The sequence below is a fragment of the Rugamonas apoptosis genome, from assembly GCF_014042355.1.
Taxonomy (GTDB): domain Bacteria; phylum Pseudomonadota; class Gammaproteobacteria; order Burkholderiales; family Burkholderiaceae_D; genus Rugamonas; species Rugamonas apoptosis.
Map to the genome: position 1 here is coordinate 1 of NZ_JACEZU010000002.1, position 57671 is coordinate 57671.

Genomic DNA, 57671 nt, shown 5'->3' on the forward strand with positions numbered 1-57671 from the left:
CTTCTATAACCGCCAGCGGCGTCATTCGCGCCTTGGCTACGTATCACCAGCGTCGTTTGCCGCTGATTTCAGCAAACAGGCGCTGGCGGCTTGAAACGGAAGTGTCCACTATTGACAGTACACCTCACCAGTCCGCATATGCCCACTCATTCTTGCCGCGTCCCGGAAAAGGACGCGGACTAAACTATACCGAAAAAATATCAAGCGAGTCCGACTTGTTGTAAATAGCATTCAAGCGCATCGATATCTTGGCCACCGACAGTCGCAGCGACGTAGCCGTCTGGACGTATCAGCACCCAACCTGGTGACTGCAAGGCATAGGCCGCGTCGAAGTGGCCGTCCGCATCGATAACGTCGCCGCCCGTTCCCAACACATGGATATGCAGGCCCGGACGCGCGCGCACCCCAATGAGCCCTATCTCATGGCACAGCAGCGTCCAGTGCGGTCCCTTGAACAGATCAAATAGGCGCCTGGTCTGGCCGGCCGCGCCGCGCAGCGGAGCATCCGGCGCCCGACCGCCGGCGGCAACGGCATGCCCGTAACCCTTGCCGTCCAGTGCCAGCGGCGACTCGGGATAACCAAGGTCCAGTTGGTGCACTTCGCGCCCACGCTGCATCTCGCCTCGTTTTGCGGAGTCAAGCAGCTTGGTCGCCAGGCCTAACATGCCTGCGGCAACCGGTCGACGCTCCGCTTCATAACTCTCCAACAATTCAGCCTGAGCGCCGGCGATTGCGGCAGCCAGCTTCCAGCCCAGATTGTAGGCATCCTGTACACTCGTGTTGAGCCCCTGCCCTCCGGTCGGCGGATGAATGTGGGCGGCGTCGCCGACCAAAAAAACCTGTCCCACTCTATAGCGTTCAGCGAGTCTCGCGTTCATGCCGTACGCCGAGGCCCATGCAACCGATTCAATCACGATATCACTGCGACCAGTGCGTTGCTGGACCATGGAGGTCAGGCCTGCGGCTGTCAGGTCAACCTCTCCCTCCAGCGGCACCGGTGCCTGTAGCTGGAACAAGTTAGTGCCCGAGAGCGGACACAGCGCAATTTGCCGCTCCATGGATTCTTTGTTGAACCGATGCCACACATCACGTTCCAGCCCGGTCAGCACAACATCAGCTACCACTGCACGCACGCCCAAGGTCTTACCTGGGAAATCGATACCCAGCGAATGGCGCACAAAACTGCGGCCGCCGTCCGCCCCGACCAAATACCGAGTGCGCAGCACTTGCTCTGTGCCGCCGCGGCGAAGGCTAACGGTAACGACATCGCCATCTTGCAGGAACCCAATCAGCTCACAGCCAAATTCCGGCGTATGCCCCAGTTCCCACAGTCGCTCGCGCATGACCCGTTCGGTCAGAAACTGCGGCACCATCAACGGCAGCTGATACGGCTCAGCGGGAGTTGGGGTTGCTGCTACGATAAACTCGGCGTCCGTGCTGCTCCCGTCAGCCTCATATAGGCGCTGTGGCGGATACAGCCCGCCCACGGCGACAATACGGTCAAGTATGCCTAAATCCTCGAAGACTTCCTGCGTGCGAGGCTGAATTCCTTTACCGCGCGATCCATGGAACGGTGTGTTCGCTTTCTCGATCAAGCGGAAGCTTATGCCCCGTCGAGCAAGGTCGATTGCCAGTGTAAGCCCCGCAGCACCCGCACCGCAAATCAGTACGTCTATGTCAACATTCTCTGTCATAATACCTCCGATATATGTGCAAAATGCACTTAACTGAAGGAATGATATGCCATCGAAAAAAAATGTGCAAGATGCACATATCTCAAAAAATATGAAAGCCCTGCACGGAGCTATTCTCAGCATCGTCGGCGTCATGAACCGCCCTCAAGTGGATGAAAAAATGGTGCAGGAGGCCGGCATTACGCTCGATAGCACCTTGTTCCCCCTGCTGATGGCGGTCGACCGGCTGGCGCCAGTTGGGGTTGTGGAGCTCGCCGACAATATCGGGCGCGACTACACGACAGTCAGCCGGCAGATTGCCAAATTAGAGAAATTGGGACTCATTAAGCGACAAGAAGGCGAAACGGATAAACGAGTCCGGCAAGTGTTAATGACTTCTCAAGGAAAAACGATGTGCGCTGCCGTCGAAACGGCCAGGGAGCGAATTGGCCGCGCGATTTTTACACATTGGGAGCAACGGGAATTCGACCAGCTGCTAGCATTGCTGCAAAAATTTGCCAGCGGACTTGAGGACTTTGCCATCAAGGATCTAAGCGACCATGAGAACCCTGGCAAATAGGGCCACTTTGCACCTTCAATACGGATCGTTGATCGCCGGCTGGACCGGCGCCCGCCTGAAGCACGCAGCACAGCCGTCGCACCGGTTATAACCTTGGAGGCAAGATGCACATTATTGATGCCCAAATCCATCTCTGGACCGGCACCCACGCGCCGCGTCACCATTGGCGCGCGCCGTACACCATGGAGACCGCATTAAGTGACATGAAGGCAGCCGGTATCCATCGCGCAGTCAATTGCCCTGCTGTTTGGGATACAGGTTCCAATGACTATGCAGTACAAGCAGCGCAACTGCATCCTGACCGTTTTGCCACACTCGGGTGGTTCCCGCTCGACGACGATGCCAACGAATCGCTGGTCGACCGCTGGTTGGCCAGGCCGGGCATGAAAGGTCTACGTTTCTTGCTGGCAACACCAGACAGCGTCCAACAATTGACCAACGGTGCGCTGGACTGGTTATGGTCAGCGGCACACCAACGCGAATTCCCGGTCGGCCTAATGGTGATGCCGCAGTTGCTGCCGGCAATCGGGGAGGTCGCCGCCCGCTTCCCGAATATGCGACTATTGCTGGATCATTTGTCGGTCAGTCCGTTCACAAAGTTGCCCGATGCCGCGGCACATCTCGATGCCCTGCTTGCACTCGCCCGCCACCCCAATATCGCCGTCAAGGCCACAGGCATCCCCAGCATGGCCACTGATGCTTATCCCTTTTCCAGCACCCATGCAATGCTGCGGCATACCTTCGACGCTTACGGCGCCGAACGGATGTTTTGGGGCACCGATATCACACGCCTCCACTGCAATTGGCGCGACTGCGTGACCATGTTCACCGAAGAGCTACCTTGGCTTAATGGGCGAGATCTGGAGCTGGTGATGGGCGCCGCCATCGCCAACTGGATTGGCTGGCACTGATTCTATGAGCACACTGAAATCCGCCACCACGCTGATCCGCTACGGCAACGCCGAGGCACGGCAAGCATAATTAATCGCGCGCACGGCACCGGGACGCGGGGAGATAGCGGGCCACGTGATTGTCTGCGCCGCGCTGCCGCGGGGAACGCGCTATAGCTGGGCAGTGTTTGCCACCGCCCCGCACCGGCTAGCAGCACTAGCAGAGCGCGCGGGTGGGTTGATCGCGCCGGGCGTGGCAACTTTCGCGCTGAACCAAGCAGTCAGGGCACATCGCCATGTCGAGCAACGCGGGCCCGGCCGCGCCGTATTGCTATCACCCGGCGCCTGAGCCGTTTATTTCGCCTTGGCTGCGCCGCCACGCTTGGCAGGCACCCGCGTCTTCACCCTCGGCGCGGCCAACGCGGTCTGAGGCGATGGATGCGGCACGGCGATCACGGTTTTGAGGAACCACGACAGTACCTCTTCGACGGTCTTGTCATTGATCCGCTTGGGATCGCAAAGATGGGCAAAGCACATGCCCTCGCACAACGCCATCAGACCGATCGCAATCCGGTGCGAGGGTGCTGCCGGCGGCGTCTTGGCCAGGCGGAAAAACGTCGTAACAAACTCCGTCAACCGCTCATGACGTTCCTTCAGAAACTCGCTCAGCGTCGCGCGAAACTCCGCATCGCGCACTGCGACAACTTTGGCCTCCAGCCACAACACGCTGCACATATCGTCCTGGTATAGGCGGCTGTAGTAACCAGCGATCTTTTCCTGCAATACCGCGGCGTCCACCAGTGGGGCTCCCAACAACTGCTGGAAGTCACGGTCAATATCGGCGGTTTCGCGTCGCAGCAGCTCGACAAAAAGCTCGGTCTTGTCGGTAAAATTAGAATAGAAGGCGCCACGCGAATAACCGGCTGCGGCAGTAATGTCTTCAACACTGGCAAGCGCGAAGCCTTTCTTAATAATGACAGCGTGAGCGGCCTCCAGCAGGCGCTCACGTGTTTGCTCACGACTTTGTTCGCGGTTGAGGCGTTGACGTATGGTGATGGTATTCATACGTCAATTTTAATACAATTGAATTCAGATACACCCTCACATTTGAATTGCCGTCGAATACGGATGCTAAGACATGTGCTCCCGGTCATCCAAGCCCACGGCATCGGCAGGCACGTCATAGGCCCGCAAGGTTAGCGATACGGTAGTGAAATAGCCGATGAAGGCGATCAGATCGGTTAAACCGTCGTGGCCCAAAATCTCGACGGCTCTTTGGTGCAGCCCCACCGGGATAAGCCGAGGTGCGAGCAGCGCCTGAGTAATGTTATAGATCATCTGTTGTCGTGCGTCGTCAAACGAAGTCGGTAGTCCAGCAATCAGGGCTTGCACTTTTTCCGCCGGCAGTCCTCCAAGGTATTCCGCCATCCATTCATGCTCATAGCTGGGATAGACGGCCATCCACTTGCCTGCGGTCAAATTAACGGCGATTTCGATCTCCGCCTTTGACAGGGTTGATTGGTCTTGATAGTGCACGCCCATCCGCAGCATCACCTCCGTCAGCTTCAAGTTGCGCAACCAGATCTTGTATGGGCCAGGTACCATACCACGCGCTCCTTTGACCAACTCGTAAGCGACTTTTTCCTCGCCGGTCATCTGCTCGGCAGGGTGCTCCTTGAATCGTCCAAACGTGCCGAAATGCGATGCTCTCAGTTTCTGTGCGGTTGCAATCATCTGCTTGATTTTGTCTGGTGTGGTCGCCATCCCAGTTCCTCCTCGGTTGATGTCTCGTGTCTGCGTCACTGACGGATTGGCGGGCGCTATCCGCCCGCATCGGCTGATTATTGATCGCAACGACGTCGCGGGCTTCAGGGAATTCGCCATGACTTTCGAATTCTCGGCATCAACGCATGAAAATGTGACGAGCGCGCGCAGTCAGGCGCCCGCGCAGCGCCAACTTCCCCTGCTACTTGCAAGCCGCTATTTTGGCGTACACGCCTATGTGTTATGCTCAAGCAGCAGTTACGGGCAATGATCTGGTTTTACTGTCGACGCGATGTTCGCGCACAGGTAACTGGGCAAAATTCATGAAATAACACGAGCGGTGGTGAATCATGTCGTCTCCAAGTCCAGGCGAAATCTCGCCTTCTGACCTAACCAGTATGCTTGCCACGCCTCCGCTTTTTTCAGTAGGTGGTGATGGCCACCGTAGTGCCATTGTTCAGCATTACCGACATTCACCTGGTCCCGGTGCCATGACTGTGGCGCCCTTGCGCGACAATCTCTTGGTCGTCAATCTCGGTGGTCATCTACTCATAGAAGATGCGCAGACTTCAGGGCATTGGGAGCGTCGGTGGGCCGGCAGCGGACAGATGAGTCTAATGCCCGCCGGCATGGGAGCGGCACGCGGATTCAAAGGGCATTCCGATGTATTACTTGTGCATCTGCCCGCAGACCTGGTTCACCAGACCGCGGCGGAAAGCGGACTGCAAGACGAACACGCGACGCTGGTTCCGCGCCTGGCCGTAGCTGATGAAGTCGTCGATAAACTCGGACGACTGCTGCTGCTGGCCGCGTCCGACATGGAAACCGGTGCGGCGTCGATGCTGGATGCGCTCACACGGGCCTTGGTCGTACATTTGCTGCGCAAGCATTCAGCGGCCTCGCTAGACATGCCGTTTAACCAGTCGCCATTAAGTGGAGGCAAGCTGCAACGGGTAATCGCTCACATGCAAGCGCACATGGACGAGCACCTACCCTTGAGCAGTCTGGCGGATTTAGCCGAGCTGAGTCCATCGCAGTTTGCCCGCACTTTTCGCACCGTTATGGGCAAACCACCGCACGGCTATCTGCTTGACCTGCGCATCGAACGGGCCAGACATCTGCTCGAAAAGACCGAACTGGCCATCACCGAGGTGGGCATGCAATGCGGGTTTGACCAGCCGAACCACTTCGCCACGGCGTTCAGGAAAGCGGTGGGACTCAGCCCACGCGCATGGCGGATCGCCCGCCGCACCTAAACTGAAGCGTACAAGTTGTGGCTTAGTCTGACAGCATGTGTCAGATGTTGAGCTTTCAGGTTCGACACGGAGCGCCACTCCCCTTGCAAAGAAGCGGCCATTTTGCGCCGCCTCGTCGTTGCTGGGCGGCGACCTTCAATCCGAGCGCAATCAAAATTGCGCCGAGGATTTTTCCTTGCCACTGACCGATCGACGACACGCGTTTGAGGAGTCTTCCCAACGGTCGGATCGACAAGGCGATGAGGCTCGCGCCGCAGGATCTTGCCAACATTCTCTTCGGCAGTTCATCACGAAACCCTCGTACCCGACGTTTAGGAGACGGTGTGCCGATCCCGAACTACGGGCGGCTGCGGTACCTGGTTGCCAGGTGCCGCAACCACAGTGAGTACGGCAACCGGCTTCAACAGGAAGTAAGCCAGCGCAGGCAGTAACATCAGCGCTCCCAGCATATTCCAGATGAACATAAAGGCCAGCAGCACACCCATATCGGCCTGGAATTTGATCGGCGAGCAAGCCCAGGTGACTACAGCCAGTCCCAGCGTTACACCGGTCAGCATCACCACCTTGCCGGTAAAGCGCAGCGCCTCAGCATAGGCTTTCTGCAGGCTCGCGCCGCTGCGCAACTGCGTCAACATCAAGCTGAGCACGTAGAGCGCATAGTCCACTCCAATGCCGACCCCGAGTGCGATGACCGGTAAGGTCGCGACCTTCACGCCGATGCCCATCCAGACCATTAGCGCCTCACACAGCATCGACGTCAATGCCAGCGGCAAGATGGCGACCGCCACAGCCCGCCACGATCGGAAGGTTACAAAGCACAGCAGCGTGACGGCACCGTAGACCCAGAACAGCATGTCCCGTGAAGCCTTTCGGACGACAACATTGGTGGCAGCTTCAATCCCGGCGTTCCCGGCGGCGAGCAGGAACTGTAACTCGGGCCTGCCGTTCGCGGCGGCGTAGCGTTCGACAGTGCCAACCGCAGCGCCAAGCGTGTCGGCCTTGTGATCTTTCAAGAAAACGAACAACGGCAACAGGCTACAGCTTTGGTTTAGCAACTCACGCGGCGCGCGTGTGGTGACCGCGTTGAGCATGTCTTGGTTGGGCAGCAGTTCGTGCCACGCAAAATGGCCTTCATTCATACCGACGATCACGCGCTTGCTCAGTTTGGCCAGCGACATGGTGCTTTCGACACCGGTCAACTGCTGCAACTCCGCCTCAAGGCGGTCAATCGGCGCCAACACCTCGTACCGCGAACATTGATTTTCCGGGGTCTTAATCATGACCACCAAAACGTCGGAGCTGGTGGCGTAATTCGCGGCGACAAACGCATTGTCGCGGTTATAGCGGGAATCGGCGCGCAGTTCCGGCGCGCCCGGATCAAGGTCGCCAACCTGCAAGTTTCGGCTGACCAGGAAGCTGGCGACGGCCAATAGGCCCGCCAGGAGGACAGTGGCCGTCGCCCAGCGGCGTCCGGCGAACCGCACCAGCAGGCGTTCGATGCGCGACTGACGCGTCTCCGCCGCCAGGCTGCGCGCTGCCGCGGCCTGATTCACGCCGCTAAAACTCAACAATACAGGAAGCAAAACCAGATTCGTGAACACCAGCACCACCACGCCAAGGCCGGCCGTAATCGCCAGGTCCTGAATAACCTTGATTTGAATCGTCATCAAGACGGCAAAGCCAACAGCATCACACGCCAGCGCGGTCAGGCCGGCCAGGAACAAGCGACGGAAAGTGTAGCGAGCCGCCACCAAGCGGTGCGTACCCCGGCCAATATCCTGCATAATGCCGTTCATTTTCTGCGCACCATGGCTCATGCCTATGGCGAACACCAGAAACGGCACCAACATCGAATACGGATCCAGCGCGTAACCGAGCAACGGCAACAAGCCCAGTTGCCACACTACCGCCGCGAGCGAGCAGCACACTACCAACAGCGTGCTGCGAACGCAGCGTGTGTACCAAAACACCGTTATCGACGAAATCAAGATAGCCAGCACAAAAAATCCCGCCACAACCCTGGCGCCATCGATCAGGTCGCCCACCAACTTGGCGAAACCGGTGATGTGAATGTCAATGTCGCCGCTATGGTATTTCGCACGCAGCACCTCCAGCCGACTAGCCAATTCGGCATAGTTCAGCTTTCCTCCAGTGCGCGGATCGGTCTCCAGCAACGGCACTTGCAACACGCTGGAGCGATAATTCGCGGCGACCAGTTGGCCAATCTCACCGGACCGCTCAACGTTGGCGCGCACACGCGCGACACCGTCGGCGCCACCGTCATAGTTGTCAGGCATAACAGGGCCACCATCGAGGCCATCCTCGGTGACCGCAATCCAGCGCGTATTGGGCGTCCATAGCGACTTCATGAAAGCCCGGTCCACCCCTGGCATCAGCAATACTTCATCGTTCAGCTGGCGCAACTGTTCCAGATAGCGCGGTTCAAAGATCGTGGCGTGTTTTGTCTCCACGGTAATCGTCACCCGGTTACCGAGGCCCTTGAGATCGTCACGGTGCGCGAGGAAATTGGCGATGTAGGGATGATGTACCGGTATCATGCTCTCGAAACTGGCGTTCATGCGCAGTTTCGGTAATTGCCATGCCAGCGCCAGCGTCATCAAGACGAAGAAGGTAACGACCCAGCCCCGATGGTTGAACAGCACGCGCTCCGTCCGCCCACCGGAGCGGCGGTCGAAGTGGACGAGCTCACGCACGACGGGAAAATTCTGGTCTGACTGACTCTTCATTTAGTTATCTCATTTCCAGTTGCTGAGGCAGTCGGTCTGCCAGGTTCGACACGCGAGATACCGCGCATACTCGCCAGCACCCATGCGCCGCCGGCGCTGCGTGCCATGGACGTGTACGGCGCCAGCGCAATGCCGGGTACGGATTGAAGGATTTGGCCGGTACCACCGATCACGAATAGTTGCCCCGCTTGGTTGACAAAGGCAGCCTCGGTTGCCGACAGGTCGAACGCCGCGCTGAACGATGCTTGCGACGGCGCTTCGATCTTCGACCATGCCGCGCCGTGGTCGACGCTGCGATATAAACTGCCGCGCAAGCCATACAGATAGAGCTCGCCGCCAGACAGGGAGACCATTCCGAAATAGCTGCCTTTGTACGGTCCTGGCACGCGGCTGAATTGCTGTCCACCATCGGTCGAGCGCAGTAGCAAGCCTTGCTCGCCCGCGATAAACAAGGTGGCGCCATCGCGCGCCATGCCATACAGGTGCAATCCCTGAGGGTTGTCGACGTGTTCCATCCACGGCGTCCAATGGGCGCCGCCATCGCTGGTATGGAATATCAGACCATAGGCGCCAACGGCAAAACCAGTGCGCTGGTCCACGAACAGCATGTCGAAGAACGGTTTATCCGCGCCATCCAGTATCAGTTGGCGGGCCGCGGCGGCTTGCTGGCGCAACGCGGGATCCGTACTGTCCGCAACGTACTTCGTCGCCGCCAGCTGCGCGGCCTGTAGTCCGTCAAGCTGCCGGCCCCAGCTTTGGCCGCCATCGTCCGTATGCAGGATGACGCCGCCATGGCCGACCGCCCAGCCGACACGTGGCGATACGAACAGAGCCTTCGTCAGTGTGACACTGACCGGCCCCATCGCTTGGGTCCAACGCCGTCCATCGTCATCCGAATACAAGATGAGTCCACGCTCGCCGACCGCGACCAGCCGGTTACCGGCCAAGACCACGCTCAACAGCACCGACTGCTCTGGCTTGGCCGCCTTCGGCGCCGGACGCTGCCACGCGCCGGCTGCGGCGCGCGCGGCGCAGCAAAGGGTAAGCAATGCCAGCACCAATGCAGCGCGCCGCAGCATCCCTGTAGTTCCACTTATCATGATATGACTTCCGTTCTGGTGCGCCCGCCGCTTCACTTGCTCGTAGCGCAGCGCACCGCGAGGTTAACGAGCACCGGCCCCTGCCATGGTCTCGGGCGTGAAAAAGGTCTCAGGCCGCTTGGCAACACTCTTGAACGGTTCGACCATCGTGGCATTGCTGGCATAGCTTCCGTCGAGCATGTTGTATTGGACCTCACCTGACCAGCCCTGCGCCGGATCACCTGCGGCAAATGGCACATTTTCCGAATAGCGCCACAACCGTCCTTGGGCGTCATAGCCTTCCGCCAACATCACACCCCAGGTATCCTCGTCCAGATAGAAGCGGCGTTTCTGATACACATGACGCTTTCCAGGCGCCAGTGTCGCTTCCACCACCCACACACGATGTAGTTCCCAACGGGCGATATCCGGGCTGATAAAACGTGGTGTGAGCACTTGGGCTTCCTGCGCGGCAAACTGCTTATTGCGGTTATATGGAATGTAGATTTCTCTTTTTCCGAGCAACTTCCAGTCGTAGCGATCAAGCGCACCGTTGAACATGAACACTTCGTCAAAGTTGAAGGTGCCTGACGCAACGAAACTAGGCGTGTCGTAGCCGATGCTGGGCGCCCTGCGAACGCGGCGCTGGCCCACCAGGTATTGCCACGATTGGCGCCCGGTGCCGACCTGGTCGAGCGAGTCCTTGCTCAACACCTGCTCGCCAGCCTTGAATGCGGGGGCGACTTGCGTGGTGCGCATCAGGTTGAAAAATCCATCAAATTTGCCGGCGCTGCCATCCCGGTCGTAGTACGGTAACTGGCGCTCAGTGATCGCTTCACTTGCCATGACCCGCTTGCCGTCCGGGTTGACCATCCAGACACGTACATGTGTGCGGTAGGCTTCGCCGACGTAGGCCAGCAGATGGTTCCACATCGCTTCAGTTCCCGTCTTGGGAATCGGAAAAGGAATACCGCCATAGACGTTCGAGATCGACAGTCCACCTTGTGCACTATGAGCCGCCGTCGCGTTGCGGAAGGTGTTGTCATACACCCACTGGGGCGCCCCCCCGGTGCGCTGGGTCTTAAACACGTCCATGCGGTAATCAGGATATTTCCTGAACATCGCCAACGTACCCTCAGCAAGATTGTTCTGATATTGCGCCAGGTTTGCGGCGGTGATACTCAAAATGGGTTTGTCAGCAAACAGCGCCGCCGTGACTTCGCCCGACTTGGGTACCTTAGTCCATCCGCCATCCCAGGCCGGAATGCTGCCGTTAGCATTGCCCGCCTTTTCGGCGCCTAAGGGCGTCAGCGTGGTCTTGAGTTTGGCCGCCTCGTCGGCCGATACGCCCGCGCGCGCCAGGCCACCTGTCGTCAACAGCGCGGCCGCCATGGCCACGCACGAAATATCTTTCAACATGATCTATCCTCGTATTTTCAAAATGTGCGCTGCGCGCTGAATGCAATGAAATTGCGGTCCGCCAGGGTCTGGCCGAAAGTATTGGCAGTGCCGGAAGGTGAACTCGCCTGCATCGTCAGCGGCCGTGGACCACCGGTAAAGGACACGTAGTTCAAGCCAAATTTCCACTGTTTCTGATAGTCGGCGCTAATGCCGACCGTGACATCGCCGCCATGTTCAACGCTAAACTGGGGGATGACTGACGAGCGCCCCGACACGCCATAGCCGACGTTCAGCGGAATGGTCAGATCGACGCCGGACCAGACCTGGTAATAGACCGGCTCAAAGCCGATACGCACAGCGCTGGCGTCGCGGGTGCTGTTCGGATCCACCAGTCCTGCTTGACGCGTGACGCTCAGACGACGATTCCAAGCCAGCTCGGCGATCAGCGAACCGCCCTGCCACCAGGCCGTCCGTGACAGCGCATAGATGGCTGAGACCTGCATATGCGCGGTATTTCCAACCGGGTACAAGGTGTCGCCATGGTTGGCAATGACCTGTCCCGGCAACACCGGCACCGCGGCGACGACCAAGGGCATGTCGCGCCGCAACGACGCCTCACCGGCAAAGTTCAGCTCGCCGGTGGTGGTACTGAAGCTGGCACCAACAGTCTTGATTCCTTCAGGGTAGACCAGCGAATAGGTCCCCACCTGACCGGTTCGCGGATTGAATGCGGACGGGTCAACCACGCCTATGCCGGCAAGCACGGCCGGGCGCACGTGGACGATGGGATTCTTGGCGCTCGAACGGGTGGCGTACAGACCGAACTCCGCGTCAAGCATGGTCGGCTGCCAGCGCAACTGGGCACCGAATTGCCCTGAGTTCGAAGCCTCGACGTCTGCCGTGCGCAACAATACCTGCCCGCCGCCGCCGGGCACAAGCGGTGCCCCGCGCAGGAAGCGCGCTCCGCCGTCATCCAGGAAGTCGCTCACGGACAAGAAGCTGCCGGCCGCAGGCAGGCGATTCTTGCGCCATTCGAACTGATAGTAGGCCCCCACGCTCAGGTCCGGTCGCACCTGCACCTGGGTCGACAACTGGTTGACTGGCCTGATAATCTCCTTGACCTGGGACGACGGCACCTGCAGGGCCTTGATGACATCGACCGGCCCTTGCGTGCCGGCGATGCCATTGCTGCCGAAGTAGACGCTCTCTCCATACAGCAAAGCGTGCCGTCCCAGACGGAAACTCGCCAATTTGCTGTTCCCTAAATCAGCTTGTCCAAAAACGAACGCATCCAGTACCTCGCCACGCCGTCCGAGTAGCGATGCCGTTCCGGGCGCGAACACATTGGCCGGTAATGCATTAGCGGTTGCCGGTGAGTCGTTACGATTCTCACGCCGATACAGGCCATCGTACCAGGCCGCGCCGCTCACCCGCGCACCGAAACTCTTATAAGATACATCCAGTTCCGATAGCAGATCGACGCGGTTGGACACGAGTCCTTTGCGGAAATTCAGGTTGCCATCGTCTCCATTTGAATTACGCGCCCCGATGGTCTCGGTGGCCGGATCCTTGGTGCGATAGGCCGCGCTGTATTTCACGGTATTGTCCCACCGAATTTTTACATCGCCACCGGTATCAAATTCGGCAGCCTGCGCCGTCCCGGCGAGCAGCGAGGCGTAGGCCATGCAAATCGAAGTCAAACGGGGGGAAGTCTTGCGTGGTGCTATGCCGGTGTTCATTATTTTTGTCTCCTTATTATTCATTTCATATAGATGACAGTTCGCCCGCGTTAAGGCAGCAGCTTGAGGCGGGCAACGTGCCGTCCACAGCTCGGGCCGAACGCAAACCCAGCCGCCGGTGGGGACCGGGTGCCGATGAACGCATCGAACCGAGATTTTGCGGATCAGTCTGGGACGGCGTCAGTACAGTCCCGATGTGCTACCGCCGTCCACAACAATTGCGGTGCCTGGAATATGCCGCGCCGTCTGCGAGCTCAAAAATACAGCGAGCGCGGCAATATCTTCCGGCTGACCAAGGCGATGAAGTCTTTCACGCGCCATTTGTGCATGACGCGCTTCTTCGTGACGACGACCACTTTCCCTGCGAATTGCTGAGATATGGTTTTCCTCTCTGGTCCAGTTACCGCGAAGCGCGGTCACGTTGCAGCTTCGCATCACTCACCATGCCTTCCGCGCTGCTTTCACGACCGGTCTCCGGCCCGAAGCCGACGGCCACCAATCCGAGGATGAACGCGCTGGCGATGGCAATCCCTACCGCATTGAACCCATAGGTGCTGGACGCGGCGGACACCGTCAGGGGACCGATTGCGGTAAACACCCTTGCGATGTTCCACGTAAATCCTTGGCCCGTGGCACGCAAATGCAGAGGATAAAGCTCCGTCAAATAGATGGAGACGATGCCGAAGGCGCCCAACGCAAAGTAACCGAAGCCGAACATCCCCAGACGGAACAGCGGCACCGTATCAACAGCGGTGTAGAGGAACATCGACACCAGCCACGCGCCGCCACAGTAGAAGGCGAACACGGCACGCCGCGACACACGCGGCTTCAGCCACACCAGCACCAGCGTCGAAACAAAGCCCAGCGCGGCGCCAGCATTCATCGCCATGAACAGGATGCCGGTCTGACGGGTCAGTTCAGTCGAGCTGAGACCTAGGACCAAGGCTTGCAGCAGCGAGGGAAACAGCACCGCCCCACCCCAACTGCCTATCATCACGGCGGCGGCAACCAGCGAGCCAACGACCGTCCTGCGTCGCAGCGAGCTGCCGAAGATGTCGGAAAGCGAGCCCATCCTGGGCCCCTTATGCTGGAGCGCCGCCTCGTGCGAACGTTTCCACTCCGCAGATTCCGGCGTCACAAAGCGCAAGCCAAGGCTGACGATCGCTGGTACGGCACCCACCGCGAGTATCCAGCGCCACCCCAGATCAAACATGACTATCGCCAACATGGCGGCGGCAATCTGCCCGACCACGGCGGCAGCCGCCATCACTTGCACGGCCTTAGCGCGATGCCGTTTCGGCCAGCTCTCAACCACCAGCGCAGCGCCGGCGGCCCACTCACCACCAAGGCCGATACCGGCAATCATCTGCAAAGCCAGAAGTTGCTGCCAGTTTTGCGCCAACGCGCTGGCTGCTGTGAACAGCGAGTAAATCAGCATCGTGGCTAGCATGACCCGCGCCCGTCCAAAACGGTCTGCCAGCACGCCAAAATAAATCCCTCCCAGGCCAATGCCGAGCAGCTTTGCGCCAACAATGAGGCCGCCTATCCGCATCAGATCATGAGCCGAGGGTCCCATCAGATCGCGCAGTGCAGGCAACATGATCATCGTGAACAAATGCATGTCCATGGCGTCGAACATCCAGCCAAAAAAGGCCGATGCCAACACAATCCATGCTCCGGCGCTGATACCGGAAGGCTCAGGCAGCGGCGATCCACGTCGCACGTGTAAAGGGATAGTTCTCGCTAACATGCTCTTGTCTCCTTGCGGCCTTTTTCAGGCTCGCATAATTTCTCTTTTTGCTGCAGTACTCGATTGCTGGCCGGTACCCGGCATGGCGCACCACACCGGCCAGCAGATCAGTTGCGAACTAGGAAGCGTGGGTTTCAGCGGCGCCGGCCAGGACCTCGGTCAGTTCTGGCTGATACGCGCCCGAGATCAGGACAAACATCACCGTAGCCGGCGCATCTGACCGGTTTTGCCACGCGTGGTTGGTGCCGCACTGCACCAGTACATCGCCTGCACGCAATACGACCTCCGCCTCGTCCAGCACCAGGGTCAGTTCACCCGAAAGGACCATCACGTAGTCGATGGTCTCGGTACGATGCATCAGCGCGTCTTTTGCGGAAGCGCTGCCAGTATGCCCAGCGGAATTCCCCAGCGCCTTGAACGCTTGCGACGCCGCCGACGCGTCCATATTGCTGGTAGTCTGGTGGGTCGGTGGAACCTGACTGACGCGGATCACCGTCCCGCCCTGCGTTGGCAGTTGTCGGCGCGGGCCGTCGGTGGTTTCCGCGGTCTGCACGGCAATCGACACCGGGCTTTCAAAGGTGCGGAACATGTCGTAGGATACATACCCTGGCAGCGCGGGCGTCGAAAACGCCAGCGGCGGCGGTCCGTCCGACAGCACCACAGACTTGCCATTCTTGTCGTGGCCGGTCACTACGCGGCGTGCGACGAATCCTGCAGCGGCTGCAGCCTGAGAAGGTCGTTGTTCGCTCATTATTGCTCCCTAAATATTGTAGATAGACGGTGCGTCCTGCCGACGTGGCGAGGACGCGGCGGTGATTAGCGGTCCTGGGTCCATGGAATGGGGACGATGGCGGACGGATCCGTACGAACATCGATCAGTGCTGGCCGACCCGACGCCAGCGCGTCCTCGAACGCACGCTTAAAGTCTGAGGCGCGCTCAACCCGATAGGCTTTCGCACCAAACGTCTCGGCGACCGCCGCGAAATCCACCGGCCCGAATTTCCAGTTCTTCTCGAGCGCCGCGTTCTCGTCCCACAAGACCCGTTCCTGGTTAAAGCCCTGATTGTTATTCACTACCGTAACGGTATTGATACCGTAGCGAACGGCAGTCTCCAACTCTGCCAAGTGGTAATAGAAAGCGCCATCGCCAGTGAAGCACACGACCGGACGATCGGGATTGGCACATTTCGCACCCAGCGACGCCGGGAATGCCCAACCCAGCGATCCCGCTGCGCGTATCAGCGACTGGCCAGGCCGGTCGAGATAGATATTGCGCGCGGCCCACCCGGCCGCGTGCCCGGTATCGACCGCCACCAGCGCACCGTCAGGCAGCGCTTCGGACAGCATCGCGCAAAGGCGCTCCGGCCTGATCAGCGCAAGGTCCGAGGTTTCGTACTCGGCGGCGGACTGCTGCCACTGTTGGCGCAAGGCCACGATGCGCTGCAACCATGCAGAGTTGCCGACAGGACCAGCCAGCTCGGCACCAAGTTGTTCCAGCACCGCCGCCGGATCGCCCACCAGCCCGACAATCAAGGGATAGTTGCGGCCCAGCTCACGCGGGTCAATATCGATCTGCACCGCCGGCACGCCAGGCGCAGGCACCGACCATTGACGAGTGGCCATGCTGCCGGTGCTGGAACCGACGAACAGCACGAAGTCGGCTTCGGAGATTGCGATATTGGCAGTGTCGCGCGAATAGTCGCCGGCCACACCGACGTACAAGGCGTCGCTTTCAGGGATAGCGGCCTTGGCATCGAGCGACGTTGCAACCGGAATTTTTGCCATGCGTGCGAAGTTCAGCAGTGCCGTTTGCGCACGAGACGCACGGATGCCGGAACCAGCCATGATGATGGGACGCCTCGCCTTCCGCAGCGCGGCAGCGGCGGTGCGGATATCCTCCATCGGTGCTTGTGGACGTACCGGAGGGCAGGCACCGTAACGTGGTTCCGGCGGCATCACCGGCTCGAATTCCTCCATCAGCACGCCGCCCCAGAAGCCTCCCAGCTCCAGATGCACCGGCCCCGGCGAACCGGTAGTTGCCATGCGTACGGCCTGTTGAAACAGGTCCGGCAAGCGCTGAACCTTGTCAATCCGCGCGCTGAACTTGGTCAAGCCAGCGTAGATTGAACGCTGGTCGATTTCCTGGTAAAAGTTGCGTTCCCGAGTGTCCGGCGTGCTGCCGCCGCTGACGGCCAGCACCGGAGATTTCGCCATCAATGCATCCAGCAACCCTGATGCGAGATTGGCCGCGCCTATCGCCTGCGACGCGCAGACGCCAATGCGGCCGGACTCGCGGGCATAGCCGTCGGCCATGTAGGCCGCAGCCTTCTCCGAATGCGTGACAACGGACTTCACGCCGATCGCTGTCATTTCCTTGATTCCGGGTGGGATGATCATCGGCACGTTGAAGAAATGGTCGACGCCATATGCCTTCAGTGTTTCCGCAAAAACCCGATTTCCCGTCTTGTTTCCCATAATGTCTCCGTCTGATAAGGGTACGTGCATGGCGAGCATCAGTTACGCCGAGGGCTGGCGGACCGAGCTCGCATGCAACGATTATGGGACGGACTGCTACAGTGATCTTTCGGAAAAATGCTTGGACTTTCGATTTCTCGGCATTGAGACTTACTTAGCGGTAGGCATATCGAACTGGGCGCCGCGTTCGATGCTTTCCGGCCAACGTTGCATGATCGACTTTTGCTTGGTGTAGAAACGCACCCCCTCTTCACCATACGCGTGCGTATCGCCAAACAGGCTGCTCTTCCAACCACCGAAGCCATGCCAGGCCATCGGCACGGGAATCGGCACATTGATGCCAACCATGCCGACTTCCACCCGGCGTCCAAACTCCCGGGCGACATGACCATCGCGCGTAAAACATGTGACGCCATTACCGAATTCGTGTGCATTGATCAAGTCGATCGCGGCTGACAGATCGTGGACCCGCACGCACGACAGTACGGGCCCGAAGATTTCTTCCTTGCAGATACGCATCTCCGGCGTGACGTGATCGAACAATGTGCCGCCAGTGAAAAATCCCTGTTCATGGCCGGCCACTGTCAGACCACGTCCATCGACCACCAGCGTCGCCCCTTCCGCCACGCCAATGTCGACATAGCCCTCGATGCGTTCGAGCGCCTGGCGGCTGATGATCGGCCCCATTTCCACGTCGGTGTGCATGCCGTTGCCCACCACCAGGGCCCGCACGCGTTCCGCCAGGCGCGGCACCAGCCGTTCCCCGACGTCACCCACGAGCACGGCGACAGAGATTGCCATGCACCGTTCGCCGGCCGAACCGTAAGCAGCGCCCATCAGCGCATCAATGACCTTTTCAATGTCAGCGTCGGGCATGACCACCATATGATTCTTGGCGCCGCCCAGCGCTTGCACGCGCTTGCCGTCGCGCGCGCCGGTTTCGTAGATGTGGCGCGCGATCGGCGTGGAACCGACAAAACTGACGGCCTTGACTTCCGGATGCCACAGCAGCGCATCGACTACTTCTTTGTCGCCCTGCACCACATTGAAGACGCCATCCGGCAAGCCCGCCTGCTGGAAAAGCCCGGCCATGAACAACGATGCGGAAGGATCGCGCTCGCTCGGTTTCAGGATGAACGTATTGCCTGCGGCAATGGCAACCGGGAACATCCAGCAAGGCACCATGCACGGAAAGTTAAACGGCGTGATGCCAGCAACCACACCCAGCGGCTGGCGCGTGGTCCAGTTGTCGATGCCGGTGGAGACCTGCTCCGTGTAGTCTCCTTTCAGTAACTGCGGGATGCCGCATGCAAATTCGATGATATCGATGCCGCGCGCCACCTCGCCTTGCGCATCGCTGAACACTTTGCCGTGTTCGGCGGTGATAATCGCCGCCAGCTCGTCCTTATGCCGGTTCATCAGCTCCAGGAAACGGAACATTACGCGCGCGCGGCGAATCGGCGGCACCTCGCGCCATGTGGAAAATGCGACTTGGGCAGCGGAAACCGCGGCGTTCACATCGCTCGTATCTCCCAGATGCAAGGTACGCGTCGGCGTGCCGATAGCGGGGTTGAAGACCGGCTGGGTGCGCACACCATTGCCGGCGACACGCCGTCCACCGATGAAATGTCCGACGTCGCTTGGGTCGATAAAATTGTGCATCAAGTTCTCCTCACTAGTTATTGGTGAGGCGAGTATAGGCAAGCACGAGAGCGCCGAAAATACGCTAAGATTGAAATCATCGTTTACATTTTTAAACAATCCTTCATGAGTAACGCAAACATTGAGCGCTTGTGGTCGCACCTGCACTGGCTCACTGTGCTGGCCGCGCAAGGCAGTTATACCGGGGCGGCACGAAGACTCAACGTCAGCAAGGCCGCTGTCAGCCTGCGCATCGCCGAACTTGAACGCGCGGCAGGCGTGGCACTGGTCCAGCGCACCACCAGAAGCATTCGCTTGACCGAGACCGGGCAGCGACTGGTCGCCGAAACACGCGACCATTACGAACTGATCGCACAGAGCTTCGCGGGCGTTCGGGACAGTGCGGAAGCAGTACAAGGGTTAATCAAAGTGACCGCGCCAGTGGCGTTCGCCCGGCAACAACTCGTTCCGCGGCTGTCTGGTTTCTTGCGGTGCTATCCGCAGGTCTCGGTACAGCTTGATGTGTCCGACCGGCTGGTCTCGCTTGCGACCGAGGGATTCGATTTAGCGATTCGCCATACCGCGATTGCACCAGACACGCATGTCGCGTGGACACTATGCGAGAGCGCCACGCTGCTTGTCGCTAGTCCTGAGTATTTGCGGGAGCGTGGTACGCCAGCGTCTCCATTGGAACTTGGCAATCACGATTGCCTGTACTACCCGCGCGAGCATGGCAAGCCGAGTTGGACGTTTGCAGCAGCGGACCTGACGCCCACGGCGCCAGAACAGATAGTTGTGCTGATTTCAGCGCCTTTTTGCGCAAACAACAGCGAGGCGCTGCGCGATGCCGCGCTTGACCATCTGGGCATCGCCCTGCTGCCGGATTTTACGGCGGCGTCTTCACTCCGCAGTGGCAAGCTGGTACAAGTGCTTCCCGACTGGCGCCCGCTCGGCGCCTTTGCCAGCCAACTGCTGGCGATACGCCCCTATGCCCCCCACGTACCACGCGCTGTCAGCGCGTTCATCGCCTATCTGCAAGCAGAATTCTCCAACGGCTTCCTGTAGCACTTCGCGGGATCAGCACTACAGAGGTCGTACTGTCGGGGCCATCACAGTTTGCGCAGCTATCAAAAGGGGTTCCCGAGTCTGCACGCGGCTTTGCTCGCGCCTGAGATATTCGCGTTAGTTCGCGCTATTTTTTACTATTAAGGACACAGTAGATTTCAAATACATCATTGCATTTGGATTTCATGTTGAACTACAATGCAAAAGAAATCCCCATCCTTTGAAACGATGGGCAAGTCACCAACGGCTGGAGAAACTGACACGCCTCTACTAACGCGTGCTCTGCCAATATTTTTCAATGCCGCAGTTGCCGCCGCATCTTCCCCATGACCGACCGACGCCACTACAAATTCACTCCACCGCAGTTGCGATGTGTCGCCGATGATACAGGCATTACGCCAGCCGCCCCGCCTCACGACAGGGGTGGCGGCGCACACAGCCAAGCACCAGCGGGCCGGCCACGCAAAGGGGCGGAGCGCGCTCGTCTGGATAAATTACTTCACTCAGCCGAAACCTTATTTCTCAACAATGGTTACGACGGCACCAGTCTGGAGAGCATCGCCCGGCAAGCGCATGTAGCAGTACGGACCATCTATGTGAAGTTCGGCGGCAAGATCGGCTTGTTGCATGCCGTGATCGCCGATACCGGCATGCGCTATTTTGGCGACATACCGAACCTGGCAGCCGACAGCCGCTCAATGTTCGACATTCTGACGGATTTTTCCTACCGTTTTATCGAATTGATGTCCCAGCCATCGTTCCTCAAATTCCGCAGCATGGTGCTGGCCGAGGCGCTGGGAACACCTGGTTTGGCAGTGGCGCTTTATCGCGCTGGGCCCAAACAAATGCGCACAAAACTAATACATTTCTTTCGCCGCCCTGACATCGCCGCGCAACTACAGAGTCACCTTTCGGCTGACATGCTTACGAACCATCTATTGAGCTGTCTATTAGGAGACTTGACCTGGTCCATTTGGTTTGGCGTCGAACCGGCGCCCAGCAATGCGCAGAGCATTAAAGTGAATGAGCGTTTGCAACTTTTCTTGAGCGGAGTTTGCAAGCGGCGACAACGAACGCACACGTCGTTCAACTGTCCAGTTTTAGACTCCGGCCCCTCAAGCGTCTTGGTGATATCAGCAGCGCCTACAGACCTAGGTGATTGCAGCTTGATGGAAATCAGATCTGGCGCTACGGCTGACCTTGACGTGAACCGAATCATTATCAAAGATGAATCAGCAGTCACCGAAACGAGGCCCCACCACCAAAGAATATCAATGCAGAAACGAAAAATCGCCGACTAAGCGGCGATTTTTCTTGCTTCGATTTGCCGCGCACGGCGGTAAACCCTTGATGTTCTGGAGGCGAGGATCGGAATCGAACCGACCTAGATGGCTTTGCCGGCTGTTCCAACACCGCCTCCGCACCTCATCGAATCTCATGCAACGGCGAACAAAACGAGGAGAATTTCGGGAAAGCGGAATGACATTATCGCTATAATGTCGAAAATTGGCCGCCGTACCGGCGGCCGCGGCACCGGGCCACTTGATTCATGACGACTTCACCAAACCAGACTTTTCAACTGCCCCCCTCGAGCGATATTTGATGCGTTGGATAACAGTTTTACGGTCTCGGGCATCAAGCTGCAGCTGCTCATGAACGCTTTGCCCATGGGCACGCTGGCAATCGCGTTCAACTTCGTATCCAGGAATGGTATGTTTGCTGCATCTTACGAGCAGCTTGCGATCCATGCGAGCGCAACACTACGAGCCAGCTGTTGACGCCGTTGGGAGCCCCAGCGACCGGATTGGCGGGCCTGAAGATGCTACTGCGCGGCTTCAACCAGCATTTGCGCCAAGTCGCCATGGTCAATGCCAATGGCCAATTCAGCTTCAGCGGCGTCATCCCGGATACCTACCAGCTCACACTCAACGATCTGGCCCATCCCAACGTGGTCTCGTCCAGCGCCGTGATATTCCCCAACACGACGATGGCCCAAGTATCCATCGTCTACCCGCTAGGCATTGGTCCCACCAAGGCGGCCGCGTCGGCATCCCTTGCCACGAACCATGTCAAGCAGAACGTCACGCCACCACCCGCACGGCTGTTACTACGGAGTGGCAGGCAGGCCGCGAGTCTGGCGCCTGTTACACAGGGAGCGAACGACGCAGTTAGCCCTCGAAGCAAATAGTCGTTGTCCGATTGGTCGCCTTATCACAGCAGCGCAGCAAGTAATTCAGTCGTCATTCACAAAAAAAGATGCCTGTTAGGGCCATACATCGGATCCGCCGGCAAGCGGGCGCCAGGGCACTCGGCCGGAGATGTCTAATTTCTCCATACGGTGAGCTGAAGGCTTGGCTCACACCGTCATCGGACAACCCAACCGGGGAGCCACTTACTGATAAGCAGAACGCTTTGCTTGACAGGGCGAAAAGTGGACTTGAGCGGAATCACATCCCACCACCAATGTCTCGGTATGCGAGCCAATTTTTGCATAGTATTAGCTATGCAAACTGTTTGCTGTCTTACGGAAGTGGCACTCGAATCCGATGGAAAAATTCGGGATAGGCCTCGTACCGAGCGCGACGGACAGCCGGAGATACGTAACAGTCATTCATATCGTTCCGTATCATTTCATAACGTCACAGGAGCCCGACATGAGTCGAACCGCCTTGATCACCTATGAGCAAATCGCCGCCGCCGCCGATAACGCCGCGGCATCGGGATTGCGACCCACGATGCGGCTGATACGGGAACGCATCGGCAATGTGGGTAGCATCGGTACCGTCGCCCACTTCCTGCAACAATGGCGCACCGAGAAGCAGCGCATGACCGATCCGGCGCTCTCACTGCCTGTGGATATGCAACGGTCCATCATCGCGTTCACGGAACAACACGTCTCCGGCGCCCGCGCCCGCTTTGAAGTGGATCTCGATGAACAGCAGCAGGAAAACGCCGACCTGGCCGGCGAAAACGAGCGCCTGTGCGAACAAGTGGAAACCTTGCGTACCGAGCTGGAGATCAAAGCCGCTAAGCAAACGAGGGTGGAAAAGCGGCTTCGGCAACTTGAGGCCGATCTCGAACAAGCACGCGCTGAAAACGGGCGTGACCAGCAACGTGCGGAACAAGCTCGCATGAACCTGGCCCGCGAACAGCTTCGTCTGGAATGGCTGCTCCGGATGGATATGGAGCTCGCGGAGTTGCGCGTGACGGTCGCCAGCGAACGCACAACACGGGTGTCAGCGGAACAGAACGCGGCCGTCCTGGCATCCCAACGCAACGACCTGATCGAACGCCTGGAGGAGGCGCGCGCGCTAGGCGCCTCGGACCGTAGCTTGATCACGCAGCTGCGCGACCGCCTCGATACGCCGCGCCATGAACCGGTCGGTGGGCGCGCCGTCATCGCCGGAGCCGCCTCGCCCGTCCAGCCGCAGGCCCCTACCATTCCGGCGCAGGATGAGCAGCCGGCGCGCCACGCCAATGGTGGGAGCCCCGCCGTACCTGATGAGGAAGTCTTCGCCTCGAGCAAGGGGCAAGACGATGCGTCGCATCAAGCCTATGCCACCGTCACCAGGCCGGCGCGCGCGGCAAAGAGCGGCGACCGCAGGGCGCATGGCGTGGCGCCAGCACATAAGGACGACGCATGAAGGTCCCGCTGGAGGCGATCATCACGGCGCTCGAGCTAGCGCGATGTCCGCACGGCGCCGGCTTTGAACGACGGGGCCATGGCCCCATGTGTGTCGGAACGACATGATGTGAGCGAGGAGGAAGGAAATGAGCAGCCTGGCACTTACCGAGGATGAAGTCGTTGAAGTCACCGGCTATCGCCGCATCTCCAGGCAGATGGCGATCTTGCGTGAATTCGGGATACCATGTCGCCGCAGGCCAGACAATACGGTCCTGGTGTTGCGCATGCATTTCCTGCAGCCTGTTGAACATGCCAACCCAGAACTGCCCCGTTTGAAGTCGTCCAAGTCAAAATGAGCCGTCCGCGCAATCACAACAAGGGGCTGCCAAAACGCGTCTATATCAGGCGCAAACAGTACTGTTTTTTTCCTGCTGATCCGACGCTCGATCCCCGGGATGGCAAGATGAAGTCGTGGATCATCCTGTGCAACGTCAGCGACGGCGAGCCAGCCATGCACGCGGCGCTGGCCCTGGTGCTGGGCGATAGCGACGACGATGGTGAAGTCGGTACAATGCCGGCGCTTTGCCGCGAGTACAAGCTTAACAAGCTCAAACGCTACTCACCGGAGGTGCGCGGCCAGTATGGCGCGTACCTTGACTTTATCGCCCAGGACTTCAAGGACTTCGGCGTCGCCCAGGTAAGAACGCGCGACTGCGCGCAGTTCCTGCGAAATCATTTCAAGGACAAGCACAATACGGCGAAAAAATATGCGCGCCTGATGAAAAAGCTGTTTCGCTACGCCATCGCCGAACACGGCACCAGGGACGACAATCCGATGGACCAGCTGGACCTGGATGACTACGAGACCCATCGGCGCGAAGTGCTGCCCACGCACGCACAAATTCACGCGATTCGCCAAGCGGGCATGATAGGCGCGGACGGCCGGCGTACATACAGCGGTCCCATGTTCGCCTGCATCGTCGACATGGCCTACTTGTGCTGGCAACGTGGCATCGACATGCGCAAGTTGCGCGAGGACGAAATCCATGAAGACTATATCCGCTTCACGCCCAGCAAGACACGCGACACGAGCGGCATCGTGCTCGACATCTATATCACCCCGGCCATCAGCGCCGTCATCGAGCGTGCGCGCGCGATCAAGCGCGAGCGGCGCATGACGAGCGATTACCTTTTCCCCACGCGTAAGGGAACGCCGTATTCCAAGACGGGACTGGAGTCGATGTGGGACCGCGCCCGCGAGCGGGCGAAGATCGCCGACGGCATCGTGTTCCGTGACTTGCGGGCGTTGGGAGCGACCGACGCGCACAAAGTCGGTCGAGATCTCAAGGACATCCAGACGCGCCTCGCGCACACGACGGAAAAGACGACGCGCATTTATCTGAAGGAAGTGACGCCGACACGCTCCGAATTGTCCGTTTCACTGCCGTGGGAAGTCGAATAGCCTGGCGCCACAGCGCCCGCAGGCGCGGCATCGCTTCGCGCCGTTTTGACTGGGCTGGCCAGGCCAGTTCGCCCAGCCGCCGAAGTTCGGGCCGGCCAAATCCATCATCGCAGCTGGCGGGACTATCGTGGCCGGAACGAATCCTCCATCGCGCGATGCCCGCCAGGGGCGACCATACCGTCAACCAGAGGCGCGCCCCTGCCGCACCGGATCGCGTAGCGCCATCGGACCGGCGGGCGCAGGAATTCACGAGGCGAGCAGGCCGCGCGCGGCTTGAAGGGGAAACGATGGACGAAAAAAAACAGTACTGACACCGACCAGATGGCCGACATACAGTACTGTGTTTTTATACATCCACTCATATTAGCCAAATGGCCAATATACAGTGCTGTGCTTTTATACAGCTCAACACTATAAGTGCTTGATTCGATTGGTCGGGGCGAGAAGATTCGAACTTCCGACCCCTTGCACCCCATGCAAGTACGCTACCAGGCTGCGCTACGCCCCGACTAGGCAAGCATTATAGCAGCCCACTTATGCTTTTGCCACACTTGCAGCAGGCCTTTCGGCAATAAACCTTACTTTTTGGTCGGATATTCCCACCCGCAGCCCGTTCACACCAATTGGATGTTCAGCTCCGGCAGCCCCGCCACCCGCCCGGCCAGCGTCTGGCCGCGCACCACGGCGCCCACGCCTTCGGGCGTGCCGGTGAAGATCAAGTCACCCGGTTCCAGCGCGAACAGGGTGGACAGGTTGGCGATCGTCTCGCTCACCGACCAGATCAGGTGGGCGATGGTGCTGTCCTGCTTGCGCACGCCGTCCACGTCCAGCGTAATGGCCGCGTGGTTGATGTCGCCCGCGTCGGCCGCGCGCACCAGCGTGCCCACCGGCGCGGAAAAGTCGAAGGCTTTGCCGATCTCCCACGGCCGGCCGGCGTCGCGCATCTTGAACTGCAGGTCGCGCCGCGTCATGTCCAGGCCCACGGCGTAGCCGAAGATATGGCGCGCCGCGTCCTCCACGGCGATGTTGCGGCCGCCAACACCCAGCGCCACCACCAGTTCGCACTCATAGTGCAGGTTGGCCGTGGCCGGCGGATAGGGCAGCTCCAGCACCTGCCCCGGCGCCACCGGCACCACGGCCTGCGCGTCGTTCGGTTTGCAGAAGAAGAACGGCGGTTCGCGCTCTGGGTCGAAACCCATCTCGCGCGCGTGCGCGGCGTAGTTGCGGCCGACGCAGTAGACGCGCCGCACGGGGAAGCGCTGTTCGGTGCCGGCCACCGGCAGGCCGACGATGTCATGGGCGGGAAAAACGTAGGAGGTCATGCGGTTTCCTTGCAGACGGTTGAGCGATAAGGTGAAACAATCGGTGGCGCGACGCGCTACGACAGCAGCAACGCCCCAAGCCCCACGCGGTAGGCGCGCTTGAGCGCGGCCTTGTCCAGTTCGGGATGATGCAGCGCCCGCAACGCCAGTCCCTGGAACAGGGCGATGGTCGTTTCCATGCGGCCGTCGACGGTGGCGTCGTCGGCGTCCAGGCCATGCCGCTCGCGGCCAGCCTTGACGATGGCGCGGAGCTGCGTGCGCATGCGCAGATCCGCGTGCACCATCACGGCCGCCACCTTGGGATTGCGGGACGCCTCGGCAAAGATTTCCAGCTTGAGGGTCCAGAAACCCGGTTCCATGTGTTCGTCGACGGTGCCGTCGCTGTCGTCAATGATGGCTTGCAGCGGGTCGTCCTTCTGCTCCAGGTCGCGCAACAGCAGCGCCACGCGCTCCACTTCCTCCTCCACGAAGGCGGCGATGATGGCGTCCTTGCCGTCAAAGTAGTTGTAGATATGGCCGGCGCTCATGCCGGCCGCCTTCGATATCTCGGCCATGCTGGCACCATGAAAACCGCTGCGGCTGAAACAGAGGGCAGCCGCGTCGAGCACCTGCCTGCGGCGGCTGAGCGCCCGTTCCGGGTCGGTGTGTCGTTTTTCCGTGGTGCTCATGGCTGCTTTCGTGATATCTGGTCCAGGCGATACTGTGGCCAAGGCGGCGCCGTTTGTCAATTTGCGCGCGCGCCGCTATCGGCCGCCGCCACCTTGGCCCCGCCGCCGCCCTCCTCCTGCCAGCCACCGCCCAGCACCTTGTACAGCGTGACGGCGTTGCTGGCCTTGGCCAGGCGCGCCGTGATCAGGCTTTGCCGGGCCGCGTACAGCGCGCGCTGCGATACCAGCGCGTTCAGGTACGATTCGGCGCCCTTTTCGTAGCGCGCCTCGTGGATGCGGAAGCTCTTGTCCGATGCCTCGGCCAGCGCCAGCTGCGATGCCAGCCGCTCGTCCAGCGTGCCGCGCTGGGCCAGCGCGTCCGCCACTTCGCGGAAGGCGCTCTGGATCGCCTTGTCGTATTTGGCCACGGCGATGTCGCGGTCCACCTTGGCGATATCGAGATTGGCACGGTTGGCGCCGCCGTCGAAGATCGGCAGGCGGATCTGCGGCAGGAAACTCCAGGCCGACGTGCCGCCCTTGAACAGGCCGGCCAGGTCGCCGCTGGCGCTGCCGGCCGTCGCTGTCAGCGAAATGCTGGGGAAGAAGGCGGCGCGCGCGGCGCCGATGTTGGCGTTGGCGCCGCGCAGCGTCCGTTCCGCCTGCAGCACGTCGGGCCGGCGCAGCAGCACGTCGGATGGCAAGCCTTCCGGCAGGCTGGCCGTTTGCGTCACCGCTTCCAGTTCCCCCTGCGGCAGCAAGGCGTCCGGCACGGCGCCGCCCACCAGCAGGGTCAGTGCGTTGCGGTCCTGCGCCACCTGGGCCGTGTAGACGGCCATCTCGTTGCGGGCCGCTTCCACGCTGCTTTGTGCTTCATACATGTCGACGCCAGAGGTGGCGCCGGCGGCGAAGCGGCGCTGGCTCAGTTCATAGCTGATCTGCTGGCTCTTGAGCGTATCGGCCGCCAACGCCAGGCGCTGCTGGTCCGCGACCAGTGTCAGGTAGCTGTTGGCCACTTCCGCCACCAGGCTGATTTGCGCGGCGCGGCGCGCCTCCTGCGTGCCCAGATAGCTTTGCAAACCGGCTTCGGACAGGTTGCGCACCTTGCCGAAGAAGTCCAGCTCATACGAGGACACACCCAGCCCCCCGCTGTACTGACGGCTGATGGCCGCTTCGCCATCGGGCCGCATATTGGCCGGCGTGCGCGATGCGTTCTGGCTCACCGACGCGGACAGGGACGGCAGTTGCGCCGCGCTGGTCACGCCATATTGGGCGCGCGCCTTCTCGATATTGAGGGCCGCCACCCGCAGGTCGCGGTTGTTGGCCAGCGCCAGTGCTATCACCTGGCGCAGCCGCGCATCGGTGAAGTAGTCGCGCCAAACGATGTCGGCGGCGGTTTGCGCGCCGGGCGCAGTGGGCGCCGGTTTGTAGGCGTCGCCGGAAGGCCAGGCCTGCGCCACCGGCGTGGATGGCTGTTGGTACACGGGCGCAAGGCTGCAGCCGGACAGCAGCACGGCCGCCGCGATGGAAATCAAGGTCTTGTTCATTTTGCTTGCTCCGCAATAGCGGTTGGAACGGCCGCGCCGTGCTTGGCGGCGAACAGGCCGCGCACCAGCACGAAGAACAACGGCACGAAGAAGATGCCGAGGAAGGTGGCCGACAGCATCCCGCCCAGCACCCCCACGCCGATGGCATTCTGGCTGCCCGAGCCAGCGCCGCTGGCCACGGCCAAGGGCAGCACGCCCAGGCCGAAAGCGATCGACGTCATCAGGATGGGACGCAGCCGCAAACGCACCGCCTGCAGCGTGGCCTGTTGCAGCGGCACGCCCTGCTCCTGCAGCTCTTTGGCGAATTCTACGATCAGGATCGCGTTCTTGGCCGCCAGACCCACCACCGTCAACAGGCCGACCTGGAAGTACACGTCGTTCGACAGGTGGAAGGCCCAGGTGCCCAGCACGGCGCCGATCACGCCCAGCGGCACCACCAGCAGCACCGAGAACGGCACCGACCAGCTTTCATACAACGCGGCCAGGCACAGGAACACGATCAGGATCGAGATCGAATACAGGGCCGGCGTTTGCGCGCCGGAGTCGCGTTCCTCGGTTGACAGGCCGGTCCACTCGTAGCCGATGCCGGGCGGCAGTTGGGCCGCCATCTTTTCCATCTCGGCCATGGCCACGCCCGAGCTCTGGCCTGGCGCCGGCATGCCCAGTATCTCGACGGACGGCATGCCGTTGTAGCGCTCCAGGCGCGGCGAGGCGTAGATCCACTGGCCGCTGGCGAAGGCGGAGAATGGCACCATCTCGCCGGCCGCGTTACGCACAAACCATTTGCCCAGGTCTTCCGGCACCATGCGCGCGTCAGCCTGGCCCTGCATGTACACCTTCTTCACGCGGCCACGGTCGACGAAGTCATTCACGTAAGCGCCGCCCCAGGCGGTGCTGAGCACCTTGTTGACGTCGGCGATGGCCAGGCCCAGCGCGGTGGCCTGCTGCTGGTCCACCGTGATCTTGTATTGCGGCGTGTCTTCCTGGCCGTTGGGACGTACGCCCACCAGCAGCGGATTCTTGGACGCCATACCCAGCAACTGGTTGCGGGCCGCCATCAAGGCATCGTGGCCCACGCCGCCCTGGTCCTGCAGTTGCAGGTCGAAGCCGCTGGCGTTACCCAGTTCCAGCACGGCTGGCGGCGCGAAGGCGAACACCATCGCGTCCTTGATACGGGAGAAGGCCCCCATGGCCCGCCCCACCACGGCCGGCGCGCGCAGGGCGGCACCCTTGCGCTCTTCCCAGTCCTTCAGGCGTACGAAGGCGATACCGGTGTTCTGGCCATTGCCGCCGAAGCTGAAACCGGCCACCGTGAAGATCGACTGCACGGCGTCCTTTTCCTCGACCATGAAGTGCTGCTCGACCTGCTCGATCACCTTCAGCGTACGCTGCTGGGTGGCGCCGGTGGGCAGTTGCACCTGGGCGAACAACACGCCCTGGTCTTCCGCCGGCAGGAACGAGGTGGGCAGGCGCATGAAGGCCAGCGCCAGCACCACCAGCAGGACGGCGTACAGCGCCATCGAACGGCCGCCCCGGCGCAGCATGGCGCCGACCCAGCCCTGATAGCGGCTGCTGCCGCGCTCAAACGTGCGGTTGAACCAGCCGAAGAAGCCGGTGCTGGCCGCGTGGTGCCCCTTGGCCACCGGCTTGAGGAAGGTGGCGCACAAGGCTGGCGTGAACACCATGGCCACCACCACCGACAGCACCATGGCCGACACGATGGTGACGGCGAACTGGCGGTAGATCACGCCGGTGGAGCCGCCAAAGAAGGCCATGGGTACGAACACGGCCGACAGCACCAGGGCGATGCCCACCAGCGCGCCCGTGATCTGGCCCATCGATTTGCGGGTCGCCTCTTTAGGCGACAAGCCCTCCTCCGTCATCACCCGTTCCACGTTCTCCACCACGACGATGGCGTCATCCACCAGCAGGCCGATGGCCAGCACCATGGCGAACATGGTCAGCGTGTTGATCGAGTAGCCCAGCGCGGCCAGCACGCCGAAAGTCCCCAGCAGCACCACCGGCACGGCCATGGTCGGGATCAGCGTGGCGCGCACATTCTGCAGGAATAAATACATCACGAGGAACACCAGCACGATGGCCTCGGCCAGTGTCTTGACTACTTCCTCGATCGACAGCGTGACGAACGGCGTGGTGTCATAGGCCACCACGGCCTTCATCCCGGCCGGGAACTGTTTGCCCATCAAGTCGATCTTGTGCTTGACGGCGGCGGCCGTGTCGAGCGCGTTGGCGCCGGTGGCCAGCTTGATCGCCACGCCGGTGGCGGCATGGCCGTTGTAGCGGGCCACGGTGTTGTAGCTTTCGCTACCCAGCTCCATGCGGGCCACGTCGCGCAGGCGCACGGTGGCGCCGTTGGCGGAGGTCTTGAGCAGGATGGCGCCGAACTGTTCGGCCGTCTGCAAGCGGCTTTGCGCCGTCACGGTGGCGTTCAGCTGCTGGCCCGGCATGGCGGGCGCACCGCCCAGCTCACCGGCCGACACTTCCGTGTTCTGCGCCGTGATGGCCGCGCTCACGTCGGCTGGCGTCAACTGGTAGCTTTGCAACTTGGCCGGGTCCAGCCAGATACGCATGGCGTACTGGGAACCGAACAGCGTCACGTCGCCCACGCCCTGTACGCGGCTCAGCGGGTCGATCACATTGGCGGCCACGTAGTCGCCCAGGTCGGCCTGCTTCATGCTGCCGTCTTCGGAGATAAAGCCCAGCACCATCAGGAAGTTCTTGGTCGCCTTGGACACCACCAGACCTTGTTGGGTCACGGCGGCCGGCAACAGCGGCGTGGCCAGTTGCAGCTTGTTCTGCACCTGCACTTGCGCGATGTCGGGATTGGTACCGTTCTGGAACGTCAGCGTGATGTTAATGCCGCCCGTGGCGTCGCTCGACGAGGACATGTAGCGCAAGCCGTCGATGCCCTTCATTTTCTGTTCGATCACCTGGGTGACCGCGTCCTCCACCGTGCGGGCCGAAGCGCCGGGGTAGGCGCCGGTGATGGAAATCGAGGGCGGCGCGATACTCGGGTACTGCGACACGGGCAGGCCGTGAATAGCCAGCACGCCCGCCAGCATGATGACGATCGCCACCACCCAGGCAAAGATGGGACGGTCGATAAAAAATTTAGCCATGACTGTGCTCCCGTCTTAGTGCGCGCTCTTGGCGTTGGCTGGCACAGAGCCACCCGCGGCCACAGCGGCCGGTGCCGCTGGCGCCGGGGCCACGGTGGCGGGCGCGCCCGGCTTGACCTTCTGCACGCCTTCCACGATCACGCGGTCGCCGGCGTTCAGGCCAGCCGTGACCAGCCACTTGTCGCCCAGCGTGCCGCCGGTGGCGATGATGCGCTGCTCCACCTTGCCGTCCTTGTTCAGCACCAACGCCGTCGCCTCGCCCTTGGGATTGCGCGACACGCCCTGCTGCGGCACGGCGATGGCCTGTTCGTCCACGCCGTTTTCCAGCACGGCGCGCACGAACATGCCGGGCAACAGATCATGCTTAGGATTGGGGAACAGCGCGCGCAAGGTCACGTTGCCGGTGCCGGGATCGACGCTGGCGTCGGCGAACTGCAGCTTGCCCGCCTGCGCGTACTTGCTGCCGTCGGCCAGGATCAGGCTCACCTTGGCCTGGCCGCCCGACTGTTTCAAGCTGCCCGATTCCAGCGCGCGTTTCAGGCGCAGCATCTCGGTGCTGGTCTGGGTCACGTCCACGTAGATCGGATCGAGCTGCTGCACGGTGGTGAGCGCGGCGGCCTGGCCGGCCGTCACCAGCGCGCCCGGCGTCACCGTGGAGCGGCCGATGCGGCCACTGATGGGCGCTTCCACCCGCGTGTATTTGAGGTTGATGGCCGCCGCCTCCACCGCGGCGCTGGCCGATTCCACTTCCGCCTTGGCCTGCTCATTGGCGGCCACGGCGTCATCGAGTTCCTGGCGGCTCACGCCTTCGATCTGCACCAGCTCCTTGTAGCGGGCCGCTTTCGGGCCGCTGGTCAGCAAATTGGCGCGGGCCTTGGCCAGCGCCGCCTTGGCCGAGTTGTAGGCGGCCTGGTAGCTGGCCGCGTCGATCTGGTACAGGGCGGCGCCAACCGCCACGTCGCCGCCTTCGACAAAGCGGCGCTGTTGGACGATACCGCTCACCTGGGGCCGCACCTCAGCCACCTGGAACGCGGCCGTGCGGCCAGGCAGTTCGGTGGTGATCGGCAGCGCCTGCGGCGTGACGGTGAATACGCCCACTTCCGCCACCTGCGCATGAGGTGCTACGGCCGTGGATGGGGAGCAAGCGGCCAGCAGGCCACTCGCGCTAAGCAGGAAAACAGCGCCGGCACGACGGCGTACATGCTGGGTAAGCAAGGTTTTCATTGTTCTTTTTCCAATTCAACAATTAATCCAGTTGATAGAATGAACGATCATTCTAATGTCGTCAAGAAACGATTTGTAACGGCATGTGTGCGGAACGGCGGCGACAGAGGGCACGGCGGGCCAAAAAGCACCAGGCCCGCGCAACCGGAAAGGTTGGGCGGGCCTGGTAAGCGGACGGGGATGGGTGCGCGGGCCTGGTGAGGGGTTGGGGTTTGGGATGGGCGCGGGCCTGGGTTTATTTCCAGCCGCCGCGCAGTTCGCGCACTTGCTGATACAGGTATTCCGGCGTGGCCTCCAGCGGCGCCACCGGCTGGCCGACAGCCAGCGCCAGGCGCGAACGCAAGCCTTTGCGGAAGGTGCGTTCCAGCACCGGCTGGGCGCCCCGGCTCAATAAGTGGCCCCACAGGCCGCGCAGCGCCATGGGGATCACGGGTACCTGGGAGCGCGCCACGATCTTGGCGATGCCCCCCTTGAATTCATTCATGTCGCCCGTGCTGGTCAGCTTCCCTTCCGGAAAAATACACACCAGGTCGCCCTCATGCAAAGCCTGGGCGATATCCACATAAGCCTTTTCCATCAGCCACGGATCTTCCTTGGCCGGCGCGATGGGAATGGCGCGCGCCGTGCGGAAGATCCAGCCCAGCAGCGGCAGCTTGAAGATGCGGTGGTCCATCACGAAGCGGATCGGGCGCGGACTGGCGGCGCCGATCACGATCGCGTCCACGTAGCTGACATGGTTACACACCAGCACCGCCGCCCCTTCGGCCGGAATGCGGTCGGCGTTAATGCACTTGACCCGGTGGACGGTGTGGATCAGCATCCAGGCCAGGAAGCGCATCAGGAATTCCGGCACCAGCGAGAAGATGTAGAGCGCCACCAGCGCGTTCATCAGCGCCGTGGCCAGGAACAGCTCCGGTATCGTCAAGCCCTGCCCCAGCAGCACGATGGCCACGCCGGCCGCCGCCACCATGAACAGCGCGTTCAGGATGTTCATGCCGGCGATGGTGCGCGACAGGTGGCCCGGCTCGCAGCGCACCTGGATCAACGCGAACAGGGGCACGATGAAGAAGCCGCCGAACATGCCGATCATCAGCACGTCGGCCAGGATGCGCACCGTGCCGTGCAGCGCCAGCCAGTCGAACGCGCCCAGCCGCACGCCGCCCTGCTGCACCAGCGTGGCTGCCACCTGGCCGCCCGTGGCGGAGAAGCCCACGCTGGCCAGGTACAAATCGATGCCGAACAGGGTCAGGCCGATGGAACCGAACGGCACCAGCCCCAGCTCCACCTTGCGGCCCGACAGCCGTTCGCACAACAGCGAGCCGGCGCCCACGCCGAGCGAAAAAATGGTCAGCAGCAGCACGAACACGCCATGGTCGCCGTGCAGGTAATCCTTGGCGTACACGGGGAACTGGGCCAGCACCAGCGCGCCGTAGAACCAGAACCACGAGTTGCCCAGCATGGACAGGAACACCACCCGGTTCTTGCGCGAGAAGCCGATGTTGCGCACCGATTCCGTCAGCGCATTGAGGTTGATGCGCAGCGTGGGATCGGCCGCCGGCGTGTGCGGGATGCGGTAGCTGGCGATCAGGCCCAGCACGGCGGTGAGCACGGTGCCGGCGGCCGTCAACAGCAAGCCGGCCGGCTTTTGCATCACCAGCACCGCGCCCAGCACTTCGCCCAGCAGGATGCCGACGAAGGTGCCCATCTCCGTCACGCCATTGCCGCCGATGAGTTCTTCCGTCTTCAGGTGCTGCGGCAGGTAGGCATATTTGACGGGGCCGAACAGCGTGGAGTGGATGCCCATGCCCACCACGGCTGCGATCAGCAGCCACAGGATGTGCTGCATCCAGCCAATGGCGGCCACGCACATGATGCCCAGCTCCAGCCATTTGACGAAACGGGTCAGGCCCGATTTCTCGAACTTGTCGGCCATCTGTCCGGCCGTGGCCGACAACACCACATAGGGCAGGATGAACAGGCCGGGGATCAGGTTGGTCAGCAGCGACGGCTTGAGCGTGGTCCAGCTCAAGGCATCATAGGTGAGGATCACCATCAGCGCCGTCTTGAACAGGTTGTCGTTGAACGCGCCCAGGAACTGGGTCCAGAAAAACGGGGCAAAGCGGCGCTGCGACAACAGGGAAAACTGGTTGGCTTGGCTCATGTCCGGTCAGGATGGGTGGGGATGGGTAGAGAACATACAGCAGCGCGCGGCCGTCCGCAATGGCGGTGGGAGGATGATTGGGTGCCCGTCATGGCGCCCCTCTGGCGCCCGCACATGGTCACAATTGCAAACAAGTAAAATAAGTTTCCTTAGGCAAAAATAACTATTGCATACATTGCAATGAGTCAGTAAAATTTCAGTTTCCGCACAGCAACACCGGCGCCGTTCGCGCCCTTTGCTCTTGCTGCCCGGCTCACTCATTAAGGAAAAAATCCGTACCAGGCTACGGCTACTCGTCCAAGCCAGCAGCCATCTACGTCGCCGCGACCGGCACCCTGCCACTGAACGAGCAATTTTCGCTGTTCGGCAAACTGGGCGTGGCGTTCAACCACACGGAATTTAGAGTATGGGAGCCAGGCTTCAGCGGCAGCACCACCGAGAACCAGACCAGCCCAATGATCGGCATCGGCGCATCGTTCGCGCTGGACATGAAGATCAGCTTCGTCGCAGAATACGAAAACTTCGGCAAAGTCGCAAAAGATGGTGGCGACAGCGTCAAGGCCGACATGCTGTCCGTGGGCGTGCGCTTCAAGTTCTAATCACGCGTCAGGTTTGCCTGATCGCGAAGCCGGCCTCGCGCCGGCTTTTCTTTTTTCAATATTCGCTAGCGCCGCGCCAGCCCCCGGATCAAGCGGAATAACGGGCCTATGGTGAGCACCAGCACCACCATGCGCGCCACATGAAACGCGGTGACAATGGGCACGCCCAGCCGCAAGGTCTTGGCTGTCAGCGCCATTTCCGCGATGCCGCCCGGCGAGGTGGCCAAAATCGCCGTGCCGGGATGGATGCCGGCGCCGCGCGCCAGCAGCAAGCCAAAACCGGCCGCCAGCGCCATCGCCAGCGCGTTGCAGGCGGCCACACTGGCCAGGAAACGGGGTGCCGCGCGCAGGAACGCGGGCGAGAAGCGGCAGCCCAGCGAGGCGCCGATGAACAACTGGCCGCCCCGGATCATCCATTCGGGCAAGCGGCTCAGGTGGATGCCACCCGCCGTCAGCGCCATCGCCGCCAGCAGCGGGCCGATGACCCAGGCGTTGGGCATACCGGTGCGCTTGCACAGCAGCGCCGCCGCGCTGGTCAGCGCCACCAGCAGCAGCAAGCCCCACATATGTACCTCGGCCGCGCCGGGCAGGTACACATCATCGCCCAGCGCCAGACCATGGCTGCCCCACCAGCGCACCGTGAACGGAATCACGGCCACCACCAGCATCACGCGCAGGCTGTGCGCGGCAGCCACCCGCTCCACGCTGGCGCCATGCCGCTCCCCCTGCACCGCCATTTCGGACGCGCCACCGGCCGCCATGGCGAAAAACGCGGTGGTACGGTCAGTACGGGCCAGCTTGTGCAGCAAATAGCCGCTGCCCCAGCCCAGCGCCAGCGCGAAGGCCACAGCCAGCGCGATCAACGGCGCGTAGCGCGACAGGGCCAGCAGCACGGGCGCCGTGAAATACAGGCCCAGCGCCGTGCCGATGGCCCACTGCCCCGCCTCGCGCGCCCGCACGGGGGTGCGCAGGTCGCGCCCGGCCAGCCGCAGCGCGGCCGTGGCGAACAGCGGGCCTATCATCCACGGCAGCGGCGTATCGAGCCACAGGCACAGCGCCGCGCCAGCCAGCGACACCAGCAGCGCCGCCAGCCATGCCCTCACTTCTGTCCCGCCGCCATCGAACCAGACTAAGCTACCGGACCACTTCATGCCGCGGGACTCCCTGCCATGTTTAGAACACCCAGAGCTTGTCGGCCGGCAGTTGCAGCCAGTAGCGGCCCGCTTCCAGCTTGTAGCGCGAGTGGGCGCGCAGGCTGATCTCAGGGCCGGACTCGGACTTGAACAGGCACTCGAAGCGGTCGCCCAGATACATGCAGGTCAGCAGCGGCAGTTCGATCGCATTGTCCACCGGCGTGGCACTCACCCGCACTTCCTCGACGCGGATGATGGTGCTGCCCTCGGCGCCGGTGGAGGCGCCGCGCGCCGTCGCCTGCAGCGTGGTGCCGTTCACGTCCAGCTGCACGTGGCTGCCGTTGCGCTGCACGATGCGGCCCGGCAGGCGGTTGTTACTGCCCATGAATTCAGCCGTGAACAGGGTATCGGGCGTCTCGTACATGCTTTGCGGCGTGCCCTGCTGTTCGATCTTGCCGTTGTTGAGCAGCAGGATGCGGTCGGAGATCGCCATGGCCTCGGCCTGGTCGTGGGTCACCATCAGCGCCGACAGGCCCAGGCGCACGATCAGCTCGCGCAGGAAGGCGCGCGCCTCCTCGCGCAGCTTGGCGTCCAGGTTGGACAGCGGTTCGTCCAGCAAAATCACGGGTGGGTTGTACACCAGCGCGCGGGCGATGGCCACGCGCTGCTGCTGGCCGCCGGACAGCTGGTGCGGGAAGCGCGCGCCCAGATGGCCCAGGCCCAGTTGCTTGAGCACTTCGTTGACCCGTTCGGCGATGTCGGACGTGCCCATCTTGCGCAGCTTGAGGCCATAGGCCACGTTGTCGAACACGGTCTTGTGCGGCCACAGCGCGTAGGACTGGAACACCAGGCCCAGGTTGCGCTGCTCGGCCGGCATCTCGAAGGCGCGTTCGCCGTCGAACACGCGGCGTTCGCCGATGTCGATGGTGCCCAGCTTGGGGCTTTCCAGTCCCGCCACGGCGCGCAGCAGCGTGGTCTTGCCGCTGCCCGAAGGCCCCAGCAGCGCCACCACTTCGCCTTTTTGCAGATGCATGGACACGCCCTTGAGGATGGGATTGGCGTGGGCGCCGCTGCCATAGTCCAGGTGCAGTTCGTTGACGCTCAGTTCATTCATGATCAGGTCTCGTTTCATGGCTAGGTTCTATTTTAGTTATGCAGTTTGACGCCAAAGCGCAGTGCGACACCCAGGCCGATGGCGACCAGGGAGATGTTAATGAAGGACAGGGCCGCCACCAGGTCGGTCGAACCGCCGGCCCACAGCGACACCAGCATGGCGCCGATCACCTCGGTGCCGGGCGAGAGCAGATACACGCCGGTCGAGTATTCGCGCTCGAAGATCAGGAACACCATCAGCCAGGCGCCCAGCATGCCGTATTTGATCAGGGGCAGCGTCACGTCGCGCGTCACCTGGCCGCGGCGGGCGCCCACGGCGCGCGCCGCTTCTTCCAGTTCCGGGCCCACCTGCAGCAGCGCCGTCGAAATCAAACGCATGCCATATGCCAGCCACACCACGGAATAGGCCAGCCACAGGGCGAAGATGGTCGAGCGCAGTGAACGCAGTACGGGGATCGCATGTTCGCTCAGCCACAGGGCGGCGCCGTTGTCCATGCCTTTCAGGATGCCGTCCAGCCAGCTGGGCACGAACAGGAACACCCACAGGAACGACAGGCCCGCCAGCAGGCCGGGAATGGCGCGCGGCACCAGCACGCTGTAGTCGAGCAGGCGGGTGATGCCGTCCGGCTTGCGGTGCATGGCCAGCGCGATGCCGCTATAGCAGATCACGGCCAGGCCGCCACCCACCACGCCGATCAGGATGGTGTTGAGGATGCCGCGCATCAGCGACGGCTGCTCCAGGATTTCGCGGAAGTGGTCCAGCGTCAGCACGTCGGCCAGGCGCACGCCCTCGCCCCAGTACTGCACGAACGAGCGCAGCACGATGCCCGAGATCGGCATCACGATGGTGAACAGCAGCCAGGCGGCGATCAGCGCGAAGGCCAGCCATTTCCAGCGGCCCAGCGGCATGGACTTGGTGCGCGCGCCCTTGCCCTTGATCGACACGTATTTGTTGGCCGACTTGAGCAGCCAGCGTTGCAGCATCACCAGGGGCATGGTCACCATCACCAGGCACACGGCCACGGCGGCCATCAGGTGGTAGGACGGCGTGCCCAGTTTGTTGGTCAGCTTGTACAAATAGGTGGCCAGCACCAGGTGGCCTTCCGGGTCGCCCAGCACCAGCACCAGGCCGAACACTTCGAAGCCGAGGAAGAACACCAGCACGGCCGCATAGGCCAGCGCCGGCATGATCATCGGCAGCGACACGTTGAGCATCACCTGCACCGGCGAGGCGCCGGCCACGCGGGCCGCTTCTTCCACGTCCGAACCCAGGCTTTTCAGGGCCGACGAGGCGTACAGGTAGACGTGCGGCACGTGGGTCAGGCCGGCGATCACCACGATGCTGGTGAACGAATAGATATTCCAGGGGATGAAGCCCAGCAGGTCCTTGGCCCAGGTGGAGTAGAAGCCCACCGGCCCCATGGACACCACGTAGCCGAAGCCCATCACCATCGGCGACACGAAGATCGGCACCAGCAGCATGGGCGCGATCCAGCCACGGCCCGGCAGGTCGGTGCGGATCATCAGGAAGGCCAGCATGCCGCCCAGCGGCACGGCGATCACGGCCAGGCCGGTGGCCAGGATCAGGCCATTCTTGAACGCGACGATGAAATCAGGATCGTCGAAAATGAAGCGGTAAGCGTCCAGGCCCAGCTCCTTGGCCGGCATGAAGAACGGCGCCGACAGGAAGCTTTGGTAAAAAATCAGGAACAGCGGCAGGAAGATGGCGAGCGCGGTCAGCGCCACCACCACGCCGCGCGGCCAGTTCAGGCTGCGCCGGCCGGAGCCGGGAATAGTCATCGTTTGCATGTGAGGATACCTTCAAGCGCGGCGCGTGCTGGCGCCGTCGCGAGTTTGAACGGAGGAGTGATGCTGCCGCCGGCACGCGCCGGCGGCGGACCGCTGGAGGTTGCTTCAAAATGACCGTGGCGAGGCGTGGCGACGAAGACAGTGCACCTGCACGGCGAAGCGCCACAACGACGCCACGGGCTTTTTGAAGCGGCCTCTTACTTCTTGCCGGCCGATTCTTTCCACTGCTTCAGGAAGGCCATGCGCTTGGCCGGGCCGAGGAATTGCAGCACGATGGGGTGCACCGGCACCGGCTTGACGTTGTCCTTGCCGATCTGCTTGATCAGGTCAGCGGAAGTGGTTTCGCCCGTGACGTCGGCGCGGATCGCGTACAGGCGCGAGTCGTTGGCGATGATGGTCTGGCCGCGGTGCGACAGCATGTAGTCCAGCCACAGCTTGGCGGCGTTGACGTTCTTGGCGCCCTTGTTGATGAACAGCACGCGCGACAGGATCAGCGTGTAATCCTTGGGCAGCATCACGCCGATCGACGGGTCCGCCTTGGCACGCACCAGCGCGTAGGAACCGAGCACGTTGTAGCCGATCAGGTTCTCACCCGACGAGATGCGCTCCATCATGGTGCCGGTGGACGATTGCACCCGTACCTTGGCCACGCCGAACGCGTTTTCCAGCTCGGGGAACTTGGTGCCCAGCTCGCGCGCATCCTGCGTCATGAACATGAAACCGACGCCCGATTTCTCGATGTCGTAGGTGGTGACCTTGTCCTTGAACTTGGGCTGCTGGATCAGTTTGGCGAAGTCGGCGTGATTCTGCGGCACTTCCTTGGCGTCCACCAGGCGCTTGTTGTAGACAATGGCGGCCGGCTCGAACGTGGTGCCGTAGGCCTGGTCGTCCCACACGGCCCAGCCGGGGATCTTGGACACTTCCACCGATTTGTACTTGAGCGCGTAGCCGTCCGAGGCCAGGCGCATCTGCAAGTCCATGGCCGAGGACCACATCACATCGGCCGTGTTGCCGCCGGCCGCCACTTCGGAGATGAAGCGGTTGTACACCTCGGTCGAATTCATGTCGTTGTATTCGATGGTGATGCCGGGGTAGAGCGTGTTGAAGTCCTTGATCAGCGGCTGGGTGGCCTTGCTGTCGGTGGCGCCGTAGATCACCAGCTTGCCTTCCTTCTTGGCGCCGTCCACGAGTTTCTGGTAGTCGGCCGGGTAGCCGGTCGGCACCTGGGCCAGGGCGGCCGTGGCGAATGCGGTGGCCAAGGTGGTGGCCACTGCGGCGGCCAAAGTGGTTTTCAACATCATGTTTGTCTCCATCGGTTATGTACGGCTATATTTTTTGTATTGCGTTACTGCCTTACTGCTTTACCGCTGTCGGCTAGCGCACCAGACCCAGTTCGCTGGCGCGCTTGCCATAATCCTCGACCGCCTTCCTGACATAGGCCGTCAGCGCCGGCCCCGTCAGACTGAACGGATACAGGCCGTAGCTGGCGCGGATCTGCGCGAACCGCGGGCTGGCCAGCACCCGGTCGAAATCGCTCACCCACTTGCGATAATCGGCCTCCGGCACCTGCGGCCCCATCCACACGCCGCGGATCACGGGCCACACCACGTCATACCCCTGCTCGCGCGCCGTCGGTATCGCGGCCAGCACGCCCGGCAAACGCTGCTCGGACAGCACGGCCAGCACCCGGGTGCTGCCGCCGGCCGAATACAGTGTCGCTTCCGACGCATCGCCCGACACCACCTGCACAAAGCCCGCATGCAGCGCCGTGAAGGCTTCACCGCCGCCCTCCAGCGCCACGAAGCGCAGCACTTTCGGATCGAGGCCGGCCGCCTTTACCACCAGCGCGATCTTCAACCAATCCTGGCTGCCGATGGTACCGCTCACGCCAACCAGCACCTGCTCCGGGTGGCGCTTGAACGCCGTCACCAGCTCGCCCAGCGTGTGGTAGGGCGAATCGGCGCGCACCGCGATCATGCCGTAGTCCGCGCCCAGTGCCGCCACCCAGCGCACATCGTCCGCCTTGGCCTTGCCGAACTTGCCTTGCGCCAGATTGAGCAGCGAACCGCCCGAAAAGGCCACCAGCGTGTCCGGCTCCGCGCGCCGCTGCGATACCAGCGCATGCCAGGCCACGGCGCCGATGCCACCGGGCAGGTAGCTGATCCGCATCGGCGCGCCGCCCTGCTCCGGCAAGGTCTGCAAGCCCTTTTGCGCCAGCTTGCAGGTCAGGTCCATCGCGCCGCCCGGCTTGGAGGGCACGATGCATTCCTTGCCCGCCGCCTGCGCCGCCGTGCCGGCCATCAGGACGGCCAGCCATGCCAGCAATATTTTTTTCATCGATGTAGAGAGTGTAGGTCGCGCCAGCTTTCAAAGCGCTTTCAGCGTCCGGGCTGATTTGAAAATAAATGCCAGCCCGGACGCGCCCTGATCGCAGCCGATCAGAAGCGGTGCTGCATGCCCGTCATGAAGCCGCGCTGGGTGTCGGCGAAGCCGGCGTCGTCACGCGACAGGCCGGTCAGCTGGCCGTTCTTGGCCTTGGCGTAGGCGGCCGCCACATACAGGTCGGTGCGCTTGGAGAGCGCATAGCGGTAGCGCGCCACATACAGGGTCGGATCGGCGTCCTTGCCGGCGGCCACGTTCTTGACGTTGACGTGGTAGATCGCGCCCGTCAGCGTGGTCACGGCGTCGGTCTTGTAGTTGATGCCGCCCCAGTAGGTGGTGGCGTCCACGTCGGCCGTCAGCGCCTTGCCCGCCACCAGCTTGTAGTCGCGCACCACGCCCACCACTTTCATGGGGCCGTTCTCGTAACTGGCGCCCAGGTGCCAGACCGTGTTCTTGTCGCGGTTGCCGGTGGCAGCCACCAGGTTGCCGTTGACGCGCTCCCAGGTCGCCAACAGGTTCACCGGACCGGCGCCGTAGGTGACGGCGGTGGCGAACTTGGCGCTGTCGCTGGCGCCCGTGCTTTGCTCGCCCGCGCCATAGGAGGCGCCGAACTTGAAGTCGCCGGCCGTGACCGAATACTTGATCAGGTTATCGAAGGCGGTGGTGAAACCGTACTTGCTGGGGCCGGTGGCCGGACCGGAGGTGGCCCACGAATACAAGGGTGCGAAGCCCATCGGATCGAACGGCAGCACGAAGTCGTACACGCTGGTGAACGAGCGGCCCAGCACCACGCGGCCGAAGTTGCCTTCCAGGCCCACGTTGGCCTGGCGCTTGAACAGCACGCCGTCCTGGGCGCCGGTATCCATCAGGATGCCGCCTTCCAGGTTGAACACGGCTTTCAGGCCGCCGCCCAGGTCTTCCGTGCCGCGCAGGCCCCAGCGCGAAGTGTTCATGCCGCCCGAGGTCACGCGGGTCATCGCGCCGCCGCCCGCCTTGGCGTCGCTGGCGTAATCCACACCCATGTCCAGCAAACCATACACCTGCACGTTCGATTGCGCGTGTGCGCCGCCGGCGGCGCCCAACAAGGCCAGGATGGCGAGGGACAAAGAGGATTTTTTCATATGCGTCTCCGGAAAATGTAGTTTTGAGATTGTTATCAATGAAGCACCTGATCGGAAATCAGGCTTCCACTATAAAATTCGCTTCCTTTCATTTGCCTTTCAGTCCAGACAGGTAGGGGTTCCCCTGTCTCCCATGCACCACAAAGCGCCACCGCCGCCACCCGAACCGGCCACCGGGGCTATCATGCAGGTCTGACACTGAACTTTTTTGACTGGATTGGCAAGATTTATGCGCATTTTGTTAGTTGAAGACCACACCGAGCTGTCACGCTGGCTGTCCAAGGCCCTGCGCGACGCCCATCTGACGGTCGAATGCGCCGATAACGGCGCCGACGCCGACGCCCTGCTGCACACCCAGGACTACGCGCTGGTGATCCTGGACCTGACCCTGCCGCGCATGGACGGGCTGGAAGTGCTCAAGCGCCTGCGCACCCGCGCCGCGCCGCGCGGCCAGACCCCGGTGCTGATCCTGACGGCCCGCGGCGGCCTCGATGACCGGGTGCAGGGCCTGAACCAGGGCGCCGACGATTACCTGGCCAAGCCGTTCGAGCTGGCCGAGCTGGAGGCGCGGGTGCGCGCCCTGCTGCGCCGCAGCGTGGGCAACGAGGCGCTGGTGCACCACTGCGGCAGCCTCAGTTTCGACACGGTGACGCGCTGCTTCAGCTATGGCGGCGCGACGCTGGCCCTGACGCCGCGCGAGCACGCCGTGCTGGAGGCACTGATTTCCCGCTCCGGCCGCGCCGTCTCCAAGGAAAAGCTGTTCGACGAAGTGTTCGCGCTGGACGACGACGCCAACCTGGACGCGATCGAACTGTACATCCACCGGGTCCGCAAAAAGCTCGACAACGGCGCGCCCGACGCCGCCATGATCACCACGTTGCGCGGCATCGGCTACCTGCTGCAACCGCGCAGCGCCGTCGGCGGCTAAATGACGGCGCGCCCGTCCCGCCTGGCCGCGCTGCGGCGCCGGACCGGCCAGGGCGCGCCGCTGGGCAGCCTGCGCGGCCAGCTGCTGCGCTGGTTGCTGGTGCCGCTGATCGTGCTGGTGATCCTGAACGCCATCTCCGTCTACCGCAACGCGCTCGACGCGGCCGACATGGCCTACGACCGCTCGCTGCTGGCCTCCACCCGGGCGCTGGCCGAGCGAGTGCACGTCGTCGACGGCAAGGTGGTGGCCGACGTCCCCTACGTGGCGCTCGACAGCTTCGAGACGGACACCCTGGGCCGCATCTACTACAAGGTGACCGGCATCCACGGCGAAACCGTGTCCGGCTACGACGACCTGCCGCCGGTGCCGGCCAACGTGCCGCGCTCGCAAGCCTATCCGGCGCTGGTGCGCTTCTATCACGCCACCTACAACGGCCAGCCGGTACGCATCGCCGCGCTGCTGCAGCCCGTGTACGACGACTCCATGCGCGGCATCGCCCTGATCCAGGTGGGCGAAACGCTGGACGCGCGGCGCGGCCTGTCGAACCAGATCCTGTTCGACACCCTGCTGTGGCAAGCGGGCCTGCTGCTGGCGCTGGCGCTGCTGGTGTGGTTCGCCGTGCGGCTGGTGCTGCAGCCCCTGATGCGCCTGAAACTGGAAGTGGAAACGCGCAGCCTGAACGACCTGTCGGACGTGGACCCGGCCTTGGTGCACAAGGAAGTGCGGCCGCTGGTGGCCGCCATGAACACCTCGATGGCGCGCCTGCAAAGCCTGATCGCCAACCAGCGCCGCTTCATCGCCGACGCCTCGCACCAGCTGCGCACCCCGCTCACGGTGCTCAAGACCCAGGCCGAACTGGCACTGCGCGAATGCGACCGCCCCCAAGCCGATCCGGCGCAGATGAAAGCGGCCCTGCGCGACATCGTGCGCAGCATCGCCGCCACCACCGATTCCACCGTCAACCTGGCCAACCGCTTGCTCACGTTGGCGCGCATCGAGCATGGCGGCCAGGGTGGCGACCATGCGGCGCTGGCGCCCGTGTCGTTGCGCGACGTGGCGCGCCAGGTGGGACTGGAACTGGCGATCGCCGCCGTGACCAAGCAGATCGACTTATCGTTGGAAGGCGAGCAGCCGGCCATGGTGCAAGGCCAACCGTTGTTGCTGCACGAACTGGTGGCCAACCTGGTGGACAACGCGCTGCGCTATTCGCCGCCGGGCGGCACGGTGGTGCTGCGGGTGACGGAAAATGAACACGGCGCCACGCTGGAAGTGGAAGACAGCGGCCCCGGCATCGCCGCCGCCGAGCGGGAAAAAGTGTTCTCCCCGTTCTACCGGGCCTCGGCCACGATGGAGCGCAACCCCGGCGGCGCCGGCCTGGGCCTGGCCATCGTGCGCGACATCGCGGCCCTGCATGGCGCCAGCATCACACTGGCCGACGCGGCCGGGCCGCACGGCTTGCTGGTGCGGGTGGCATTTCCCGTGCGGTAGGACGGCCGCCGAAAATTGCCATATTATTAATTTTGTGTCATGATTGCATTTCTCAGCGATCGTCTGCCAGCCCTGAAGGCCAACATGAAAAGCAATGCAGTCGCCACCCGCCTCGCCATGCTCGTTTGCGCGCTCCTGGCCGCTTGTGGCGGCGGGAGTCAACCGGCTGCGCCGGGCACCGTCACCTTAAGCGCCAGCGTCAGCAATTTAACGGCCGCGGGCCTGGTGCTATCGAATGGCACGGACAAGGTGACCGTGCCCGCCAACGCCACCAGCGTCGCCTTCCCGACCGCAATGGCCCGCGGCGGCGCCTACAACGTGAGCATTGCCAGTCAACCGCCGGGATTCACGGATATTTGCGCGCTGAGCGGCGGCACGGGCACGGCAAGCGACGTCAACGCGATCAACATCGCCGTCTCATGCCGTCCGGCCGTCGCCGTCGTCACCACGTTCGCCGGCAGCGGCACGCCGGGTCACGCCGATGGGGCTGGTGCCGCCGCCAGTTTTAATGGTCCGGGGCATATCGCCGTCGATGCCGCCGGCAACCTGTATGTGGCCGACACCGGCAATCACACGATCCGCAAGATCACGCCCGATGGCAACGTCTCGACGCTGGCCGGGAGCGGCACGCCCGGCAACGCCAATGGCATGGGGGCGGCGGCCAGTTTCAACAACCCATCGGGCGTTGCCGTCGACGCCACGGGCAATGTCTACGTGGCCGATTTCCGCAACAACCTGATCAGAAAGATCACGCCGGCCGGCCTGGTCACGACACTGGCCGGCGATGGCAGCCATAACAGCGCAAATGGCGCCGCCATGTCCGCCAGCTTCGCATTTCCTGGCGACGTCACGCTCGACTCCGCCGGCAATCTCTATGTCGCCGACGTCGACAACTACCTGATCCGCAAGGTCAGCCCGGCGGGGTTGGTGTCGACCTACGCCGGCATCGGCAGCCCAGCCATGCCCTATTACGGCAACGGTCCGGCCGCGACCGCATCGTTCAACCTGCCCGCCAGCGTGCGCGCGGACGCCTCGGGCAACGTCTATGTGGCGGATAATCGCAACAATTCGATACGCAAGATTTCGGCCGACGGCATGGTCACCTCAGTCGCCGGCGACCTTTACGCCAAGAGTGGCAGGGTCAATGGCACGGGAACCGCGGCGACATTTTCCGCGCCCAATGGCATCGCCATGGACGCGTCGGGCAATATCTACGTGGCCGATTCCGGCAACAATTTGATCCGCAAGATCAGCGCCGCAGGCGTGGTGACGACGATCGCCGGCAACGCCAGCGACCAGAGTGTCAATGGCACCGGAACCGCGGCCAGCTTCCGCGATCCGGCCGGCGTGGCGGTGGACGGCGCCGGCAACGTCTACGTCTCCGATTCAGGCAGCAACTTGATCCGCAAGATCAGCGCGCAGTGACCGTGAGCGGCGGATTACGGCGGCGTGGCGACACTTGCCCGATGCCCATCCGCCGCTATCCCATCAATCCCGCTCGTCGAGCTTGAACACGCTGACCACGGCCGCCAGATTGGCCGCCTGTTCCTGCAGCGAGGCGGCGGCCGCCGCCGCTTGCTCCACCAGCGCCGCGTTCTGCTGCGTGGTGCTGTCGATTTCCGTGACGGCCAGGTTGACCTGGGCGATGCCGTCGCTCTGCTCGTGGCTGGCCGACACGATCTCGCCCATGATGCTGGTCACCTGCCCGACCGAGGCGACGATCCTGGCCATGGTGGCGCCCGCCTCGTCCACCAGCGCGCCGCCGGCGTCGACTTTGGCGACGGAGTCGCCGATCAGCTCCTTGATCTCCTTGGCCGCCGCCGCGCTGCGCTGGGCCAGGTTGCGCACTTCCGACGCCACCACCGCGAAGCCGCGCCCCTGCTCACCGGCGCGCGCCGCCTCCACCGCCGCGTTCAAGGCCAGGATGTTGGTCTGGAACGCGATGCCATCGATCACGCCGATGATGTCGACGATCTTGCGCGAACTGTCCTTGATCGAGGCCATCGTCTCCACCACCCGGCCCACCACCGCGCCCCCCTGGGTGGCGTAGCCGGACGCCGACTGCACCAATTCATTGGCATGGCGCGCGCTGTCGGCGTTCTGGGTCACGGTGGCCGTCAACTGCTCCATCGCGGACGCCGTCTGCTCCAGGCTGGAGGCCTGCCCTTCCGTGCGGGCCGACAGATCCAGGTTGCCGCTGGCGATCTCGCGCGATGCGAGGGCCATGGTTTCCGTGCTGTTGCGTACTTCCCGTATGGTGTGATTGAGCGAGGACACGAAACGGTTGAAGGCGTCGGCCAGCAAGCCGATCTCGTCGCCCGACTCCACCGTCATGCGGCGCGACAGGTCGCCATTGCCGTCGGCGATCTGGCCCAGCATCTGCGCCGCGCGCGCCACCGGCGCGGCCATGGCGCGGCTCACCAGGTAGATGATGAACAGGCCGATGCCGCCGCCCACCAGGCCGCCCACCAGCGCCGCCAGCAATACGGAACGGGTCACCTGGCCCAGCACTTCGTGCTCGGGCACTTCCGCGATCACGTACATATTCAGTTCCGGCACGAACGACGAGGCGACGATGCGCTTGCCGTCCGGCGCGCTGTAACTGGCCGTGGCGAATGGCTGGCCGCCCAGCAGCTTGCCGCTCAGCTCCTCGCCAAAGCCGGGCAAATCCTTCATGAAATGCTTGCTGTCGGCCAGTTGCGGATCGCGGTGCACGAGCAGCATGCCGTTGGGCCGCACCAGGTAGACGAAGCCCGACGCGCCGATCTTGTCGTTGCGGATGGTCTCGGCCAGCTTGTCCACCGACAGCCCGAGGCTGCCCACGCCGATCTTGCCGTCGCCGGCGTCGAAGCGGGTGTTGATGAACACGTTATAAGTGGTGCTGCCCTGTTCCTTGTCCAGGTTCAGCGTATAGGGCTTGCCGCTGGCGAGAAAGCCGTAGAACCACTGATCCGATGGCGCGTTCTTGTCGACCGTGCGGCGGAAACCCGTCTCGTCATAATACTTGCCGGTGGCGGCCGAGACCCAGGACACGGACGCCGCCTTGCTGACTTTTTTCGCGCTTTGCGCATAGGCGATCCAGGCCGCGTCGCCGCTCTCGGGCAGGCCGGCCTTCTCCCAGTCCAGCAGGAAAGTGTTGGCGCTGATGGCCAGCGCCGACGCGACCGGTTCGCCGATCTGGCGCAGGATGTCGTTGCGGATCTCGCCCACCACGGCCGGCAACTCCTGCTCCACCACGCGCGCGCGGATAGTGTTGCCCGTCATGACCACACTGAGCGTGGCCGACAGCGCCAGGAACAACAGCAGGCAAAGTGCCATGCTCGACATCAGCTTTTGCTGGATCGACAGGCGGCGTAGGAATTCAGACATGTGCTCTCCCCCCGGAATGTGAATTGGCGCTCTGACGGCGACCTGATGACTGCGCATGCCGCGCTGGCCGCACGAGCGACGCGCCGGCCACGATGAATCCAGCGTAATCGATTTCCATTCCACATTGCAACGAACTGTATGCAGCGGGAACAGTGCCCCATCCCGCCGTCCAGGCGCCCACCACAAGCCCCGCCCGGCCGCCCACGACGCACGCCATCCTGGGTAGCTGGACGGCAATAGTCGCTATCACTGTACCGCTATGAAAGGCGTTGCGCCACCGCCGCATCGATGGCCCGCGCATGCTGTCGTTTTACGGCGAAAAAAAAAAGAGGCCAGCGCCCGTTGCCGGGGGCTGGCCTCGTCGCCGCGCGGGCGGGCTGGGTGTTTAGCTCAGGTTTTCCAGGCGGATCTTGGTCACGCTGCCGAACACGCTGGCCAGGCCTTCCATCTTGGCGATGGCCGCTTCCACGTTCTTTTCCTGGGTCTGGTGGGTCAGGATGATGATGTCGGTGCGGATCTCGCCTTCGGCCGGTTCCTTCTGCAGCATGGCGTCGATCGAGATGGTGGCGTCGGCCAGGATACGGGTCAGGTCGGCCAGCACGCCGGGCTGGTCGGCCACGTTCATGCGCAGGTAATAGCTGGTGGTGATCTCGGACATCGGCAGGATCTCGATGTCGGTCATCTCGTTGGGCTGGAACGCCAGGTGCGGCACGCGGTGTTCCGGATCGGCCGTGGCCAGGCGGGTGATGTCGACCAGGTCGGCGATCACGGCCGACGCGGTCGGCTCGGCGCCGGCGCCCTTGCCGTAGTACAGCGTGGCGCCCACGGCGTCGCCCTGCACCAGCACCGCGTTCATGGCGCCTTCCACGTTGGCGATCAGGCGCTTGGCCGGGATCAGGGTCGGGTGCACGCGCAGCTCCACGCCTTCCGTGCCGTTGACCTTGGCGCGCTTGGCGATGCCCAGCAGCTTGATGCGGTAACCCAGTTGCTCGGCGTAGCGGATGTCGACGGCGTTCAGCTTGGAGATGCCTTCCACGTACGCCTTGTCGAACTGCACCGGAATGCCGAACGCGATCGCGGCCAGGATGGTGGCCTTGTGCGCCGCGTCCACGCCTTCGATGTCGAAAGTGGGGTCGGCTTCCGCGTAGCCCAGTTCCTGCGCCTGCTTGAGCACGGTGGCGAAGTCCAGGCCCTTGTCGCGCATCTCGGACAGGATGAAGTTGGTGGTGCCGTTGATGATGCCGGCCAGCCAGTCGATGCGGTTGGCCGTCAAGCCTTCGCGCAGCGCCTTGATGATGGGGATGCCGCCGGCCACGGCCGCCTCGAACGCCACCATCACGCCTTTGTCCTGGGCGGCGGCGAAGATCTCGTTGCCGTGCACGGCCAGCAAGGCCTTGTTGGCCGTGACCACGTGCTTGCCGTTGGCGATCGCTTGCATCACCAGCGCCTTGGCCGTGTCGTAGCCGCCGATCAGCTCGACGACGATGTCGATTTCCGGATCGTTGACGATGTCGAATGGATCAGCCACCACCTTGACCTGGCCGCCGGTGCGCTCCTTGGCCCGTTCCAGGTTGCGGGCCGAGACGGCCACCACTTCAATCCCGCGGCCGGCGCGGCGGCGGATTTCTTCCTGGTTGCGGCGCAACACGTTGAACGTACCGGCGCCAACGTTGCCGACACCTAACAGACCTACTTTGATGGGATTCATAACAACACTCGTTTCATTACGGTGATAGCAGGCGCCGCGTCGGCGGCGCCCGGTTGATAAGGGGCGGAAACGGCTCAATAGCCCAGGCTGTGACGCTTGCGGTAGCTTTCCATGAAGCGCGCGATGCGGCCGAACGCTTCCGTCATATCGTCCGTGTTCGGCAGGAACACGACGCGGAAGTGGTCATGGTTGATCCAGTTGAAGCCACTGCCCTGGACGATCAGCACTTTGGTTTCCGCCAGCAGTTCGTATGCGAATTGCTGGTCGTCCGCGATCGGGTAGATCTTCGGATCGAGGCGCGGGAACATGTACAGCGCCGCTTTCGGCTTGACGCAGGTGATGCCGGGAATATCGGTCAGCAGCTGGTAAGCCAGGTCGCGTTGCTTCAACAGGCGTCCGCCCGGTCCCACCAGGTCTTGTATGCTCTGGTAGCCGCCCAGCGCAGTCTGGATCGCAAACTGGCCTGGCGCGTTGGCGCACAAACGCATCGAGGCCAGCATGTTGAGGCCCTCGATGTAATCTTTGGCATGGCCCTTCTCGCCCGACACCACCATCCAGCCGGAACGGTAGCCGCAGGAACGGTAATTCTTGGACAGGCCGTTGAAGGTCACGCACAGCACGTCGTCGGCCAGCGAGGCGATCGACACGTGCTGGGCTTCGTCGTACAGCACCTTGTCGTAGATCTCGTCGGCGTAGATGATCAGCTGGTTCTGGCGCGCGATCTCGATGATCTCGCGCAGCAGTTCGACCGGGTACAGCGCCCCGGTCGGGTTATTCGGGTTGATGATGACGATGGCGCGCGTGTTGGACGTGATCTTGCTGCGGATATCGGCCAGGTCCGGATACCAGTCCTGCTGCTCGTCGCAGATATAGTGCACCGGCGTGCCGCCCGACAGGCTGACGGCGGCCGTCCACAGCGGGTAGTCGGGTGCCGGCACCAGCACCTCGTCGCCCGTGTTGAGCAGCGCGTTCATGGCCATCACGATCAGTTCGGAGGCGCCATTGCCGAGGTAAATGTCGTCGATGGTGACGCCGCGGATATTCTTGCCTTGCGTGTAATGCATCACCGCCTTGCGCGGCGCGAACATGCCCTTGGAATCCGTGTAACCGGCCGCGTTGGGCAGGTTGACCATCATGTCGTGCACGATCTCATCGGGTGGATCAAAGCCGAACACCGCCAAGTTGCCAATATTCAACTTCGTGATCTTGTGTCCTTCTTCCTCCATTTGCCGGGCTTTTTCCGGCACCGGCCCGCGGATCTCGTAGCACACTTCCGCAAGTTTGTTCGATTTATGAATCGGTCGCAAAATAAAATCCTGTGTTGGTGAGGCAAAACGTCGCGGCCTGCCAAAATACCGGCGCTGGCCCATGCTGCAATGCGAAAAGACCCATTCTGCCGAAAGCCTCCCATTTAATCAACCTTTGCGGGGGGCGGCCCCAGGAAAAACGCTACAATGACGCTTCTTTTTCCGACCAATGACCGCGACGAGTCGTCCAGACCGCTCGTCTTTACCGCCTATGAAGCTCCACGCCAGCAGTACCCAACAATACCAGACCGTCACCGGCTACGATGACACCGGGGTCGAAATCAACGCCCAGCGCTATAACTTCAGCCTGATCGTGCTGCCGGAAACGGCGCCCCGGGCCTGGGGTGCGCCCGTCTTCGAGCAACTGACGGAAGCCCATTTCAACGACATCCTGGCACTGGCGCCCGACGTCGTGATCCTGGGCACGGGTGAGCGCCAGCGTTTCATCCACCCCAAGCTGACGGCCGCGCTGACCATGCGCCGCATCGGCGTCGAGTGCATGGACAACCAGGCAGCTTGCCGGACTTACAACATCCTGATGGGCGAAGGCCGCAAGGTCACGCTGGCCTTGATCCTGGGTGGAAACGCGGGCGCGGGTGAGCCGGCCTGATGAACAACGACCTGTATAACTCCAAAAAACTGCTGTGGTCGCTCGCCATCACCTTCACGCTGGTGTGGCTGTACGTGCTGGGCTGGCGCACCCTGGTGCCGCCCGACGAGGGCCGCTACGCCGAAATGGCGCGCGAAATGTTCACCACGGGCGACTGGATCACCACCCGCCTGAACGGCATCAAGTACTTTGAGAAACCACCGCTGCAAACGTGGATGAACGCGCTGTCGTTCGCCGTGTTCGGCCTGGGCGAATGGCAGGCCCGCCTGTGGACGGGCTTGTGCGGCCTGACGGGCGTGCTGCTGACCGGCTACACGGGCCATAAAGTGTTCGGCGCGCGCGCCGGCTTCTACGCCGCACTGGCGCTGGGCGCCAGCCTGTTCTGGGTAGCTTCGGGCCAGATCGATTCGCTCGACATGAGCTTGTCGGGCATGATGACCATCGCCCTGTGCGCCCTGCTGCTGGCCCAGCGCGACGCCGCCACGCCCGCCGAACGGCGCAACTGGATGCTGGTGTGCTGGGCAGGCATGGCGCTGGCCGTGCTGGCCAAGGGCTTGATCGGCCTGGTGCTGCCGGGCGCCGTGCTGGTGCTGTACACGCTGGCCGCGCGCGACTGGGCCATCTGGGCCCGGCTGCACCTGGGCAAAGGCTTGCTGCTGTTCTTCGCCGTGGCCACGCCGTGGTTCGTGCTGGTGGCCCTGAAGAACCCGGAACAGCCGCACTTCTTCTTCATCCACGAGCATTTCGAGCGCTTCCTGCTCAAGACCCACCACCGCGAAGGTCCGTGGTACTACTTCTTCGTCATGCTCATCCCCGGCATCATGCCGTGGCTGGGCGTGCTGCCGCAAAGCCTGCTGGGCGCGCTGCGCCTCGAACAGCGGACCGTCTTCCAGCCGCGCCTGATGCTGCTGGTGTGGGCCGTGTTCATTTTCTTCTTCTTCAGCTATTCCAGCTCCAAGCTGCCCGGCTACATCCTGCCCATCTTCCCGGCGCTGGCCCTGCTGATCGCCGTCTACCTGGAAAACGCCTCGCGCCCCAACCGCGTGTTCGCCGCCGTGCTGCTGCTGGTGGTGGGCGTGGCCGGCATCGCGGCCATCCCGCAGATCGCCCACATCAAGGTCCACGACCCGGCCGAAGTGAAGATGCTGGAAGCCTACCAGCCGTGGGTGCTGGCGGCCGCCATCATCGCCGCGGCCGGTGGCGCGCTGGCCCTGCTCCATGCGCGCCACCTGCGCCGTGACGCCAGCGTGCTGACGCTGGCCATCGCCGGCTTCCTGGCCACCCAGATGGTGCTGGCCGGCTTCGAGCCGTATGGCAAACTGCGGGCCGGCAAGGCGCTGACCCACCGCATCGCGGCCGAACTGGCGCCGGACACGAAAATCTATTCGGTCTCCACCTATGAACAGTCGATGACCTTCTACCTGGGCCGCACCGTGACACTGGTGGATTACTGGGATGAATTCACCTTTGGCCTGGAACAGCAGCCGGAACTGTCCATCCCCACGGTCGACGCCTGGATCGGCATCTGGCAAAAAGACGCGGCGGCCGGCGTGAAGGACATCGCCATCATCGACGTCGAGGATTATCCGAAACTGCAAGCGCGCGGCGTGACCATGCGCGTGGTGGCCGAAGATACCCGACGCATGGCCGTCGCCAACCGGTAACTTATTAAATTATTAATTAGATAGTTAATGAACATCGCAACCTTCAGTTTTATCGTCACGGGCGTGCTGCTCAACGCCCTGGCCCAGCTGCTGCTGAAAGCCGGCACCAAGTCCGTCGGCGCCATCCACCTGACCATGGACAACTGGTTCGCCATCGGCCTCAAGGTGGCCACCCAGCTGCCCATCATCGGCGGCCTGACCTGCTATGTGCTGTCGGTGGTGTTGTGGATCATCGCCCTGTCACGGGTGGACGTGTCGATCGCCTACCCCATGCTGTCGCTCGGCTATGTGGTAACGGCCGTGGGCGCCTGGTACTTCTTCGGCGAAGCCGTGTCGGTGCAACGGATGGCGGCCATCGTCGTGATCCTGATCGGCGTGGCCCTGCTGGCCCGCAGCTGAGTTTTTCTGGTTCCGGTTTTGCCGGCCGGCCAACAAAATGGCCGGTCAAATCCAGAACCCATTAGAATATGCGCTGCCCTTGGGGGCGGTGCGCCACCAGCGCCCGCCCATCCGCAAGAACAAGATTGAGAGTGACCAACGATATGAGCGCTGCCCTGCCCTTCCTGCCTTTTTCCAAACCCACCATCGATGAAGCCACCATCGCCGCCGTCGGCGAGGTGCTGCGTTCTGGCTGGATCACCAGCGGCCCGAAAGTGCAAGCCTTCGAGGCCAAGCTGTCCGAATACTTCGGTGGCCGCCCCGTGCGCACCTTCAATTCCGGCACCTGCACCATGGAGATCGCGTTGCGCATCGCCGGCATCGGCCCTGGCGACGAAGTGATCACCACCTCGATCTCGTGGGTGGCCACGGCCAACGTCATCATCGAAGTGGGCGCCACGCCCGTCTTTGCCGACATCGACCCCGTGACCCGCAATATCGACCTCGACAAGCTGGAAGCGGCCATCACGCCCCGCACCAAGGCCATCATCCCGGTCTACCTGTCCGGCCTGCCCGTGGACATGGACCGCCTGTACGCCATCGCCAACAAGCATAAACTGCGCGTGGTGGAAGACGCGGCGCAGGCGTTCGGCTCCGAATGGAAGGGCAAGCGCATCGGCGCGTTCGGCGACTTCGTCTCGTTCAGCTTCCAGGCCAACAAGAACATCACCACCGGCGAAGGCGGCTGCCTGGTCCTCAACAACGAGGACGAAGCGCGCCTGGCCGAGAAATACCGGCTGCAGGGTGTGACCCGCAGCGGCGTGGACGGCATCGACGTCGACGTCCTGGGCGGCAAGTACAACATGAGCGACATCATGGCCGCCATCGGCCTGGGCCAGTTCGCCAATATCGACGCCATCACGGCCCACCGCCGCGCGCTGGCGCGCCACTACTTCAGCTGCTTCGGCCCAGACTTCGAAGCGCAATCGGGCGCGCAACTGCCGCTGCAGGCGTTCGACACCAGCAACTACCACCTGTTCCAGATCGTGCTGCCCGACCAGGGCCCGGACACGCGCGCCAACTTCATGCGCAAGATGGCCGAGTACAACATCGGCACCGGCTACCACTACGCGCCTATCCACCTGTTCACCATGTACCGTGCGCGGGGCTTCAAGGAAGGCATGTTCCCCGTCTCGGAAAAAGTGGGCCGCCTGACGGTCACGCTGCCCATGTTCTACGCCATGACCACCGCCGACGTCGAGCGCGCCGTGGCCGCCGTCAAAGCCATCCTGATTAAATAATGACCGCAATGACCGCAACATCCATGAAACCAGAAATATCCGTCGTCATCCCGGTCTACAACGAGCAGGCCGGGCTGCAGACCCTGTTCGACCGCCTGTACCCGGCGCTGGACGCGCTGCAAACCAGCTATGAGATCGTGTTCGTCAACGACGGCAGCCGCGACAACTCGGTGTCCATCCTGGCCGAGCAGTTCCGGGCCCGGCCCGACGTCACGCGCGTGGTGCTGTTCAACGGTAACTACGGCCAGCACATGGCCATCCTGGCCGGCTTCGAAGCGGCCCGCGGCGACATCATGATCACGCTCGACGCCGACCTGCAAAACCCGCCCGAGGAAATCCGCCACCTGGTGGCCAAGATGCGCGAAGGCTACGACTACGTGGGCTCGATCCGCCGCAAGCGCCAGGATTCGGCCTGGCGCACCTACGCCTCCAAGGCCATGAACCAGCTGCGCGAGCGCATCACCAACATCAAGATCACGGACCAGGGCAATATGCTGCGCGCCTACGGCCGCAACGTGATCGACCTGGTCAACCAGTGCGGCGAAGTGAACACCTTCGTGCCGGCGCTGGCCTACCGCTTCGCCCGCAAGCCGACGGAAATCCTGGTCGAGCACGAGGAACGCGCGGCCGGCGAATCGAAGTACTCGCTGTACAGCCTGATCCGCCTCAATTTCGACCTGGTGACGGGCTTCTCGCTGGTGCCGCTGCAAATGTTCTCCATGCTGGGCATGGCGCTGTCGATCGGTTCCGGCTTGCTGGTGCTGGTGCTGCTGGTACGGCGCCTGTTCCTGGGCGCGGAAGCGGAAGGCCTGTTCACGCTGTTCGCGATCGCGTTCTTCTTCATGGGCGTGATCCTGTTCGGCATCGGACTGCTGGGCGAATACGTGGGCCGCATCTTCCAGCAAGTGCGGGCCCGCCCGCGCTATGTGGTGCAGACCATCCTGCAACAGCAGCACGGCCATGAAACCCTGGACCTGGACGAGGTTGAAAAACGCTCGGTGGCGCGATGACGGACAGCCAACCGCAACGCCGGCCGCGCGCCGTCGTCTTCGCCTACCACAATGTCGGCGTGCGCTGCCTGAAGGTGCTGCTGGCCGGCGGCGTGGACGTGGCGCTGGTGGTCACCCACCAGGACAGCGAGAGCGAGAACATCTGGTTCGACTCCGTCATCTCCGTCTGCGACGCGGAAGGCATCCCCTACATCACGCCGGACGACGCCAAGTCGCCCACGCTGCTGGCGGTGGTGCGCGCGGCCCGGCCCGACCTGATGTTCAGCTTCTACTACCGCCACATGCTGCCGGCCGAACTGCTGGAAGTGGCGCCGGCCTACAATATGCACGGCTCGCTGCTGCCCGCATTCCGCGGCCGCGCGCCCGTCAACTGGGCCGTGCTGCACGGCGCCCACGCCACCGGCGCCACCCTGCACGAAATGACGGTCAAGCCCGACGCGGGCGCCATCGTGGCCCGGATGGAAGTGCCGATCCTGCCCGACGACACGGCCTTCGAAGTGTTCGGCAAGGTCACCGTGGCGGCCGAGCAGGCCCTGTGGCATGTGCTGCCCGCACTACTGGCCGGC

46 protein-coding genes, 1 tRNA gene and 1 pseudogene (1 of these 48 running past the window's edge) are annotated in these 57671 nt (G+C 62.5%); 19 read left to right on the forward strand and 29 right to left on the reverse strand.

Features of this window, described 5'->3' with window-relative positions; translation table 11 throughout:
- Positions 1–200: 200 nt before the first annotated feature.
- Entirely contained in the window at positions 201–1694 is a 1494-nt protein-coding gene (locus H3H39_RS03685; RefSeq protein WP_182151975.1) for an FAD-dependent oxidoreductase, read from the reverse strand.
- Between the two features lie 46 nt (positions 1695–1740).
- Here H3H39_RS03685 and H3H39_RS03690 point away from each other — a divergent pair, with 46 nt between their 5' ends.
- Together H3H39_RS03690 and H3H39_RS03695 are read left to right on the forward strand one after the other, a co-directional pair.
- Positions 1741–2253 (forward strand): MarR family winged helix-turn-helix transcriptional regulator, encoded by a 513-nt coding sequence (locus tag H3H39_RS03690; protein ID WP_182151976.1) that lies wholly within the window; start codon positions 1741–1743, stop codon positions 2251–2253.
- Positions 2254–2357: 104 nt separating this feature from the next.
- Positions 2358–3164 (forward strand): amidohydrolase family protein, encoded by an 807-nt coding sequence (locus H3H39_RS03695; protein WP_182151977.1) that lies wholly within the window; start codon positions 2358–2360, stop codon positions 3162–3164.
- Positions 3165–3497: 333 nt separating this feature from the next.
- Here H3H39_RS03695 and H3H39_RS03700 read toward each other — a convergent pair whose 3' ends face one another.
- Both H3H39_RS03700 and H3H39_RS03705 read right to left on the reverse strand, forming a co-directional pair.
- Entirely contained in the window at positions 3498–4208 is a 711-nt protein-coding gene (locus H3H39_RS03700; protein ID WP_182151978.1) for a TetR/AcrR family transcriptional regulator, read from the reverse strand.
- Between the two features lie 66 nt (positions 4209–4274).
- A complete protein-coding gene (locus H3H39_RS03705; protein WP_220461427.1) occupies positions 4275–4907 on the reverse strand; it encodes a carboxymuconolactone decarboxylase family protein in 633 nt (210 codons plus the stop codon).
- Between the two features lie 506 nt (positions 4908–5413).
- Between H3H39_RS03705 and H3H39_RS03710 the strand changes: the two genes are divergently transcribed.
- Positions 5414–6163, forward strand: a complete 750-nt coding sequence (locus H3H39_RS03710) for a helix-turn-helix domain-containing protein (protein WP_182151979.1) — start codon at positions 5414–5416, stop codon at positions 6161–6163.
- Positions 6164–6278: 115 nt separating this feature from the next.
- Here H3H39_RS03710 and H3H39_RS28260 read toward each other — a convergent pair.
- From H3H39_RS28260 to H3H39_RS03755, 10 genes and pseudogenes are all read right to left on the reverse strand, one after another.
- Positions 6279–6410: pseudogene (locus H3H39_RS28260) on the reverse strand (LysE family translocator); the annotation flags it as partial.
- 64 nt (positions 6411–6474) lie between these two features.
- The gene (locus tag H3H39_RS03715; protein WP_182151980.1) at positions 6475–8910 is read right to left on the reverse strand and encodes an efflux RND transporter permease subunit; all 2436 of its coding nucleotides are present in this window, start codon (positions 8908–8910) and stop codon (positions 6475–6477) included.
- Positions 8907–9989, reverse strand: coding sequence for a WD40/YVTN/BNR-like repeat-containing protein (locus H3H39_RS03720; RefSeq protein ID WP_182151981.1), 1083 nt, complete (start codon positions 9987–9989; stop codon positions 8907–8909). Before H3H39_RS03720 ends, H3H39_RS03715 begins: the two co-directional genes overlap by 4 nt.
- An 84-nt stretch (positions 9990–10073) precedes the next feature.
- Positions 10074–11408: a DUF1329 domain-containing protein gene (locus H3H39_RS03725; protein WP_182151982.1), complete on the reverse strand. Its 1335-nt coding sequence runs from the start codon at positions 11406–11408 to the stop codon at positions 10074–10076.
- A 17-nt stretch (positions 11409–11425) separates the two neighbouring features.
- Entirely contained in the window at positions 11426–13129 is a 1704-nt protein-coding gene (locus H3H39_RS03730) for a DUF1302 domain-containing protein (protein WP_229217863.1), read from the reverse strand.
- Positions 13130–13309: 180 nt separating this feature from the next.
- Positions 13310–13549: an SDR family oxidoreductase gene (locus tag H3H39_RS28155; protein ID WP_220461428.1), complete on the reverse strand. Its 240-nt coding sequence runs from the start codon at positions 13547–13549 to the stop codon at positions 13310–13312.
- Positions 13530–14879: an MFS transporter gene (locus H3H39_RS03740; RefSeq protein ID WP_182151984.1), complete on the reverse strand. Its 1350-nt coding sequence runs from the start codon at positions 14877–14879 to the stop codon at positions 13530–13532. The genes H3H39_RS28155 and H3H39_RS03740 overlap by 20 nt, the downstream gene beginning before the upstream one ends.
- A 118-nt stretch (positions 14880–14997) precedes the next feature.
- Complete coding sequence (locus H3H39_RS03745; RefSeq protein ID WP_182151985.1) at positions 14998–15630, reverse strand: cupin domain-containing protein; 633 nt, start codon at positions 15628–15630, stop codon at positions 14998–15000.
- 65 nt (positions 15631–15695) lie between these two features.
- Positions 15696–17354, reverse strand: a complete 1659-nt coding sequence (locus tag H3H39_RS03750; protein WP_182151986.1) for a thiamine pyrophosphate-binding protein — start codon at positions 17352–17354, stop codon at positions 15696–15698.
- A gap of 150 nt (positions 17355–17504) precedes the next feature.
- Positions 17505–19016 (reverse strand): CoA-acylating methylmalonate-semialdehyde dehydrogenase, encoded by a 1512-nt coding sequence (locus H3H39_RS03755; protein WP_182151987.1) that lies wholly within the window; start codon positions 19014–19016, stop codon positions 17505–17507.
- 105 nt (positions 19017–19121) lie between these two features.
- Here H3H39_RS03755 and H3H39_RS03760 point away from each other — a divergent pair, with 105 nt between their 5' ends.
- The 6 genes from H3H39_RS03760 (at position 19122) to H3H39_RS03785 (ending at position 25147) form a co-directional block, all read left to right on the forward strand.
- Positions 19122–20060, forward strand: a complete 939-nt coding sequence (locus tag H3H39_RS03760; RefSeq protein ID WP_182151988.1) for a LysR family transcriptional regulator — start codon at positions 19122–19124, stop codon at positions 20058–20060.
- 326 nt (positions 20061–20386) lie between these two features.
- Complete coding sequence (locus tag H3H39_RS03765; RefSeq protein ID WP_182151989.1) at positions 20387–21361, forward strand: TetR/AcrR family transcriptional regulator; 975 nt, start codon at positions 20387–20389, stop codon at positions 21359–21361.
- Positions 21362–21864: 503 nt separating this feature from the next.
- Positions 21865–22248 (forward strand): hypothetical protein, encoded by a 384-nt coding sequence (locus H3H39_RS03770; RefSeq protein ID WP_182151990.1) that lies wholly within the window; start codon positions 21865–21867, stop codon positions 22246–22248.
- Between the two features lie 466 nt (positions 22249–22714).
- Positions 22715–23704: a DNA-binding protein gene (locus H3H39_RS03775; protein ID WP_182151991.1), complete on the forward strand. Its 990-nt coding sequence runs from the start codon at positions 22715–22717 to the stop codon at positions 23702–23704.
- A 127-nt stretch (positions 23705–23831) separates the two neighbouring features.
- Entirely contained in the window at positions 23832–24041 is a 210-nt protein-coding gene (locus tag H3H39_RS03780; RefSeq protein WP_182151992.1) for a DUF4224 domain-containing protein, read from the forward strand.
- Positions 24038–25147: a tyrosine-type recombinase/integrase gene (locus H3H39_RS03785; RefSeq protein WP_182151993.1), complete on the forward strand. Its 1110-nt coding sequence runs from the start codon at positions 24038–24040 to the stop codon at positions 25145–25147. Before H3H39_RS03780 ends, H3H39_RS03785 begins: the two co-directional genes overlap by 4 nt.
- Before the next feature lie 431 nt (positions 25148–25578).
- Here H3H39_RS03785 and H3H39_RS03790 read toward each other — a convergent pair.
- From H3H39_RS03790 to H3H39_RS03820, 7 genes are all read right to left on the reverse strand, one after another.
- Positions 25579–25655 (reverse strand) — tRNA-Pro (locus H3H39_RS03790).
- 106 nt (positions 25656–25761) lie between these two features.
- Positions 25762–26469, reverse strand: a complete 708-nt coding sequence (locus tag H3H39_RS03795) for a fumarylacetoacetate hydrolase family protein (RefSeq protein ID WP_182151994.1) — start codon at positions 26467–26469, stop codon at positions 25762–25764.
- Between the two features lie 56 nt (positions 26470–26525).
- Complete coding sequence (locus tag H3H39_RS03800) at positions 26526–27137, reverse strand: TetR/AcrR family transcriptional regulator (protein ID WP_182151995.1); 612 nt, start codon at positions 27135–27137, stop codon at positions 26526–26528.
- Positions 27138–27193: 56 nt separating this feature from the next.
- Positions 27194–28660, reverse strand: a complete 1467-nt coding sequence (locus tag H3H39_RS03805; protein ID WP_182151996.1) for an efflux transporter outer membrane subunit — start codon at positions 28658–28660, stop codon at positions 27194–27196.
- Positions 28657–31800, reverse strand: a complete 3144-nt coding sequence (locus tag H3H39_RS03810) for an efflux RND transporter permease subunit (RefSeq protein WP_182151997.1) — start codon at positions 31798–31800, stop codon at positions 28657–28659. Before H3H39_RS03810 ends, H3H39_RS03805 begins: the two co-directional genes overlap by 4 nt.
- Positions 31801–31815: 15 nt before the next feature.
- On the reverse strand, positions 31816–33024 hold the full coding sequence (locus H3H39_RS03815) for an efflux RND transporter periplasmic adaptor subunit (RefSeq protein ID WP_182151998.1): 1209 nt from the start codon (positions 33022–33024) through the stop codon (positions 31816–31818).
- A gap of 235 nt (positions 33025–33259) precedes the next feature.
- Positions 33260–35185 carry an MFS transporter gene (locus H3H39_RS03820; protein ID WP_182151999.1) on the reverse strand — a complete coding sequence of 642 codons (1926 nt, stop codon included), beginning with the start codon at positions 35183–35185 and terminating at the stop codon, positions 33260–33262.
- A 311-nt stretch (positions 35186–35496) separates the two neighbouring features.
- Here H3H39_RS03820 and H3H39_RS27590 point away from each other — a divergent pair, with 311 nt between their 5' ends.
- Positions 35497–35784 carry an outer membrane beta-barrel protein gene (locus H3H39_RS27590; RefSeq protein ID WP_311196864.1) on the forward strand — a complete coding sequence of 96 codons (288 nt, stop codon included), beginning with the start codon at positions 35497–35499 and terminating at the stop codon, positions 35782–35784.
- Positions 35785–35849: 65 nt separating this feature from the next.
- On the opposite strand, the gene H3H39_RS03830 is transcribed toward H3H39_RS27590, so the two are convergent.
- The 6 genes from H3H39_RS03830 to H3H39_RS03855 all read right to left on the reverse strand — a co-directional run bounded on the left by H3H39_RS03830 (position 35850) and on the right by H3H39_RS03855 (position 43342).
- Positions 35850–36935, reverse strand: coding sequence for an AbrB family protein (locus tag H3H39_RS03830; protein WP_182152000.1), 1086 nt, complete (start codon positions 36933–36935; stop codon positions 35850–35852).
- Between the two features lie 22 nt (positions 36936–36957).
- Positions 36958–38031 (reverse strand): ABC transporter ATP-binding protein, encoded by a 1074-nt coding sequence (locus H3H39_RS03835; RefSeq protein WP_182152523.1) that lies wholly within the window; start codon positions 38029–38031, stop codon positions 36958–36960.
- A gap of 32 nt (positions 38032–38063) precedes the next feature.
- Positions 38064–39839 carry an ABC transporter permease gene (locus tag H3H39_RS03840; RefSeq protein ID WP_182152001.1) on the reverse strand — a complete coding sequence of 592 codons (1776 nt, stop codon included), beginning with the start codon at positions 39837–39839 and terminating at the stop codon, positions 38064–38066.
- Between the two features lie 197 nt (positions 39840–40036).
- Positions 40037–41140, reverse strand: coding sequence for an ABC transporter substrate-binding protein (locus tag H3H39_RS03845; RefSeq protein ID WP_182152002.1), 1104 nt, complete (start codon positions 41138–41140; stop codon positions 40037–40039).
- 73 nt (positions 41141–41213) lie between these two features.
- The gene (locus H3H39_RS03850; RefSeq protein WP_182152003.1) at positions 41214–42176 is read right to left on the reverse strand and encodes a Bug family tripartite tricarboxylate transporter substrate binding protein; all 963 of its coding nucleotides are present in this window, start codon (positions 42174–42176) and stop codon (positions 41214–41216) included.
- Positions 42177–42277: 101 nt separating this feature from the next.
- Complete coding sequence (locus tag H3H39_RS03855; RefSeq protein ID WP_182152004.1) at positions 42278–43342, reverse strand: porin; 1065 nt, start codon at positions 43340–43342, stop codon at positions 42278–42280.
- 229 nt (positions 43343–43571) lie between these two features.
- Between H3H39_RS03855 and H3H39_RS03860 the strand changes: the two genes are divergently transcribed.
- The 3 genes from H3H39_RS03860 (at position 43572) to H3H39_RS03870 (ending at position 47183) form a co-directional block, all read left to right on the forward strand.
- On the forward strand, positions 43572–44270 hold the full coding sequence (locus tag H3H39_RS03860) for a response regulator (RefSeq protein WP_182152005.1): 699 nt from the start codon (positions 43572–43574) through the stop codon (positions 44268–44270).
- The gene (locus H3H39_RS03865) at positions 44271–45758 is read left to right on the forward strand and encodes a sensor histidine kinase (RefSeq protein WP_182152006.1); all 1488 of its coding nucleotides are present in this window, start codon (positions 44271–44273) and stop codon (positions 45756–45758) included. It begins immediately after the preceding gene.
- 84 nt (positions 45759–45842) lie between these two features.
- Complete coding sequence (locus tag H3H39_RS03870) at positions 45843–47183, forward strand: NHL repeat-containing protein (RefSeq protein ID WP_220461429.1); 1341 nt, start codon at positions 45843–45845, stop codon at positions 47181–47183.
- 63 nt (positions 47184–47246) lie between these two features.
- On the opposite strand, the gene H3H39_RS03875 is transcribed toward H3H39_RS03870, so the two are convergent.
- From H3H39_RS03875 to H3H39_RS03885, 3 genes are all read right to left on the reverse strand, one after another.
- Positions 47247–49127 (reverse strand): methyl-accepting chemotaxis protein, encoded by a 1881-nt coding sequence (locus tag H3H39_RS03875; RefSeq protein WP_182152007.1) that lies wholly within the window; start codon positions 49125–49127, stop codon positions 47247–47249.
- Positions 49128–49512: 385 nt separating this feature from the next.
- Positions 49513–50835, reverse strand: a complete 1323-nt coding sequence (locus H3H39_RS03880; protein WP_182152008.1) for a homoserine dehydrogenase — start codon at positions 50833–50835, stop codon at positions 49513–49515.
- Positions 50836–50909: 74 nt separating this feature from the next.
- Positions 50910–52142: a pyridoxal phosphate-dependent aminotransferase gene (locus tag H3H39_RS03885; protein WP_182152009.1), complete on the reverse strand. Its 1233-nt coding sequence runs from the start codon at positions 52140–52142 to the stop codon at positions 50910–50912.
- Positions 52143–52353: 211 nt separating this feature from the next.
- On the opposite strand from H3H39_RS03885, the gene H3H39_RS03890 reads away from it, so the two are divergent.
- The 6 genes from H3H39_RS03890 to H3H39_RS03915 all read left to right on the forward strand — a co-directional run.
- Positions 52354–52752, forward strand: coding sequence for an Mth938-like domain-containing protein (locus H3H39_RS03890; RefSeq protein ID WP_182152010.1), 399 nt, complete (start codon positions 52354–52356; stop codon positions 52750–52752).
- On the forward strand, positions 52752–54416 hold the full coding sequence (locus H3H39_RS03895; protein ID WP_182152011.1) for a glycosyltransferase family 39 protein: 1665 nt from the start codon (positions 52752–52754) through the stop codon (positions 54414–54416). The genes H3H39_RS03890 and H3H39_RS03895 overlap by 1 nt, the downstream gene beginning before the upstream one ends.
- A 27-nt stretch (positions 54417–54443) precedes the next feature.
- Positions 54444–54815 (forward strand): DMT family transporter, encoded by a 372-nt coding sequence (locus H3H39_RS03900; protein WP_182152012.1) that lies wholly within the window; start codon positions 54444–54446, stop codon positions 54813–54815.
- A 143-nt stretch (positions 54816–54958) separates the two neighbouring features.
- Complete coding sequence (locus H3H39_RS03905; protein WP_182152525.1) at positions 54959–56095, forward strand: DegT/DnrJ/EryC1/StrS family aminotransferase; 1137 nt, start codon at positions 54959–54961, stop codon at positions 56093–56095.
- A gap of 23 nt (positions 56096–56118) precedes the next feature.
- On the forward strand, positions 56119–57105 hold the full coding sequence (locus H3H39_RS03910) for a glycosyltransferase (RefSeq protein WP_182152013.1): 987 nt from the start codon (positions 56119–56121) through the stop codon (positions 57103–57105).
- On the forward strand, positions 57102–57671 hold the 5' portion of the coding sequence (locus H3H39_RS03915) for a formyltransferase (RefSeq protein ID WP_182152014.1). The gene runs 390 nt beyond the window's last position; the window shows 570 of its 960 coding nt (coding positions 1–570); the start codon lies at positions 57102–57104; the stop codon falls past the right edge of the window. Before H3H39_RS03910 ends, H3H39_RS03915 begins: the two co-directional genes overlap by 4 nt.

Bases quoted from the DNA above. Each gene is read 5' to 3' on its own strand.
- H3H39_RS03685 (WP_182151975.1), bottom strand. From the start codon at position 1,694: ATGACAGAGAATGTTGACATAGACGTACTGATTTGCGGTGCGGGTGCT.
- H3H39_RS03690 (WP_182151976.1), top strand. From the start codon at position 1,741: ATGCCATCGAAAAAAAATGTGCAAGATGCACATATCTCAAAAAATATG.
- H3H39_RS03695 (WP_182151977.1), top strand. From the start codon at position 2,358: ATGCACATTATTGATGCCCAAATCCATCTCTGGACCGGCACCCACGCG.
- H3H39_RS03700 (WP_182151978.1), bottom strand. From the start codon at position 4,208: ATGAATACCATCACCATACGTCAACGCCTCAACCGCGAACAAAGTCGT.
- H3H39_RS03705 (WP_220461427.1), bottom strand. From the start codon at position 4,907: ATGGCGACCACACCAGACAAAATCAAGCAGATGATTGCAACCGCACAG.
- H3H39_RS03715 (WP_182151980.1), bottom strand. From the start codon at position 8,910: ATGAAGAGTCAGTCAGACCAGAATTTTCCCGTCGTGCGTGAGCTCGTC.
- H3H39_RS03720 (WP_182151981.1), bottom strand. From the start codon at position 9,989: ATGCTGCGGCGCGCTGCATTGGTGCTGGCATTGCTTACCCTTTGCTGC.
- H3H39_RS03725 (WP_182151982.1), bottom strand. From the start codon at position 11,408: ATGTTGAAAGATATTTCGTGCGTGGCCATGGCGGCCGCGCTGTTGACG.
- H3H39_RS03730 (WP_229217863.1), bottom strand. From the start codon at position 13,129: ATGAACACCGGCATAGCACCACGCAAGACTTCCCCCCGTTTGACTTCG.
- H3H39_RS03740 (WP_182151984.1), bottom strand. From the start codon at position 14,879: ATGTTAGCGAGAACTATCCCTTTACACGTGCGACGTGGATCGCCGCTG.
- H3H39_RS03745 (WP_182151985.1), bottom strand. From the start codon at position 15,630: ATGAGCGAACAACGACCTTCTCAGGCTGCAGCCGCTGCAGGATTCGTC.
- H3H39_RS03750 (WP_182151986.1), bottom strand. From the start codon at position 17,354: ATGGGAAACAAGACGGGAAATCGGGTTTTTGCGGAAACACTGAAGGCA.
- H3H39_RS03755 (WP_182151987.1), bottom strand. From the start codon at position 19,016: ATGCACAATTTTATCGACCCAAGCGACGTCGGACATTTCATCGGTGGA.
- H3H39_RS03760 (WP_182151988.1), top strand. From the start codon at position 19,122: ATGAGTAACGCAAACATTGAGCGCTTGTGGTCGCACCTGCACTGGCTC.
- H3H39_RS03765 (WP_182151989.1), top strand. From the start codon at position 20,387: ATGACCGACCGACGCCACTACAAATTCACTCCACCGCAGTTGCGATGT.
- H3H39_RS03775 (WP_182151991.1), top strand. From the start codon at position 22,715: ATGAGTCGAACCGCCTTGATCACCTATGAGCAAATCGCCGCCGCCGCC.
- H3H39_RS03780 (WP_182151992.1), top strand. From the start codon at position 23,832: ATGAGCAGCCTGGCACTTACCGAGGATGAAGTCGTTGAAGTCACCGGC.
- H3H39_RS03785 (WP_182151993.1), top strand. From the start codon at position 24,038: ATGAGCCGTCCGCGCAATCACAACAAGGGGCTGCCAAAACGCGTCTAT.
- H3H39_RS03795 (WP_182151994.1), bottom strand. From the start codon at position 26,469: ATGACCTCCTACGTTTTTCCCGCCCATGACATCGTCGGCCTGCCGGTG.
- H3H39_RS03800 (WP_182151995.1), bottom strand. From the start codon at position 27,137: ATGAGCACCACGGAAAAACGACACACCGACCCGGAACGGGCGCTCAGC.
- H3H39_RS03805 (WP_182151996.1), bottom strand. From the start codon at position 28,660: ATGAACAAGACCTTGATTTCCATCGCGGCGGCCGTGCTGCTGTCCGGC.
- H3H39_RS03810 (WP_182151997.1), bottom strand. From the start codon at position 31,800: ATGGCTAAATTTTTTATCGACCGTCCCATCTTTGCCTGGGTGGTGGCG.
- H3H39_RS03815 (WP_182151998.1), bottom strand. From the start codon at position 33,024: ATGAAAACCTTGCTTACCCAGCATGTACGCCGTCGTGCCGGCGCTGTT.
- H3H39_RS03820 (WP_182151999.1), bottom strand. From the start codon at position 35,185: ATGAGCCAAGCCAACCAGTTTTCCCTGTTGTCGCAGCGCCGCTTTGCC.
- H3H39_RS03830 (WP_182152000.1), bottom strand. From the start codon at position 36,935: ATGAAGTGGTCCGGTAGCTTAGTCTGGTTCGATGGCGGCGGGACAGAA.
- H3H39_RS03835 (WP_182152523.1), bottom strand. From the start codon at position 38,031: ATGAATGAACTGAGCGTCAACGAACTGCACCTGGACTATGGCAGCGGC.
- H3H39_RS03840 (WP_182152001.1), bottom strand. From the start codon at position 39,839: ATGCAAACGATGACTATTCCCGGCTCCGGCCGGCGCAGCCTGAACTGG.
- H3H39_RS03845 (WP_182152002.1), bottom strand. From the start codon at position 41,140: ATGATGTTGAAAACCACTTTGGCCGCCGCAGTGGCCACCACCTTGGCC.
- H3H39_RS03850 (WP_182152003.1), bottom strand. From the start codon at position 42,176: ATGAAAAAAATATTGCTGGCATGGCTGGCCGTCCTGATGGCCGGCACG.
- H3H39_RS03855 (WP_182152004.1), bottom strand. From the start codon at position 43,342: ATGAAAAAATCCTCTTTGTCCCTCGCCATCCTGGCCTTGTTGGGCGCC.
- H3H39_RS03860 (WP_182152005.1), top strand. From the start codon at position 43,572: ATGCGCATTTTGTTAGTTGAAGACCACACCGAGCTGTCACGCTGGCTG.
- H3H39_RS03865 (WP_182152006.1), top strand. From the start codon at position 44,271: ATGACGGCGCGCCCGTCCCGCCTGGCCGCGCTGCGGCGCCGGACCGGC.
- H3H39_RS03870 (WP_220461429.1), top strand. From the start codon at position 45,843: ATGAAAAGCAATGCAGTCGCCACCCGCCTCGCCATGCTCGTTTGCGCG.
- H3H39_RS03875 (WP_182152007.1), bottom strand. From the start codon at position 49,127: ATGTCTGAATTCCTACGCCGCCTGTCGATCCAGCAAAAGCTGATGTCG.
- H3H39_RS03880 (WP_182152008.1), bottom strand. From the start codon at position 50,835: ATGAATCCCATCAAAGTAGGTCTGTTAGGTGTCGGCAACGTTGGCGCC.
- H3H39_RS03890 (WP_182152010.1), top strand. From the start codon at position 52,354: ATGAAGCTCCACGCCAGCAGTACCCAACAATACCAGACCGTCACCGGC.
- H3H39_RS03895 (WP_182152011.1), top strand. From the start codon at position 52,752: ATGAACAACGACCTGTATAACTCCAAAAAACTGCTGTGGTCGCTCGCC.
- H3H39_RS03900 (WP_182152012.1), top strand. From the start codon at position 54,444: ATGAACATCGCAACCTTCAGTTTTATCGTCACGGGCGTGCTGCTCAAC.
- H3H39_RS03905 (WP_182152525.1), top strand. From the start codon at position 54,959: ATGAGCGCTGCCCTGCCCTTCCTGCCTTTTTCCAAACCCACCATCGAT.
- H3H39_RS03910 (WP_182152013.1), top strand. From the start codon at position 56,119: ATGAAACCAGAAATATCCGTCGTCATCCCGGTCTACAACGAGCAGGCC.